This is a genomic window from Stenotrophomonas sp. MYb238, from assembly GCF_009496535.1.
GTDB lineage: Bacteria > Pseudomonadota > Gammaproteobacteria > Xanthomonadales > Xanthomonadaceae > Stenotrophomonas.
Genome location: NZ_WIDL01000002.1, coordinates 1 through 55,273 on the forward strand (window position 1 = coordinate 1; position 55,273 = coordinate 55,273).

General features: G+C 69.2%; 51 protein-coding genes and 1 pseudogene. 35 read left to right on the top strand and 17 right to left on the bottom strand.

Annotated elements, in window-relative coordinates; translation table 11 throughout:
* Positions 1–96: 96 nt before the first annotated feature.
* The 3 genes from CQ393_RS01375 to zwf are packed head-to-tail and all read right to left on the bottom strand — an operon-like array spanning position 97 to position 3,253.
* Positions 97–813, bottom strand: coding sequence for a 6-phosphogluconolactonase (locus CQ393_RS01375; protein ID WP_153189843.1), 717 nt, complete (start codon positions 811–813; stop codon positions 97–99).
* Complete coding sequence (gene glk / locus CQ393_RS01380; RefSeq protein ID WP_343199448.1) at positions 810–1,817, bottom strand: glucokinase; 1,008 nt, start codon at positions 1,815–1,817, stop codon at positions 810–812. The genes CQ393_RS01375 and glk overlap by 4 nt, the downstream gene beginning before the upstream one ends.
* Positions 1,814–3,253, bottom strand: coding sequence for a glucose-6-phosphate dehydrogenase (gene zwf / locus CQ393_RS01385; RefSeq protein ID WP_153189845.1), 1,440 nt, complete (start codon positions 3,251–3,253; stop codon positions 1,814–1,816). Before zwf ends, glk begins: the two co-directional genes overlap by 4 nt.
* Before the next feature lie 340 nt (positions 3,254–3,593).
* Between zwf and ugpC the strand changes: the two genes are divergently transcribed.
* The gene (gene ugpC / locus CQ393_RS01390; RefSeq protein WP_153189846.1) at positions 3,594–4,688 is read left to right on the top strand and encodes a sn-glycerol-3-phosphate ABC transporter ATP-binding protein UgpC; all 1,095 of its coding nucleotides are present in this window, start codon (positions 3,594–3,596) and stop codon (positions 4,686–4,688) included.
* 63 nt (positions 4,689–4,751) lie between these two features.
* Here the strand turns inward: ugpC and CQ393_RS01395 are convergent, their stop codons facing one another.
* Positions 4,752–5,612, bottom strand: a complete 861-nt coding sequence (locus CQ393_RS01395) for a folate-binding protein (protein WP_343199449.1) — start codon at positions 5,610–5,612, stop codon at positions 4,752–4,754.
* A 39-nt stretch (positions 5,613–5,651) separates the two neighbouring features.
* On the opposite strand from CQ393_RS01395, the gene CQ393_RS01400 reads away from it, so the two are divergent.
* From CQ393_RS01400 to CQ393_RS01445, 10 genes are all read left to right on the top strand, one after another.
* On the top strand, positions 5,652–5,825 hold the full coding sequence (locus tag CQ393_RS01400; protein WP_153189848.1) for a DUF1674 domain-containing protein: 174 nt from the start codon (positions 5,652–5,654) through the stop codon (positions 5,823–5,825).
* Between the two features lie 53 nt (positions 5,826–5,878).
* On the top strand, positions 5,879–6,274 hold the full coding sequence (gene sdhC / locus CQ393_RS01405; RefSeq protein ID WP_153189849.1) for a succinate dehydrogenase, cytochrome b556 subunit: 396 nt from the start codon (positions 5,879–5,881) through the stop codon (positions 6,272–6,274).
* Positions 6,271–6,654, top strand: coding sequence for a succinate dehydrogenase, hydrophobic membrane anchor protein (gene sdhD / locus CQ393_RS01410; protein ID WP_153189850.1), 384 nt, complete (start codon positions 6,271–6,273; stop codon positions 6,652–6,654). The genes sdhC and sdhD overlap by 4 nt, the downstream gene beginning before the upstream one ends.
* Positions 6,655–6,657: 3 nt before the next feature.
* Positions 6,658–8,448, top strand: coding sequence for a succinate dehydrogenase flavoprotein subunit (gene sdhA, locus CQ393_RS01415; protein ID WP_153189851.1), 1,791 nt, complete (start codon positions 6,658–6,660; stop codon positions 8,446–8,448).
* Positions 8,449–8,466: 18 nt separating this feature from the next.
* A complete protein-coding gene (locus CQ393_RS01420) occupies positions 8,467–9,252 on the top strand; it encodes a succinate dehydrogenase iron-sulfur subunit (RefSeq protein ID WP_153189852.1) in 786 nt (261 codons plus the stop codon).
* A 303-nt stretch (positions 9,253–9,555) separates the two neighbouring features.
* On the top strand, positions 9,556–9,810 hold the full coding sequence (locus CQ393_RS01425; RefSeq protein ID WP_153189853.1) for a succinate dehydrogenase assembly factor 2: 255 nt from the start codon (positions 9,556–9,558) through the stop codon (positions 9,808–9,810).
* Entirely contained in the window at positions 9,761–10,189 is a 429-nt protein-coding gene (locus tag CQ393_RS01430; RefSeq protein ID WP_153189854.1) for a hypothetical protein, read from the top strand. Before CQ393_RS01425 ends, CQ393_RS01430 begins: the two co-directional genes overlap by 50 nt.
* Positions 10,190–10,233: 44 nt before the next feature.
* A complete protein-coding gene (locus CQ393_RS01435) occupies positions 10,234–11,475 on the top strand; it encodes a lipoprotein-releasing ABC transporter permease subunit (protein WP_153189855.1) in 1,242 nt (413 codons plus the stop codon).
* The gene (lolD, locus tag CQ393_RS01440) at positions 11,468–12,178 is read left to right on the top strand and encodes a lipoprotein-releasing ABC transporter ATP-binding protein LolD (RefSeq protein ID WP_153189856.1); all 711 of its coding nucleotides are present in this window, start codon (positions 11,468–11,470) and stop codon (positions 12,176–12,178) included. Before CQ393_RS01435 ends, lolD begins: the two co-directional genes overlap by 8 nt.
* Before the next feature lie 134 nt (positions 12,179–12,312).
* Positions 12,313–12,771 carry a DUF6491 family protein gene (locus CQ393_RS01445; RefSeq protein WP_343199450.1) on the top strand — a complete coding sequence of 153 codons (459 nt, stop codon included), beginning with the start codon at positions 12,313–12,315 and terminating at the stop codon, positions 12,769–12,771.
* A 51-nt stretch (positions 12,772–12,822) separates the two neighbouring features.
* Here CQ393_RS01445 and CQ393_RS01450 read toward each other — a convergent pair whose 3' ends face one another.
* The 3 genes from CQ393_RS01450 to ftsY form a co-directional block, all read right to left on the bottom strand.
* The gene (locus tag CQ393_RS01450; protein ID WP_153189857.1) at positions 12,823–13,098 is read right to left on the bottom strand and encodes an oxidative damage protection protein; all 276 of its coding nucleotides are present in this window, start codon (positions 13,096–13,098) and stop codon (positions 12,823–12,825) included.
* 30 nt (positions 13,099–13,128) lie between these two features.
* Positions 13,129–14,187, bottom strand: a complete 1,059-nt coding sequence (mutY, locus tag CQ393_RS01455) for an A/G-specific adenine glycosylase (RefSeq protein ID WP_153189858.1) — start codon at positions 14,185–14,187, stop codon at positions 13,129–13,131.
* Between the two features lie 106 nt (positions 14,188–14,293).
* Positions 14,294–15,499 (bottom strand): signal recognition particle-docking protein FtsY, encoded by a 1,206-nt coding sequence (gene ftsY / locus CQ393_RS01460; protein WP_153189859.1) that lies wholly within the window; start codon positions 15,497–15,499, stop codon positions 14,294–14,296.
* Positions 15,500–15,610: 111 nt separating this feature from the next.
* Between ftsY and CQ393_RS01465 the strand changes: the two genes are divergently transcribed.
* Positions 15,611–15,910: a hypothetical protein gene (locus CQ393_RS01465; protein WP_153189860.1), complete on the top strand. Its 300-nt coding sequence runs from the start codon at positions 15,611–15,613 to the stop codon at positions 15,908–15,910.
* A gap of 170 nt (positions 15,911–16,080) precedes the next feature.
* Here CQ393_RS01465 and htpG read toward each other — a convergent pair whose 3' ends face one another.
* Positions 16,081–17,979 carry a molecular chaperone HtpG gene (gene htpG / locus CQ393_RS01470; RefSeq protein ID WP_153189861.1) on the bottom strand — a complete coding sequence of 633 codons (1,899 nt, stop codon included), beginning with the start codon at positions 17,977–17,979 and terminating at the stop codon, positions 16,081–16,083.
* A gap of 212 nt (positions 17,980–18,191) precedes the next feature.
* On the opposite strand from htpG, the gene rsmD reads away from it, so the two are divergent.
* The 7 genes from rsmD to CQ393_RS01505 all read left to right on the top strand — a co-directional run bounded on the left by rsmD (position 18,192) and on the right by CQ393_RS01505 (position 24,065).
* Positions 18,192–18,836: a 16S rRNA (guanine(966)-N(2))-methyltransferase RsmD gene (gene rsmD / locus CQ393_RS01475; protein WP_153189862.1), complete on the top strand. Its 645-nt coding sequence runs from the start codon at positions 18,192–18,194 to the stop codon at positions 18,834–18,836.
* Positions 18,833–19,339, top strand: a complete 507-nt coding sequence (gene coaD / locus CQ393_RS01480) for a pantetheine-phosphate adenylyltransferase (RefSeq protein WP_153189863.1) — start codon at positions 18,833–18,835, stop codon at positions 19,337–19,339. The genes rsmD and coaD overlap by 4 nt, the downstream gene beginning before the upstream one ends.
* Before the next feature lie 45 nt (positions 19,340–19,384).
* Positions 19,385–19,876 carry a hypothetical protein gene (locus CQ393_RS01485; protein WP_153189864.1) on the top strand — a complete coding sequence of 164 codons (492 nt, stop codon included), beginning with the start codon at positions 19,385–19,387 and terminating at the stop codon, positions 19,874–19,876.
* A gap of 125 nt (positions 19,877–20,001) precedes the next feature.
* A complete protein-coding gene (locus tag CQ393_RS01490; RefSeq protein ID WP_153189865.1) occupies positions 20,002–20,286 on the top strand; it encodes a YfhL family 4Fe-4S dicluster ferredoxin in 285 nt (94 codons plus the stop codon).
* Positions 20,283–22,025 carry a gamma-glutamyltransferase gene (gene ggt / locus CQ393_RS01495; RefSeq protein ID WP_153189866.1) on the top strand — a complete coding sequence of 581 codons (1,743 nt, stop codon included), beginning with the start codon at positions 20,283–20,285 and terminating at the stop codon, positions 22,023–22,025. The genes CQ393_RS01490 and ggt overlap by 4 nt, the downstream gene beginning before the upstream one ends.
* A 142-nt stretch (positions 22,026–22,167) precedes the next feature.
* Positions 22,168–23,058 (top strand): MBL fold metallo-hydrolase, encoded by an 891-nt coding sequence (locus CQ393_RS01500; RefSeq protein ID WP_153189867.1) that lies wholly within the window; start codon positions 22,168–22,170, stop codon positions 23,056–23,058.
* Between the two features lie 170 nt (positions 23,059–23,228).
* Positions 23,229–24,065, top strand: a complete 837-nt coding sequence (locus CQ393_RS01505) for an alpha/beta hydrolase (RefSeq protein ID WP_194269546.1) — start codon at positions 23,229–23,231, stop codon at positions 24,063–24,065.
* Between the two features lie 59 nt (positions 24,066–24,124).
* Here the strand turns inward: CQ393_RS01505 and CQ393_RS01510 are convergent, their stop codons facing one another.
* The 3 genes from CQ393_RS01510 to CQ393_RS01520 all read right to left on the bottom strand — a co-directional run bounded on the left by CQ393_RS01510 (position 24,125) and on the right by CQ393_RS01520 (position 28,073).
* Positions 24,125–24,427, bottom strand: a complete 303-nt coding sequence (locus CQ393_RS01510) for a PsiF family protein (RefSeq protein ID WP_153189869.1) — start codon at positions 24,425–24,427, stop codon at positions 24,125–24,127.
* Between the two features lie 81 nt (positions 24,428–24,508).
* A complete protein-coding gene (upp, locus tag CQ393_RS01515) occupies positions 24,509–25,141 on the bottom strand; it encodes a uracil phosphoribosyltransferase (RefSeq protein WP_153189870.1) in 633 nt (210 codons plus the stop codon).
* Positions 25,142–25,256: 115 nt separating this feature from the next.
* Positions 25,257–28,073: a TonB-dependent receptor gene (locus CQ393_RS01520; RefSeq protein ID WP_153189871.1), complete on the bottom strand. Its 2,817-nt coding sequence runs from the start codon at positions 28,071–28,073 to the stop codon at positions 25,257–25,259.
* Between the two features lie 196 nt (positions 28,074–28,269).
* Here CQ393_RS01520 and CQ393_RS01525 point away from each other — a divergent pair, with 196 nt between their 5' ends.
* The 3 genes from CQ393_RS01525 to CQ393_RS01535 all read left to right on the top strand — a co-directional run bounded on the left by CQ393_RS01525 (position 28,270) and on the right by CQ393_RS01535 (position 31,441).
* Positions 28,270–29,346, top strand: a complete 1,077-nt coding sequence (locus CQ393_RS01525) for a phytase (RefSeq protein ID WP_153189872.1) — start codon at positions 28,270–28,272, stop codon at positions 29,344–29,346.
* Positions 29,343–30,719, top strand: coding sequence for a metallophosphoesterase family protein (locus CQ393_RS01530; RefSeq protein WP_153189873.1), 1,377 nt, complete (start codon positions 29,343–29,345; stop codon positions 30,717–30,719). The genes CQ393_RS01525 and CQ393_RS01530 overlap by 4 nt, the downstream gene beginning before the upstream one ends.
* A 233-nt stretch (positions 30,720–30,952) precedes the next feature.
* Entirely contained in the window at positions 30,953–31,441 is a 489-nt protein-coding gene (locus CQ393_RS01535; RefSeq protein WP_153189874.1) for a hypothetical protein, read from the top strand.
* Between the two features lie 160 nt (positions 31,442–31,601).
* Here CQ393_RS01535 and CQ393_RS01540 read toward each other — a convergent pair.
* Positions 31,602–32,531, bottom strand: a pseudogene (locus tag CQ393_RS01540) (LysR family transcriptional regulator); the annotation flags it as partial.
* Positions 32,532–32,656: 125 nt separating this feature from the next.
* Here CQ393_RS01540 and CQ393_RS01545 point away from each other — a divergent pair.
* The 5 genes from CQ393_RS01545 to CQ393_RS01565 all read left to right on the top strand — a co-directional run bounded on the left by CQ393_RS01545 (position 32,657) and on the right by CQ393_RS01565 (position 39,819).
* Positions 32,657–32,884 (top strand): hypothetical protein, encoded by a 228-nt coding sequence (locus CQ393_RS01545; RefSeq protein WP_153189876.1) that lies wholly within the window; start codon positions 32,657–32,659, stop codon positions 32,882–32,884.
* Between the two features lie 212 nt (positions 32,885–33,096).
* On the top strand, positions 33,097–34,317 hold the full coding sequence (locus tag CQ393_RS01550) for an efflux RND transporter periplasmic adaptor subunit (protein ID WP_153189877.1): 1,221 nt from the start codon (positions 33,097–33,099) through the stop codon (positions 34,315–34,317).
* 109 nt (positions 34,318–34,426) lie between these two features.
* Entirely contained in the window at positions 34,427–37,597 is a 3,171-nt protein-coding gene (locus CQ393_RS01555; protein ID WP_153189878.1) for a multidrug efflux RND transporter permease subunit, read from the top strand.
* Positions 37,598–37,660: 63 nt separating this feature from the next.
* Positions 37,661–38,395, top strand: coding sequence for an SDR family oxidoreductase (locus CQ393_RS01560; RefSeq protein ID WP_153189879.1), 735 nt, complete (start codon positions 37,661–37,663; stop codon positions 38,393–38,395).
* Entirely contained in the window at positions 38,389–39,819 is a 1,431-nt protein-coding gene (locus tag CQ393_RS01565; protein WP_153189880.1) for an efflux transporter outer membrane subunit, read from the top strand. The genes CQ393_RS01560 and CQ393_RS01565 overlap by 7 nt, the downstream gene beginning before the upstream one ends.
* 544 nt (positions 39,820–40,363) lie before the next feature.
* Here CQ393_RS01565 and CQ393_RS01570 read toward each other — a convergent pair.
* Positions 40,364–41,860, bottom strand: coding sequence for an aminotransferase class III-fold pyridoxal phosphate-dependent enzyme (locus CQ393_RS01570; RefSeq protein WP_153189881.1), 1,497 nt, complete (start codon positions 41,858–41,860; stop codon positions 40,364–40,366).
* A gap of 115 nt (positions 41,861–41,975) precedes the next feature.
* Between CQ393_RS01570 and CQ393_RS01575 the strand changes: the two genes are divergently transcribed.
* The 7 genes from CQ393_RS01575 (at position 41,976) to fabV (ending at position 49,992) form a co-directional block, all read left to right on the top strand.
* A complete protein-coding gene (locus CQ393_RS01575; protein WP_153189882.1) occupies positions 41,976–42,407 on the top strand; it encodes an Lrp/AsnC family transcriptional regulator in 432 nt (143 codons plus the stop codon).
* Between the two features lie 143 nt (positions 42,408–42,550).
* The gene (queA, locus tag CQ393_RS01580) at positions 42,551–43,585 is read left to right on the top strand and encodes a tRNA preQ1(34) S-adenosylmethionine ribosyltransferase-isomerase QueA (RefSeq protein ID WP_153189883.1); all 1,035 of its coding nucleotides are present in this window, start codon (positions 42,551–42,553) and stop codon (positions 43,583–43,585) included.
* Positions 43,586–43,653: 68 nt separating this feature from the next.
* Positions 43,654–44,784, top strand: coding sequence for a tRNA guanosine(34) transglycosylase Tgt (tgt, locus tag CQ393_RS01585; RefSeq protein ID WP_153189884.1), 1,131 nt, complete (start codon positions 43,654–43,656; stop codon positions 44,782–44,784).
* Positions 44,785–45,109: 325 nt separating this feature from the next.
* Entirely contained in the window at positions 45,110–45,439 is a 330-nt protein-coding gene (yajC, locus tag CQ393_RS01590) for a preprotein translocase subunit YajC (RefSeq protein WP_153189885.1), read from the top strand.
* 60 nt (positions 45,440–45,499) lie between these two features.
* Positions 45,500–47,341 carry a protein translocase subunit SecD gene (gene secD / locus CQ393_RS01595; protein WP_153189886.1) on the top strand — a complete coding sequence of 614 codons (1,842 nt, stop codon included), beginning with the start codon at positions 45,500–45,502 and terminating at the stop codon, positions 47,339–47,341.
* 61 nt (positions 47,342–47,402) lie between these two features.
* A complete protein-coding gene (secF, locus tag CQ393_RS01600) occupies positions 47,403–48,371 on the top strand; it encodes a protein translocase subunit SecF (RefSeq protein ID WP_153189887.1) in 969 nt (322 codons plus the stop codon).
* Between the two features lie 358 nt (positions 48,372–48,729).
* The gene (gene fabV / locus CQ393_RS01605; protein WP_153189888.1) at positions 48,730–49,992 is read left to right on the top strand and encodes an enoyl-ACP reductase FabV; all 1,263 of its coding nucleotides are present in this window, start codon (positions 48,730–48,732) and stop codon (positions 49,990–49,992) included.
* Positions 49,993–50,122: 130 nt separating this feature from the next.
* Here fabV and CQ393_RS01610 read toward each other — a convergent pair whose 3' ends face one another.
* The 4 genes from CQ393_RS01610 to CQ393_RS01625 form a co-directional block, all read right to left on the bottom strand.
* Entirely contained in the window at positions 50,123–52,195 is a 2,073-nt protein-coding gene (locus CQ393_RS01610) for an EAL domain-containing protein (protein ID WP_153189889.1), read from the bottom strand.
* 100 nt (positions 52,196–52,295) lie between these two features.
* Positions 52,296–53,480: an NAD(P)/FAD-dependent oxidoreductase gene (locus CQ393_RS01615; protein ID WP_153189890.1), complete on the bottom strand. Its 1,185-nt coding sequence runs from the start codon at positions 53,478–53,480 to the stop codon at positions 52,296–52,298.
* Positions 53,481–53,505: 25 nt separating this feature from the next.
* The gene (locus CQ393_RS01620; protein ID WP_153189891.1) at positions 53,506–54,054 is read right to left on the bottom strand and encodes a YaeQ family protein; all 549 of its coding nucleotides are present in this window, start codon (positions 54,052–54,054) and stop codon (positions 53,506–53,508) included.
* Positions 54,055–54,115: 61 nt separating this feature from the next.
* The gene (locus CQ393_RS01625) at positions 54,116–54,589 is read right to left on the bottom strand and encodes a YaiI/YqxD family protein (RefSeq protein WP_153189892.1); all 474 of its coding nucleotides are present in this window, start codon (positions 54,587–54,589) and stop codon (positions 54,116–54,118) included.
* A gap of 316 nt (positions 54,590–54,905) precedes the next feature.
* Here CQ393_RS01625 and CQ393_RS01630 point away from each other — a divergent pair, with 316 nt between their 5' ends.
* The gene (locus CQ393_RS01630; protein ID WP_055769319.1) at positions 54,906–55,115 is read left to right on the top strand and encodes a cold-shock protein; all 210 of its coding nucleotides are present in this window, start codon (positions 54,906–54,908) and stop codon (positions 55,113–55,115) included.
* Positions 55,116–55,273 lie beyond the last annotated feature (158 nt).

Consider the following 55,273-nt stretch of genomic DNA (forward strand, 5'->3'; position numbering starts at 1 on the left):
AAAGCGGAGGGTGCGGCCTGGTCTGGATCACCGCCCCGGCATCGGGCAGGCCAGGCGATCTCCCATTCCCGCCTCCCGGTTCCCCGTTCCCGGCTTTCACGCGCACCAGTGCACGCGCAGTTTCGCGCCGGGCGCGTCGATGGCGGCCAGTACCGGATAACGATGCACGTCGCCGGAGGCGAGCGCGGCTTCGAGCACTTCGAGCTTCTGCTTGCCGCGCAGCAGCAGCAGGCGGGTGCCGATGGAGGCCAGCCCGCGCGGGGTCAGGGTGATGCGCAGGTGCCAGTCCTTGGCCACCGGGCAGCCGCTGGCGTCCAGCGCCGCATAGGGCTTGCCGCCCTGCAGGACGCGCTCCAGGTCGCGCGAACCTGGGAACAGCGAGGCGGTATGGCCGTCATTGCCCATACCCAGCACCACCAGGCAGGCCGGTTGCGAATGCTCGGCCTGCAGGTTGGCGTCGTGCACGCATTCGGCCAGCGACTTGCCCACGCGCACCAGCGGATCGAAATGCGCGCCCTCGGCCTGGTTGAGGAAGCTGTGGCGCACCAGCCAGGCATTGCTGTCGCGGTCCTGCGGCGACAGCCAGCGTTCGTCGGCCAGGCCCACTTCCACACGCGCCCATTCCAGCGGCTGCTCGGCCAGCATCTCGTACACCGGCGCCGGCGTGGTGCCGCCGGACAGCAGCATGCGCGCGCGGCCGCGCTGGCCAATCTCGTGGCCGAGGACCTTGGCCATTTCGCGGGCCACGCTCTCGGTCCACGCCTCCTCGTCGGAATGGCGGATCAGGGCAATGCGTTCGGGCAGGGCGCTCATGCGGATGCTCCGTTGGGAGCCTGCTCCAGGTCCAGCGCGTAGGCGGCCGCGCCGAGCAGGCCGGGACAGGGGTGGACGATGGCCAGCGACGGCACCTGCGACAGCGTCGCGGCGAAGCGGCCCTTGTTCTCGAAGTGGCTGCGGAAACCGGAATGCTGCAGCGGCCCGAGTAGCCGCGGCACCAGCCCGCCGGTCAGGAACACACCGTCCCAGGCGCCCTGCACCAGCACGGCGTCGCCGGCGACGGCGCCGAAGATGTCCATGAACACCTCGATCGCGCGCATCGCCACCGGGTCGCCGGCGCCGGCGCGTTCGCTGACCTGCGCCGGCTGCAGCTGGCCCGGGTCCTGGCCGGCGATCTCGCTCAGCGTGCGGTGCAGGTTGACCAGGCCGGGGCCGCAGATCAGCCGTTCGTTGGAAACGCGGCCGAACTGCTGGGTGAGGATCTCCAGGATGCGGATCTGCTCGGGCGTGGTCGGCGCGAAACTGGCGTGGCCGCCCTCGGTCGCCAGCGGATAGTGGCGGCCGTCGCGGACCAGCAGGCCGCCCACGCCCAGCCCGGTGCCGGGACCGATCACGCAGTAGTTGCGCGGCACCGACGGCGCGGCCGGCTGCCAGGCGGCGCCGCCGATCTGCACCACGTCGGTCGTGCGCAGCAGCGCCACCGACATGGCCTGGGCGACGAAGTCGTTGATCAGGTGCAGCCGCGACAGGCCCAGCTGCGCGGCGGTGCGCGAGCGCGAGATCACCCACGGATGGTTGGTGATGCGCGCCTCGTCGCCGTCCACGCGCCCGGCCACGGCGAACACGCCGCTGCGCACCGTGGCGCCGTGTTCCTGCAGGTAGCAGGCGGCGGCATCGGCCAGCGAAGGAAAGCGCGCCACCGGGTACTCGCCGATGCTGCCCTGGTCCAGGGGAACGGCGGCGGTGATGTCGGCCAGGGCGAAGCGCGCATTGGTGCCGCCGATGTCGGCGACCAGCACGTGTTCCGCGGGACCACTCACAGTGCGTTGTCCGTGCGGGTGTCGGCGACGATGGCCGCGGGCAGGAACAGGTGGGCCTGGTCCGGGCCCCAGCTACCGGCCGGGTAGGGCTCCATCGGCAGGTTGGCGGCCTTCCACGCGTCGCTGACGCTGTCGATCCAGGCCCAGGCCGCGCGCACTTCGTCGTCGCGCACGAACAGCGCGTGGTTGCCGTTGAAGGCGTCCAGGAACAGGCGTTCGTAGGCGATGCGGCGGTGCAGGCCGGTCGGTACCGACAGTTCCAGTTCCAGCGGCTGCAGCTCCAGCGCGCCCCATTCCGGGCCGGCCAGCGAGCTCATCAGCCCCAGCTGGATGTTCTCCTGCGGCTGCAGCTGGAAGGTCAGCCGGTTGGGCTGGGCATGGCGGCGGTCGGGGCGCTCGAACAGCCAGTGCGTGACCGGCTTGAGGTTGACCTCGATGCGGGTGGTGCGCTCGGGCAGGCGCTTGCCGGTGACCAGGTGGAACGGCACGCCGGCCCAGCGCCAGTTGTCGATGTGCGCGGTGACGCCGACGAAGGTCTCCGCCTCGCTGCCTTCCGGCGGCTGGTAGGCCTGCGCCGGCTGGCCGTTGATGGTGCCGGCGGTATAGCGGCCGCGCACGCTGTCCTTGGCCGCGTGGCGGGCGTCGAGCGGACGCAGCGCGCGCAGCACCTTTACCTTCTCGTCGCGGATGCGGTCGGCCTCCAGCGAGGCCGGCGGCTCCATCGCCACCAGGCACAACAGCTGCAGGATATGGCTCTGCACCATGTCGCGCATCGCGCCGGAACGCGAGTAATAGGAATCGCGGCCGTCCACGCCATCGCTCTCGGCCACCATGATGTGCACCGATTCGATGTAGTTGCGGTTCCACACCGCCTCCAGCAGGGTGTTGCCGAAGCGCAGCGCCATCAGGTTCTGCACCGCCGCCTTGCCCAGGTAGTGGTCGATGCGGAACACGCGGTCCTCGTCGATCAGCGCGCCGATCGACCGCAGGATTTCCTCGGCGCTGGCGCTGTCCGAGCCGATCGGCTTTTCCAGCATCAGCCGGTGCGGGGCGCTCAGCGCGCCGCCCAGGGCCAGGCCCTGGCAGGTGGAGATGTACAGGCCCGGCGGGATCGACAGGTAGCTCACGCAGCGGCGGTCGTTGAACTCGCGCACCGCGTCGGCGATCGAGCCGGGGTCGCGCAGGTCCACCGAGCGGTAGTCGATGCGCCGCAGCAGGTTGTTGATGTCGTCAAGGCTGGCCTGCGGCAGCGCCTGTTCGAGCCGCGGCCGCAGGATGTCGTGGAATTTCGCGGTGTCGTGCGGCGACAGCGCCATCGCGCGTACCCGGAAATCCTCCGGGAGTAGGCCGTCGCCCAGCAGGCGCAACAGGGAAGGGAACAGATAGCGCTGGGCCAGGTCGCCTGTGGCACCGAACAGGAGGAGGGTGTCGTGCATGGCTCGAGTTTCGTGTTCAGGTGACATCGTTGTCAATCGCCCTTCGCTATGTTCTGGTGGTCGTTCCATTGAGGGTCCCGCGGCCTGCGCCGGCGCCTGTGCGCGACGGGGAAGAAGCGGTGCGGGGCCGATGCCGGCGGGGCCGTGCCGCACCCGCGGAAGCGGACTGGCGCGGGCTTCCGTGGCGGAAACCGCGAACAGCTGATGGTGCCATGGGAAAACGTTTGCGTGGCAGAATGTTTCCACTGTATTCGTATTCGGGAGCGACCGTCCCGGCGCGATGGCTGCCGCCTTCCGCGTCGCCGGTCGCCATTCGTGCGGTCGTTGAGTGAGGCAGGCGATGGCGGACGTGCGGTTCGACGGGGTGCGCAAGGTCTACGACAACGGCCAGGTCGCCGTGCACGGGGCCAGTTTCGGGATCGCCGATGGCGAACTGATGGTGCTGGTGGGGCCATCGGGCTGCGGCAAGTCCACCCTGCTGCGCATGGTGGCCGGGCTGGAGGAGATCAGCGCCGGCACGCTGTCCATCGGCGGGCGTGTGGTCAACGACGTCGCGCCGAAGGACCGCGACATCGCCATGGTGTTCCAGAACTACGCGCTGTACCCGCACATGACCGTGGCCGAGAACCTGGCCTTCGGGCTGAAGCTGCGCGGGCACGACAGGGCCGAGATCGGCCGCCGCGTGCAGGCCGCGGCCGACATGCTGGGACTGGCCGGCATGCTCGACAAGCTGCCGCGGGCGATGTCCGGCGGCCAGCGCCAGCGCGTGGCGCTGGGCCGGGCGCTGGTGCGCGAGCCGGCGGTGTTCCTGCTGGACGAACCGCTGTCCAACCTCGACGCCAAGCTGCGCCATTCGGTGCGCACCGAGATCGCGCAGCTGCACCGCAAGCTCGGCACCACGATGATCTACGTCACCCACGACCAGGTGGAGGCGATGACGCTGGGCCAGCGCATCGTGGTGCTCAACGACGGCGTGATCCAGCAGATCGACACGCCGATGGCGCTGTACGAGCGGCCGGCCAACCTGTTCGTCGCCGGTTTCCTCGGCAGCCCGGCCATGAACACGCTCAAGGGGCGGTTGCAGGCGCTGGCCGACGGCGGTTTCGAACTGGCCATCGACGGGGGAGGGCGGGTGCCGCTGGGCCAGGCGCCCGTCGCGCCGGAATGGACGGGACGCGAGGTGGTGGTGGGCGTGCGCCCGGAACATCTGCAGCCGGCCGCCGGCGGCGCCGCGTTCGACGCGGTCATCGACGGCATCGAGCCGGTGGGCAACGAGATGTTCGTGAACCTGCGCCACGGCGCGCGGCCGCTGGTGATGCGGGTGCCGCCGCAGGCGCTGCCGGCGGTGGGCGAGAGGATCGCGGTGGCCGTCACATCCGAGGCGCTGCATTTCTTCGATGCGGCCAGCGGCCTGCGCCTGGAGCCAGAGGCCTAGCGGAAGCGTCAGGCGTCACCGGAACGTCCGGCGGGCGACCGCCGCCAGCGGACAGCCTCGGCCTCAGCGCGCCAGGCCGTCGAGCAGATCCAGGCGCCCGGCCGATCTGCCACCCACTTCCAGTCCGCCAGCGGGCAGGTCCAGCGGCAGCACGGCCAGGGCCAGCGCGCCGGCGCTGCTGGCGACGGTGCCGATACCGGTACCCGCCTGCGTCACCGCGTCGCCGGCCGTGCTGGCGGCGTCGGTGTGCAGCAGCACCAGCGAACGCTTGGCCTTGCCCAGGAAATGGGTGCGCGCCACGATTTCCTGGCCCGGGTAGCAGCCTTTCTTCACGCTGTAGGCCGACAGGCGATCCAGCCCCAGTTGCTGCGGCGTCCATTGCTCGCGCTGCGACGCCTCCAGCCGCGGCAGGCCGAAGCGCAGGTCGGACTGGCGCCAGGCCAGTTCCGCCGCTTCCTGGTGAGGCGCGTTGCCGGCCTCGACCAGGCGCAGCGTGCGCGGATGCGCGGCGCTGCCGACGTCCAGTTCGATCGCCCCGTCCTCCAGGCGGGCCAGCGCCGCGCCGCGGGCGAGGGCGGGGGCATGGAAACCGGCCTCGACGCTGCCGGTCCCGGCCGGCGCGATGGCGACCTTGCGGCGGAACACGAAGCGCCGCAGCTGTTCGGCCATCGCCTCGACGCCGCCGTCATGGCACACCAGCAGCAGGTGCTCCGCGTCCAGGCGCAGCAGCTGGAAGACCGCCAGCACGCGTCCCTTGGCGCTCAGCCAGGCGTTCCACTGCCAGTGGCCGTCGGCCAGCGACGCCACGTCGTTGGCGAACTGGGCCTGGGCGAAGGCGACCGCGTCCGGGCCGGAAAGACCCAGCACCTGCGGCCGGCGCAGTGTGCGCAAACCGCTGAAAAGAGGGGCGAGGTTGTCAGACACGTGAACGGGGACTAAAATTTGTGCGTTGCGAGACCGAACATGATAGGCCAAACAACCCCCACTCCCGAGGACGGAACCGAAGCCCTGCCGGAACCGGAGAAGCAGCCGCTTCCCGAGGCCGGATCGGTACCGCAGGAAATCGGCGGACGCGGCGGACTCGATCCGGTGCGTTACGGCGATTGGGAGAAAAACGGTCGCTGCATCGATTTCTGAGCAGCGTCAGCCAACGCGGCAACCGCCGCCCAGCCGAGATAACGAGTCAGCGAATGGCGAACAGACCCCGCCCCCTTTCTCCGCACCTGCAGGTGTATCGCTGGCAGATCCAGATGGCCACCTCGATCCTGCATCGAGCCACCGGCATCGTTCTGTCCGTCGGAGCCCTGATCATTGCCGGCGGCCTGCTCGCCCTGATGATGGGCCCCGAGTCCTGGAACTGCTTCACCACCCACGCCGGCGCGTGGTACGGCAAGGTGATCCTGTTCGGCTGGACCTGGTGCTTCGCCTACCACCTGTGCAACGGCATCCGCCACATCATCCAGGACTTCGCCATCGGCTACAGCAAGCCGGCCTTCATCCGCAGCAGCTGGCTGTCGGTAATCGGCTCGCTGGTCATCACCGCGCTGGTCTGGGCCTATGTCTGCTGCTTCGGAGGCGCCGCATGAGCAACTTCCGCACCCCGTTGAAGAACGCGCGCGGCCTGGGCAGCGCCAAGTCCGGCACCGTGCACTTCATCCACCAGCGCCTGACCGCCACCGCGCTGGTCGCGCTGACGCTGTGGTTCCTGTGCTTCGTGTTGAGCCTGATCGGCGCCGACTACGTCACCGCCGTCACCGCCGTGGCCAAGCCGTGGAATGCGATCGCGCTGGTCGGCTTCCTGGTCGCCATGTTCTGGCACGCGCAGCTCGGCCTGCAGGTCGTGCTCGAGGACTACATCCACAACTCGCTGATGGCGTTGGCCCTGCAGACCACGGTCAAGTTCGTCGCCGTGCTCGGTGCGATCGTCAGCATCTTCGCGGTCGCCCGCGTCGCGCTTGGGAACTGATACATGTCCGCTTACAACATCACTGAACACAAGGTCGACATGGTGGTCGTCGGCGCCGGCGGCGCTGGGCTGCGCGCGACCTTCGGCCTGGCCCAGAAGGGCCTGCAGACCGTCTGCATCACCAAGGTTTTCCCGACCCGCTCGCACACCGTCGCAGCGCAGGGCGGCATCGCCGCCGCGCTGGCCAACATGGGCGAGGACGACTGGCGCTACCACTTCTACGACACCGTCAAGGGCGGCGACTGGCTGGGCGACCAGGACGCCATCGAGTACATGTGCCGCGAGGCCATCCCGTCGGTGATCGAACTGGAGCATTACGGCGTCCCGTTCTCGCGCACCGAGGACGGCAAGATCTATCAGCGCCCGTTCGGCGGCATGACCACCAAGTACGGCGAAGGCCCGTCCGCGCAGCGCACCTGCGCCGCCGCCGACCGCACCGGCCACGCCATGCTGCACACGCTGTACCAGCAGTCGCTGGCGCACAACGCGCAGTTCATGATCGAGTATTTCGCGCTCGACCTGATCTTCGACGAGGAAGGCGTCTGCCGCGGCGTGCTCGCGCTGGACATGGCCGAGGGCACCCTGCACCTGTTCCGCGCCCACGGCGTGGTGCTTGCCACCGGCGGTTACGGTCGCGCCTACTTCAGCGCCACCTCGGCGCACACCTGTACCGGCGACGGCGGCGGCCTGGTGGCCCGTGCCGGCCTGCCGCTGCAGGACATGGAGTTCGTGCAGTTCCACCCGACCGGCATCTACGGCGCCGGCTGCCTGATCACCGAGGGCGTGCGCGGCGAAGGCGGCATCCTGCGCAATGCCAGCGGCGAGCGCTTCATGGAGCGCTACGCGCCGCACTACAAGGACCTGGCCTCGCGCGACGTGGTCAGTCGTTCGATGACCATCGAGATCCGCGAGGGCCGCGGCGTCGGCGAGCACAAGGACCACATCCTGCTCGACCTGACCCACCTGGGCCCGGGCGTGATCGAGGACAAGCTGCCGGGCATCGCCGAAAGTGCCCGGATCTTCGCCGGCGTCGACGTGACCAAGCAGCCGATCCCGGTGATCCCGACCGTGCACTACAACATGGGTGGCATCCCGACCAACTACCACGGCGAAGTGGTGCGCAAGGTCGGCGACAACCCCGATGCGGTGGTGCCGGGCCTGTACGCCATCGGCGAAGCGGCCTGCGTGTCGGTGCACGGCGGCAACCGCCTGGGCTCCAACTCGCTGCTCGACCTGGTGGTGTTCGGCCGCGCGGTGGCCAACCGCTGCGCCGAGACCATCAAGCCCGGCGCGTCGCACAAGACCCTGCCCTCGGATGCCTGCGACAAGGCGCTGGGCCTGCTGGACAGGCTGCGCCACGCCAACGGCGACACCCCGACGGCGGTCATCCGCGACCGCATGCAGCGCACGATGCAGGCCGACGCCGCCGTGTTCCGCACCAGCAAGACGCTGGCCGAGGGCTGCCAGAAGATGGCCGAGGTGTTCGACTCGTTCCAGGACGTCAAGGTCACCGACCGTTCGCTGGTCTGGAACTCGGACCTGATCGAGACCTACGAGCTGAACAACCTGCTGCTCAACGCGGTGGCGACGATCAACTCGGCCGAGCAGCGCCACGAGAGCCGCGGCGCCCACGCCCACGAGGACTACCCCGAGCGCGACGACGTCAACTGGCAGAAGCACACGCTGGTCACCGTCGACGAGAAGGGCAAGTGCAGCTTCGACTACCGTCCGGTGCACATGTACACGCTCACCGACGACGTCGCCGTCGTGCCGCCGAAGCCGCGCGTCTACTGATCCGGGGAACCTACGAACATGGCTGAATTTGCACTTCCGAAGAACTCCCGGATCACCCAGGGCAAGCACTTCCCCGCCAAGACCGGCGGCAAGAACGTGCGTACCTTCAAGATCTACCGCTGGAGCCCGGACGACGACCAGAACCCGCGCACCGACACCTACGAGGTCGACCTCGATGCGTGCGGCCCGATGGTCCTGGACGCGCTGATCAAGATCAAGAACGAGATCGACCCGACGCTGACCTTCCGCCGGTCGTGCCGCGAGGGCATCTGCGGTTCGTGCGCGATGAACATCGACGGCACCAACACGCTGGCCTGCACCCGCGCCATCGCCGACTGCGGCAAGGCCGAGGTGCCGATCTACCCGCTGCCGCACATGGACGTGGTCAAGGACCTGGTGCCGGACCTGACCCACTTCTACGCGCAGTACGCCTCGATCAAGCCGTGGATCCGCACCCAGACCCCGGCGCCGCCGGACCGCGAGCGCCTGCAGTCGCCGGATGACCGCAAGAAGCTCGACGGCCTGTACGAGTGCATCCTGTGCGCTTGCTGCTCGACCAGCTGCCCGAGCTACTGGTGGAACGGCGAGCGTTACCTGGGGCCGGCGATCCTGCTGCAGGCCTACCGCTGGATCATCGACTCGCGCGACGAGGACACCGGTGCGCGCCTGGACGATCTGGAAGATCCGTTCAAGCTGTACCGCTGCCACACCATCATGAACTGCGCCCGGACCTGCCCGAAGGGGCTGAACCCGGCGCTGGCGATCGCCGAGATCAAGAAGCTGATGATGGCGCGCCGCGCCTGATCGCCCTTCTCCCTCCGGGAGGCAAAACGGCAGGAATGCCGTTTTGCACGGCCAAGCCGCCCGAAGGGTGGGGTACAGGAATGTACCGGATGAAGGTGCCCCGAAGGGGGCCGGTGAGGGCAGGGCAGAGCCTCCTGAAGCCAGACACCGCGAAGGCATCTCCCCCGACCCTCTCTCCCCAACCCCCGCTTCGCGCCCCGGCTCATGCCGGAGGTGCGGGCGCTCCAAGACACGCGTGCGCCAGTGGCGCGCAAGCAATGCCTTCTCGCCCCATCGGGAGAGGGGCCTTAGCAGGCCACCGCCATGCACACCGAAGACGACATCGAACTGAAGAAGCTGCGCTGGCGCTGCCGGCGCGGCATGCGCGAACTGGACCAGCTGTTCGGGCGCTATCTCGACCAGCGCTGGGGGCAGGCGCCGACGGCCGAACGCGCGGTTTTCCTGCAGCTGCTGGAAACCGAGGACGACAAACTGTGGCGCTGGTCCATGGGCTACGAGGCCTGTCCCGATGCGCAGCAGGCAACCCTGCTGGAGTACATCCGCGCCCTTCCGCTGTGAGTGGCGGCCCTCGCGCTGGCAGGCCGGCGCCTTGCTGCTGCTCGGGCTGCTGGCCGCTGCTGCGCTGCTGAACTGCGAACTGGAAGCGCGCCTCGCCCGGCCGGCCGCGCTGCTGGCGCCCTGCTGGGGAATCGCGGCGGCATGGCGGGAACTGCACCGGCCGCGGCGGCAACTGCTGATCCCGCCCGCGCCGGCTCCCCCCGCCGTGGACGGCATCGCGGTCGATGCGCTGGAACTGCTGGAACGCGGCCCGCTGCTGGTGCTGCGCTGGCGCGAGGGGCGACGGCGCGGGCAGCTGCTGTTCTGGCCGGACACGCTGCCGCGCGCGCAGCGACGTGAACTGCGTCTGGCCGTGCGCGCCGGCGCCGTTTCCCGTTAGCGGGCGGGGATGGCAACATGGCGCCACTCCACCGGCATACGCGCATGTTCAGACCCTTACCCGTCGCAATCGGATTGCGTTACCTGCGGGCCAAGCGCCGCAACGGCTTCATCTCCTTCATCTCCATGGCCTCCATCCTCGGCATCGCGCTCGGGGTGACGGTGCTGATCACCACGCTTGCGGTGATGAGCGGTTTCCAGAAGGAAATCCGCGACCGCCTGCTGCAGATGTCGGCCCACGCGACCGTCAGCGCCGATGGGGCACCGATGACGAACTGGCAGCACGCGGTGGACGTGGCGATGCGCGACCCACGCGTGGCCGGCGCTGCGCCCTACATCGAGATCCAGGGCATGCTCGCCGGCCCGCGCGTGCAGGGCGCGATCGTGCAGGGCGTCGATCCGACGCTGGAGCCGAAGGTGTCGGTGCTGGGCGAGAAGATGCAGAAGGGCTCGCTGGACAGCCTGCAGCCGGGCGGGTTCAACATCCTGCTCGGCAAGGAACTGGCGCTGTGGCTGGGCGTGGACGTCGGCGACAGCGTGGTGGCGACGCTGGCCGAGATCCAGGGCACCCCGGTCGGCGCGATGGCGCGCACCAAGCGCTTCAAGGTCAGCGGCATCTTCGAGGCCGGTTCCAACGAGATCGACCGCGGCGTGGCCTTCGTCAACATGGACGACCTGGAACGCGTGCTGCGCGTGGACGGGGTGACCGGCGTGCGCCTGAGGCTGCACGACATGGACCAGGCCTATACCGTGGCGCGCGACCTGGCCCTGAACCTGGAAGGCTACTACCGGGTCAGCGACTGGACCCAGCAGAACGCCAACCTCTACCACTCCCTGCGCATGGAAAAGACGGTGATGGGCATCCTGCTGTCGCTGATCGTGGCCATGGGCGCATTCAACCTGGTGTCCTCGCAGGTGATGCTGGTGACCGACAAGCAGGCCGACATCGCCATCCTGCGCACGCTGGGGCTGACCCCGGGCGGGGTGATGCAGGTGTTCATGGTGCAGGGCAGCCTGATCGGGCTGATGGGCACGGTGGCCGGCGTGATCGGCGGCATCAGCCTGACGCTCAACCTCGAGCGCATCCTCGGCCTGATCGAATCGGCCTTCGACATCAAGCTGCTGCCGGAGGACGTGTACTACATCACCGGCCTGCCGACCGACATGCAGACCGGCGACATCGTGACGATCACCGCGGTGGCGCTGCTGATGAGTTTCCTGGCAACGCTGTACCCGGCCTGGCGCGCGGCGCGCACCCAGCCGGCGGAGGCGCTGCGCTATGAATGAGAACACGAACATGGAATCGGTGATCCGCGCCGAAGGACTGGCCAAGACCTACGCCGAAGGGCGCATGCGCACGCCGGTGTTCGACGGGCTGGAGCTGGACGTGGCGCCGGGCGAGACGGTCGCCATCGTCGGCGCTTCCGGCGCCGGCAAGAGCACGCTGCTGCACCTGCTCGGCGGGTTGGACGTCCCCACCGCCGGCGAGGTCTACGTGGCCGGCCAGCGCATGTCGGCGCTGTCCGATGCGCAGCGCGGGCGCCTGCGCAACACCTCGCTGGGTTTCGTCTACCAGTTCCACCACCTGCTGCCGGAGTTCACCGCGCTGGAGAACGTGATGATGCCGGTGATGCTCGGCGGCGCCAGCGTGGCCGGCGCCGAGCAGCGCGCGCGGGCGCTGCTGGAGTCGGTGGGGCTGGGCCACCGCCTGGAGCACAAGCCGGGCGAACTGTCCGGCGGCGAGCGCCAGCGCGCGGCGGTGGCGCGGGCCCTGGTCAACCAGCCGGGCTGCGTGCTCGGCGACGAGCCCACCGGCAACCTGGACGACAAGACCGCCGCGACGGTGTTCGAGCTGATGCTGGAATTGAACCGCGCACATCGCACCAGCCTGGTACTGGTCACCCACGACCGCAGCCTGGCCCGCAGGCTGGACCGGGTGCTGGAACTGCGCCAGGCGCGGCTGCATCCCCTGGCCCGCGCCGAGGTCTGAGCGCGCGCCCGCGCCCGGTCCGGCGCGCGGGCGCATCCGATCCGGCACGCCGGCTGAACGGGGATGGGGGCAGCGCTTGCGCCGCCCCGGCCGCGGTGCAAGATGACGCCGTATTCCCGAACAGGAGGTGCGTCGTGAAACGTCTGGCAATCGCTCTGTTGGCCGCGGCAGCCCTGGCCGGCTGCGCCACCACCGGCAAACTTTCCAGCAGCGAGCGGCTGGAGCTGTACCGCGCCCATGCCGGCGCGCCGGTCAAGGACTTCCAGTACTTCGGTTCCCTCAACGGCTGGACCGAACTCGGCGACAGCGCGCTGGCGGTCTGGACCCGGCCCAGCGAAGCCTGGCTGCTGAGCCTGAGCGGCCCGTGCATGGATCTTTCCTATGCGCCGGCAATCGGCGTGACCAACATGATGGGCCGGGTATCGGCCAAGTTCGACCGGGTGATCGTGCGCGGCGGCAGCCCGGGCATGGCGCCGATCCCGTGCCGGATCGATACCATCCAGCCGCTGGACGTGAAGGCGCTGCGCGCGTCGGAAAAGGAACTGCGCGAGGCCAAGATCGAGGCGCGCGCCGAGGACCAGGGCGGCAACTGACCGCGTCACGGCCAAGGGGAGGGAGCTGGATCAGGCTCCCTCCTTCGTTTTTCAGTGAGTTTCGGGCGCGACGTAGCCGGTCGGCTTTTCCGCGCCGCCGCCGAACAGGAACTTGACCAGTTCTTCCTCCAGGAACGCGCGATGCTTCGGATCGCGCGGCGAGAGCCTGTTCTCGTTGATCAGCATGGTCTGGTGCGCCAGCCATGCCGCCCAGGCCTGCTTGCCGACGTTGGCGAAGATGCGCTGGCCCAGTTCGCCGGGATAGGGCACGAAGTCCAGGCCTTCGGTTTGGCGTTGTTCGTACTGGCAGAAGACGGAGCGGGACATGCGGTGTTCCTGTCGATGGAGCGGGCCGCCTCAGTGGCGGTCGAGCAGCTTGCGGATCGGCGCCGGCAGGCCCAGCGAGGCCAGCTCGGCGCGGGCGACCCAGCGCAGGTCGTCATTGTCGCCCACCCGCGGGCGCAGGGCGACCTTGCGCAGGTGCAGCGGCTGCAGGTGCAGGCGGTAGTGGCTGAAGGTGTGCACCACCAGCGGCAGCTCCGCGGCGGCGTCGTAGTCGCCTTCGATGTTGCCGTCGAACCACTGGCGCAGTTCGGCATCGGTATCGGCCTGCGGAAGCGTCCACAGCGAGGCCCAGATGCCGGTGGGCGGCCGCTTGCGCAGCAGGATGCGCCCCTGGCCGTCCTCGAGCAGCAGGGCGCTGGCTTCGCGCTCGGGCAGTACCTTGCTCGGCTTGGGCGTGGGCAGTGAATCGACCAGTCCCTGCGCCTGCGCCGCGCAGGTGTCCTGCAGCGGGCACAGGATGCAGGCCGGGTTGGCGCGGGTGCACAGGGTGGCGCCGAAATCCATCTGCGCCTGCGTCCAGTCGGCCATGCGCCCCTGCGGCACATCGGCCACATGCCGCGCGGCCAGCGCCCACAGCTGCTTCTCGACAGCGGGCAGACCCGGATAGCCGGCGATGCCGTGGTAGCGGGTCAGCACGCGCTTGACGTTGCCGTCGAGGATCGGGAACGGATCGTTCCAGGCCTGGCTGAGGATGGCGCCCGCGGTGCTGCGGCCGATGCCCGGCAGCGCCAGCAGCGCGTCGGGATCGCGCGGCAGGTCGCCGCCATGCAGTTCGACGCAGCGCACGGCCGCGGCATGCAGGTTGCGCGCGCGGGCGTAGTAGCCCAGTCCGGCCCAGTGCGCCATCAGCGTGTCGTTGTCGGCCGCCGCCAGGGCGGGCAGGGTCGGGAACGACTGTACGAAGCGCTGGAAGTACGGGATGACCGTGGCGACCTGGGTCTGCTGCAGCATGATCTCCGACAGCCACACCCGGTACGGCGTGCGCGGATGCTGCCACGGCAGGTCGTGGCGGCCGTGGTGGGCGAACCAGTCGAGCAGGCCGGTGGCGAAGGTGTCGGGAGGCTGGCGCATGGCGGGCATCGGGCGGTAGCGACGTAGGAGCGGCTTCAGCCGCGATGGGGCTTTGCCGGGAAAGCTCCATCGCGGCTGAAGCCGCTCCTACCGGAGCGAGCTGTGTTCAGGCGCCCAGCGCTTCGGGCAGCAGCGCGTCGACGAAGGCTTCCGGGTCGAACACGCGCAGGTCCTCCGGGCGCTCGCCGATGCCGGCGAAGCGGATCGGGATGCCGAACTCGCGCGCCAGCGCGAACACCACGCCACCCTTGGCGGTGCCGTCGAGCTTGGTCACCACCAGGCCGGTGACGCCGGCGGCGGCATGGAACTGGCGCAGCTGGTTCAGCGCGTTCTGGCCGGTGGTGCCGTCGATCACCATCAGCACCTCGTGCGGCGCGGTGTCGTCGATCTTGCCGAGCACGCGGCGGATCTTGCTCAGCTCGTTCATCAGCCCGGCCTGGGTGTGCAGGCGGCCGGCGGTGTCGGCGATCAGCACACCGGTGCCGCGCGCCTTGCCGGCCTGCAGCGCGTCGAACGCCACCGAGGCGGCATCGGCGTTCTGGCCCTGGGCGATCACCGCCACGCCATTGCGCTCGCCCCAGACCTGCAGCTGCGCCACGGCGGCGGCGCGGAAGGTGTCGCCGGCGGCCAGCATCAGGCTGTGGCCCTGGTCCTTGAAGCGCTTGGCCAGCTTGCCGATGGTGGTGGTCTTGCCGACGCCGTTGACGCCGACGGTGAGGATCACGAACGGCCTGGCATTGCCATCGATGACCAGCGGCTTGGCCACCGGCTGCAGCAGGGCGACCAGGTCGGCGCGCAACGCGGCGAGCAGGGCGTTGGCGTCGGCGAATTCACGCGACTTCATGCGCTTGCGCAGGTCCTCGACCAGCGCGGTGGTGGCCGGCACGCCGACATCGGCGGTCAGCAGCGCGGTCTCGATCTCGTCGAGCAGGTCGTCGTCCAGCCGCGGGTTGCGCGAGAACAGGCCGCCGAAGCTGCGGGCGAAGGTGCTGTTGCGCAGGCGGTCGCGCCAGCCGGACTTGCCGGCCGGCGCCGCCGGCGCGGCATTGGCGGGGATCAGGCCGGTATCGTTTTCCGCCACGGCCGGCGTTTCCACCTGCTCCGCAGCGGCGATGGGAAGCCCGGCGGCCACCTGGGCCTGCGCGGGGATCGCGGCTTCGTCGGCAGGGGCGGTTTCCACGACCGGGTGCGTCGGCGCCTCCGGCTCAGGGGGCAGGGGAACGGCGGAGGTCAGCTCCTCGGCGCTGAACTGCGGGGGCTTGCCGACCGCTGGGGTGTCCTGGGGCTTCTTGCGACGGAAAAAACTGAGCATGGATGAGAAAAACCGGGGCAGGGGCCCATGCTACCACCGGCGCTGGCGCCGGCCGGTCCGCAGGGGCCGTGAAACAGCTAAAGTCGGCGCATTCCGGGCCGATGCCATGGCATGAACGCGATTCCCTCCATTGCCGCCTCCGGCATGCGCGTGGCCGTGATGGGCGTGCGCGTGGCCGCGCAGAACATCGCCGTGCAGCCGGTACAGCCGGTGGTGCCACGGCAGGTGCTGGCGGTGCACACCATTTCCGGTGGCGGCGCCGGCGCGCAGGTGACGGCCGGCGAGGGGGCTCCGGACATGGTCGCCGACCTGCTGTCGGCCAGGACCTATGAAGTGGCCTTCGCCGCCAATGCCGTGGTGATCCGGCGCAACAACGAGATGCTGGGGACGCTGTTCGACGCGTTCGCGTGACCGGTCGCCACCGGCGCGGCGGAACCCAGCCCGGGCAAGCCTTCGGCCGCCCGTAGCAGACGTGCAATCACGTAGGAGCGGCTTCAGCCGCGAGGGGCATTCGCATGAACCCCCATCGCGGCTGAAGCCGCTCCTACGAGAAGCCTCCTCCCGTGGAAGGAGGCGTGCTCTCAGGCCGACAGTTCCAGCAGCAGCTTGTTGAGCCGGCGCACGTAGGCGGCCGGGTCCTTCAGGCCGTCGCCGGCGGCCAGCGCGGCCTGGTCGAACAGCACGCGCGCCAGGTCGTCGAAGCGGTCCATGTCCGGCTCGGCGTCGAGTTTCTCGATCAGCGGATGCGCCGGGTTGAACTCGAACACCGGCCGGCTCTCGGGCACCTTCTGCCCGCTGGCTTCCAGGATCTGCCGCATCTGCAGGCCCAGGTCCTGTTCGCCGATGGCCAGGATCGCCGGCGAATCGGTCAGGCGGTGGGACACGCGCACTTCGGCCACGTCCTCGCCCAGCGCGGTCTTGATGCGCGCGGCCAGCCCTTCCTTGGCCTTGGCGGTCTCTTCCTGCGCCTTCTTCTCTTCCTCCGAATCCAGCGTGCCCAGGTCCAGGTCGCCGCGGGCCACGTCCACGAACGACTTGCCATCGAACTCGTGCAGGTAGTTCATCAGCCACTCGTCGATGCGGTCGGTCATCAGCAGCACTTCGATGCCCTTCTTGCGGAACACTTCCAGGTGCGGGCTGTCCTTGACCTGCAGATGGCTCTCGCCGGTGAGGTAATAGATTTTGTCCTGTCCCTCGACCATGCGGCCGATGTAGTCGGCCAGCGCCACGTTCTGCTCGCCGTCGCCGCCATGGGTGGAGGCGAAACGCAGCAGGCCGGCGATCTTTTCGCGGTTGTTGAAGTCCTCGGCCGGGCCTTCCTTGAGCACCTGGCCGAATTCCTTCCAGAACCGCTGGTAGTCTTCGGGCTTGTCCTTGGCCAGCTTTTCCAGCATGTCCAGCGCGCGTTTGGTCAGCGCCGACTTCATCGAGTCGATCACCGGGCCGGACTGCAGGATCTCGCGCGAGACGTTCAGCGGCAGGTCGGACGAATCGACCACGCCCTTGATGAAACGCAGGTACAGCGGCAGGAACTGCTCGGCCTGGTCCATGATGAAGACGCGTTGCACGTACAGCTTCAGGCCCTTGGCGGCGTCGCGGTGGTACAGGTCGAACGGCGCGCGGCCGGGCGTGTACAGCAGCGAGGTGTATTCCAGCTTGCCCTCGACCTTGTTGTGGCTCCAGGCCAGCGGGTCGGTGAAGTCGTGGGCGATGTGCTTGTAGAACTCGTTGTATTCGGCGTCGGTGACTTCGGACCGGGGGCGCGTCCACAGCGCGTTGGCCTTGTTGACGGCTTCCCACTCCGGCGCGGCCGGCTGCTCTTCGCCCTCGGCTTCCTTGCGCAGTTCGATCGGCAGGCCGATGTGGTCGGAGTACTTCTTCACCAGACTGCGCAGCTTCCAGCCGTCGGCGAAACTGTCCTCGCCTTCCTTCAGGTGCAGCACGATGCGGGTGCCGCGCCCGGGCTTGTCGATGGTTTCGACCTCGAACTCGCCTTCGCCGCGCGAGGACCAGTGCACGCCCTCGCTGGCCGGCAGGCCGGCGCGGCGGCTGTAGACGTCCACCTGGTCGGCGACGATGAAGGCCGAATAGAAGCCCACGCCGAACTGGCCGATCAGGTTGGCGTCCTTTTTCTGGTCGCCGGACAGGTTCTTCAGGAAGTCGGCGGTGCCCGACTTGGCGATGGTGCCCAGGTGCGCGACAGCCTCCTCGCGGCTCAGGCCGATGCCGTTGTCGTCGATGGTCAGGGTGCGCGCGGCCGGGTCGGCCTCGATGCGGATGCGCAACGTGCCGTCGCCTTCGAGCAGTTCCGGCCGGGTCAGTGCCTCGAAGCGCAGCTTGTCGGCGGCATCGGCGGCATTGGAGACCAGCTCGCGCAGGAAGATTTCCTTGTTCGAGTACAGCGAGTGGATCATCAGGTGCAGCAGCTGCTTCACCTCGGTCTGGAAACCGCGGGTTTCCTTGTGGGCTTGGGCGGTCATCGTCGGGTTCGCTCCGTAGGGTTGCCGGGGCCGCAGGGCGGCCGATGGCTACCGGGGTATGGGCGGGGGCGCGGATTTCAAGATTCCGCGCGTAGGAGCGCACCTTGGTGCGCGATGGGGCTTCACCATGAAAGCCACTCGCGCACCAAGGTGCGCTCCTACCGGAGCGTGGGTTGGGCTTATCATGCCGGCCCGTCCTGTCCTGCCTGCGCATGTCCCGTCCTCCCCGGTCTTCAGGTTCCGCCTCACGGCCGCCCGCGCAAAGCGGGACGGGGCAGGTGCGCATCATCGGCGGGCGCTGGCGCAATACGCGCCTGCAGGTGCCGTCGCTGGACGGCCTGCGCCCGACCAGCGACCGGGTGCGCGAGACCCTGTTCAACTGGCTGATGCCGAAACTGCCCGGCGCGCGCGTGCTCGACCTGTTCGCCGGCAGCGGCGCGCTGGGGCTGGAGGCGGTGTCGCGCGGCGCGGCCTCGGCGCTGCTGGTCGAACGCGATCCGGCGCTGGCGGCGGCGCTGCGCGGCGTGGTCGGGCGGCTGGACGCGGGCGCGCAGGTGCAGGTCGTCGCCGGCGACGCGCTGCACTGGCTGGAAACCGCCACGCCGACGCAGGCCGACATCGTGTTCATGGATCCGCCGTTCGCCGCGGACCTGTGGGCGCAGGCGCTCGGACGGTTGCCGCGGCACGTGGCCGCCGATGCGTGGTTGTACGTGGAAGCGCCCGCGGGCGCGACGCCGTCGCCGCCGGACGGCTGGAGCCTGCACCGCGAAGGCGGCACCCGCGACGTCGGCTATGCCCTGTACCGGCGCGCCGCTGCTACACTCCACGGCGACCTGAACGCGACTCCCGCCGCATGACCTCGTCCAACCCCCGCATCGCCGTCTATCCGGGCACGTTCGACCCGATCACCAACGGTCACATCGACCTGGTGCACCGGGCCGCGCCGCTGTTCGAGAAGATCGTGGTGGGCGTGGCGCAGAGCCCGTCCAAGGGGCCGACGCTGCCGCTGGAACTGCGCGTGGACCTGGCGCGCGAGGCGCTGGCGCGCCACGGCAACGTCGAGGTGGTCGGTTTCGACACCCTGCTGGCGCATTTCGTGCGGTCGGTGCATGCCGGCGTGCTGCTGCGCGGCCTGCGCGCGGTGTCCGATTTCGAGTACGAGTTCCAGATGGCGAGCATGAACCGCCACCTGATCCCGGAGGTCGAGACCCTGTTCCTGACCCCGTCCGAACAGCACAGCTTCATTTCCTCATCGCTGGTGCGCGAAATCGCCCGGCTGGGCGGCGACGTGTCCGGCTTCGTGCCGGCCACGGTGCTGGAAGCGCTGCGCAAGGCCCGGCAATCCCGCGCGGGCGCCTGACCCATCCCATACAGCCGTAACGAATCCAAGAGAGGGAGACGATCCATGAAGAACACGATGCGCGTGATGCTTGCCGCTTCGCTGGTGCTGGGCTTCACCGCCTGCAAGAAGGAAGAAGCCGCGCCGGTCGCCGAGGCGCAGCAGGCGCTGGTCGCGCCGGCCAAGGACGACGACGCCGGCTGGCGCAAGTACCTGCAGGCCGTGGCCGTGCAGAACATGGGCAACATCACCAACAACCCGTTCCTGTACTACCTGGTGCCGGAGTCCGATCCGGAGTTCGCCGCCAAGTACGAGCGCCAGGTCGAAAGCGCCACCGCCGCCATCGGCCGCGGCGTGTCGCCGGGCAACATGCTGGCCTTCGGTTCCTCGGCCTCGTCGAAGATGGCCGACCTGATCGAAACCGCGTTCAAGGGCGTGCAGGCCGACTCGATGAAGGGCGTGCGCGTGGTGTTCATCGGCGATGCCGCCGACAACGCCCGCGTGCAGACCATCGTGCAGCCGACCGGCGCCGACTACATCTTCGTTGAAGCCAAGTGACCCGTGTCTGGCCGGGCGTGCGCGCGCATGCCCGGCCGCTGCCGGCCCGGTGACGGGCCGCATGGAGCCGGTGGCGCCACGCGCCCCCGGCCTGCCGTCGGCAAGCGCGGGCATGGAGCCGTTCCATGTCGCTGAAAATCAATGAGCTCTGCGTCAACTGCGACGTCTGCGAGCCCGCCTGCCCGAACAAGGCAATCTCGATGGGCGAGACGATCTACGTGATCGATCCGGCCCGCTGCACCGAATGCATAGGCCATTTCGACGAGCCGCAATGCGTGGTGGTGTGCCCGGTCGAATGCATCGACCCGGACCCGGACATTCCCGAGACCCACGACCAGCTGCTGGCCAAGCTGCACGCGCTGCAGCGCGACCATCCCGAACTGTACGAACCGGAGACCCCCTCGGCATGAAACGTTTCGCGCGTTCCTTCCTGTTGTTTGCGCTGGTGCTGGCACCGGCGGCGTGGGCGGCCGACGCGCCGCAGGCGCTGGCCGCGCACCCCGACGGCGCGGCGATCGCCAGCGGCCACGAACTGGCGACCAAGGCCGGCATGGAAATCCTGGCCAGGGGCGGCAATGCGTTCGACGCCGCCGTGGCGGTGTCCTCGACGCTGGCAGTGGTCGAGCCGATCAGCTCCGGCCTGGGCGGTGGCGGCCTGTTCATGCTGCACGACGCGCGCACCGGCAAGGACGTGATGCTCGACGCGCGCGAGACCTCGCCGGCGTCGGCCACCCCGGAACGCTTCCTCGACAAGAACGGCGAACTGGACCGCGACCGCTCGGTCAACGGGCCGTGGTCGGCCGGCATCCCCGGCCTGCCGGCGATGCTGGTGCAGGTCGCGCGCGAGCACGGCCGCCTGCCGCTGTCCGAATCGCTGGCCCCGGCCATCCGCATCGCCAGCGAGGGTTTCCCGGTCTACGCGCGCATGGCGCGCGGCTACGCGGCGCGGCGCGAGGTGATGGAGCGTTACCCCGGTACGCGCGAGGTCTATCTGCGCAACGGCCGGCCCATCGCCGAGGGCGACATCTTCAGGCAGCCGGAACTGGCGCATACGCTGCGGCTGCTGGCCGACAAGGGTTTCGACGGCTTCTACCGCGGCGAGACCGCCAAGAAGCTGCTGGCCGGGGTGAAGAAGGCCGGCGGCCAGTGGACCGCCGAGGAACTGGCCGGCTACACGGTCAAGGCGCGCGAGCCGATCGTGTTCGACTACCGCGGCTGGAAGATCACCACCGCGCCGCCGCCGTCCTCCGGCGGCATCGCGCTGGCGTCGATGCTGCAGATCCTGGAAGGCTGGGACCTGGCCATGCTGGACGACGCGCACCGCACCCACCTGGTGGTGGAAGCGATGCGCCGCGCCTACCGGGACCGTACCTTCTTCCTCGGCGATCCGGATTTCGTGCAGATCCCGCAGAAGGTGCTGACCAGCCGCGACTACGCCCAGGGCCTGCGCGCGACGATCCACCCGGACAAGGCCACGCCCAGCGACCTGCTGTCGGGCAACCCGACGCCGCTGGAAGACGACGAGACCACGCATTTCTCGATCATCGACGGCGAGGGCAACCGCGTCGGCGGCACCCAGACGGTGAACCTGCTGTACGGCTCGGGCTTCATCCCGGCCGGCACCGGCGTGCTGCTCAACAACGAGATGGACGATTTCGCGCTCAAGCCGGGCACGCCCAACGCCTTCGGCGTGATGGGCTACGAGGCCAACGCGCCGAAACCGGGCAAGCGCATGCTCAGCTCGATGACGCCGACCTTCATGGAGAACGGCGACAAGGTCATCGTGATCGGCACCCCGGGCGGCAGCCGCATCATCACCATGGTGCTGCTGGGCATCCTCGGCTACGACGCCGGCCTGGACGCGCAACAGGTCGCGGCGCTGCCGCGCTACCACCACCAGTGGTTGCCGGACGAGATCTCGGCCGAGAGCGGCGCGTTCACCCCGGAAGTGGCCAGGCAGCTGCAGGCGATGGGCCACAAGGTCGACCTGCCCGGCGAAAGCGCCGCCGGCGGGCGCGGTTCCAGCCATGTCTGGGGCAACCTGCAGACGGTGGAATGGGACCGGCGCAGCAACACCCTCAGCGGCGGCAGCGATCCGCGCAACCCGGTCGGCAGCGCCGAGGTGCGCAAGACGGGGAAGGGCGACTGAGCCCTGCCTCCACCGGTGCGATCCACCCGCGAACCCCGCCGTCATGGCGGGGTTCGGCGTTTCCGGCGGGTGCGGACCGGACGTCCGGAGGGGCGCGCCGCGCCTTGCGAATATTTAACGCGGCGTGGGTAGAATTTTTCACATGAAACTATGGTCGATCCGTGGCAACAGCCAGAAGCTGGACGGTGGGGCGATGTTCGGCAACGCGCCCAAGGCCCTGTGGGAAAAATGGACGCCTGCCGATGACCTGAACCGCATCGAGCTGGCCTGCCGGGCGCTGCTGGCCAGCCCGCTCGGCGGCAAGACGGTGCTGTTCGAGACCGGCATCGGCGCGTTCTTCGAGCCGAAGCTGCGCGAGCGCTACGGCGTGCAGGAGCCGCGCCACATCCTGATCGATTCGCTGCGCGAAGCCGGCTTCGAGCACGAGGACATCGACGTGGTGGTGCTCAGCCACCTGCATTTCGACCACGCTGGCGGCCTGCTGGCGCCCTGGTCGGAAGGCCGCGCGCCGGAGCTCCTGTTTCCCAACGCGACCTTCGTGGTCGGCGCCGCGCACTGGCAGCGCGCGCGCCATCCGCATCCGCGCGACCGCGCCAGCTTCATCCCGGAACTGCCGGGCCTGCTGGAAGCCAGCGGCCGCCTGGAAATCGTCTCCGGCGCGCATTCGCAGGCGCTGGGCGAGTCGGTGCGTTTCAGCTTCAGCGACGGCCATACGCCGGGGCTGATGCTGGCCGAGATCGTCGGCCCCGAGCGCATCGATGGCCGGCCGCACGGCGGCCTGGTGTTCTGCGCCGACCTGATCCCGGGCCGTTCCTGGGTGCACGTACCGATCACCATGGGCTACGACCGCAACGCGGAGCTGCTGATCGACGAGAAGCGCGCCTTCCTCGAGGACAAGCTCGCCCGCAACGTGCATCTGTTCTTCACCCACGACCCGCAGTGCGCGATGGCGCAGGTGACGCGCGACGAGAAGGGCCGGTTCGGCGTCGCCCACGAGGTCGCCGAACTGCGCGCGCGTTCGCTGGCGGCCTGAAGAAGTGACTTCCGGCACCCCGCAGGGGTGACCGCAGGCTCCTGCCGGCTGCGGCCGCGTTCGGCAGACTGGTCCCGTCTTCCAACGCGGAACCGGTCATGAAAAAAACAGCAGGACAGCAGTTTTCCACGGCGAAGCCGCCCCAAGGGTGGCGCGCAGGGATATGCGCCATGAAAAAACGTTCTTTCCTTCGCGGGCTGTTCGCTCTGGCGCTGGCCTCGCTGGCCCTGGCCCAGCATGCCTTCGCCGCCCCCGGCGCCACGGTGCCGCTGCAGGTATCGCCCGAACGCGCCACCACGCTGGCCATCTGGGAACCGGCGCAGGCGCGCGGCGTGGTGCTGTTCTCCAGCGGTCATGGCGCCTGGCCGGAGCGCTACGACCGCCTGCTGCAGACCTGGGCCGATGCCGGCTTCGTCGTGCTGGCGCCGCTGCACGTGGATTCGGTCAGGTATCCGGAGCGGGAGAAGTTCTCGCTGCAGCAGGGTTTCGGCGAACGCCTGGCCGACATGCGCGCCACCAGCGCCTACGCCCGCACGCGCTGGCCGGGCCTGCCGGTGGCGGCGGCAGGGCACAGCCTGGGCACGCTGATCTCGGCGGTGCAGGGCGGAGCCCTGGCCGACCTCGGGCCGCTGCGCGATTCCGGCGTGGTGGCGGTGCTGGGCTTTTCCTCGCCGGGCCGGATTCCGGGGCTGATCGGGCCGGCGTCGTATGCGTCGCTGGCGGTGCCGATGCTGCTGGTGACCGGCGACGAGGACCGGGTGCCGGGCTTCGTCACCGATCCGGCCGACCACCTGTATCCGGTGCAGACTGCGCCGGCGGGCGACAAGCGCGCGGTGGTGCTGGCCGGCGGCGGGCACAACCTGATCGGCGGGGAACCCGAATCGCTGTTCGAACGCGCCCGGCAACTGGGCACCGCGTTCCTGCAGGCCGAACTGCTGGGCGACGAGCGGGCGCGGCAACTGCTGGACGCGCCGGCAGCGGCGGGCGAACACTGGCTGCGTCGTTGACGCAATGACCATCGATGCGGAGCGGATCGCTGGCGATCCGCTCCGCGGCGCATCCGCCGTCAATGGGTGCGCAGGCAGTCGCTCATGAAGGTCTTGCGGGCATCGCCGCTCAGGTGCCTGGCCGAGGCATCGGCATTGCACCGGGTCATGCGCTGCTGCGGCGTGGCCACGGCCGTGGCGGACGCGGGATGGGCGCCGAGGCAGGTGCGCTGGGCGTCCTTGTAGGCCTCGCCCTTGAGGCCCTTGTTCTTGGCCGAGCACTCGGCCATGCGTTGTTGTTGCGGGGTGGGAGTGCCGGCGCCGGCCACGGACGGCAGGGCGGCAGCCAACAGCAGGCAGGCAAGCAGGGCGGGACGGTACATGGCGCGGCTCCTGGGTGGATGACGGACGCAAGCATCACCCTGCCCGGGAGCAAGCCGCCGTGAAGCCGCGATGCGGCTTCTTCAATGCATGCGGGTGCCGAAGATGCGGTCGCCGGCATCGCCCAGGCCGGGCAGGATGTAGCCCTTGTCGTTGAGGCGCTCGTCGATGGCGGCGGTGTAGATCTCCACGTCCGGGTGCGCGGCTTCGACCGCGCGCAGGCCCTCGGGCGCGGCGACCAGGAAGATGCCCTTGATGCGACGCGCGCCGGCGCGCTTGAGCATGTCGAGGGTGGCGATCAAGGTGCCGCCGGTGGCCAGCATGGGGTCGAGGATCAGCGCGTCGCGCTCTTCCAGGCGGCCGGTCAGGCGCTCGAAGTAGGGCACCGGCTGCAGGGTTTCCTCGTCGCGCTGCAGGCCGACCACGCTCACGCGCGCGGCCGGGATCAGCGACAGCACGCCGTTGAGCATGCCCAGCCCGGCGCGCAGGATCGGCACCAGAGTGATCTTGGCGCCGGCGATGCGCTGCACCGTGACCGGCCCGGCCCAGCCTTCCATCGTGCAGGGCTCGGTCTCCAGGTCGGCGGTGGCCTCGTAGGCGAGCAGGCTGCCCAGTTCGTCGGTCAGCTCGCGGAACTCCTTGGTGCTGAGCGAGGCCTGCCGCATCAGGCCGATCTTGTGCTGGACGAGGGGATGGCGGACTTCGACGACGGGCATGGGAGCGGCTCGGAGAGGGAAACGGCGGACAGTTTAAGGTACGCCGTCCAGCGCCCGACCCCGCGACGGCCCCGCCTGCCGGCGAGCTGCGCCGGCAGGCGGGGCCTCCACCGCATCAGAACTCGTAGCGGACGCCGCCCAGCCACGAGCGGCCGAAGCCTTCCATTTCCAGTACCCGGCTGCGCTTGCCCTGGAAGCGGACCTGCTTGCTGTCGTTGATGTTGTTGACCTCGGCGAACAGGCGCCAGTTGCGGTTGAGGGCGTAGCTGGCCGAGAAATCGAGGCTGGCGCGCTCGTCCCAGTAGATGTTCAGTTCCGGCGAGTCCACGTCGAAGGACTGGATGAACCTGGAACGGTAGTTGTAGGCCAGGCGCGCGTTCAGGCCATGCTTGTCGTAGGTCAGCGCCAGGTTGTAGTTGGTGCGCGAGGTGCCCGGCAGCTCGGTGCTGCCTTTGCCGAACGGCAGGTCCGCGCGCGACTTGGCCCAGGTGTAGTTGCCGTATACGCCGAAGCCGTCCAGCGGCGCCGGCAGGAAATCGAAGGTCTGCTGCCAGGCCAGTTCCAGGCCGTGCACCTGGCCGCTGCTGCCGTTCTCCGGGCGGGTGACCTGGCGGCTGAGGCCGTTGCCGATGCTCTCACTGTGGGTGGCGACGAACAGCGGGTCGTTGATGCGCTTGTAGAACGCGGCCACCGACACCAGGCCCAGCGGGCGCAGGTAGCGCTCCCAGGACAGGTCCAGGTTGTGCGCGTAGGCGGCCTTGACGTCCGGGTTGCCCTCGGCCACCGCCGAGGTTTCCAGTTCGCCCAGGGTGCGGTACGGCGCGGTGTGCATGAAGTCCGGGCGGTTCAGCGCGGTCGAGTAGGAGGCGCGCAGGATGCTGTCGGCATCGAGTTCGTAGCGGAAGTGCAGGCTCGGCAGCAGCTTGCCGTAATCGCGGCTGGCGTGGGTGGGCTGGATCTGCCTGGTGTCGGTGTTGAACTGGCTGGCGTCGCCTTCGGCACGGGTGCGCTCGTAGCGCAGGCCGGTAACCATGGTCAGCTTGTCCCAGTTCGCGTCCATGCGCGCGTAGCCGGCGTAAACGTCTTCGCTGGCGCGGTAGTCGCCGGTGATCGAGTCGGGGATCAGCCGCTTGTTGTTGGCGCTGTCGAGCAGCGAGCCGGCGTACCTGCTGAAAATGTCGCGGCAGAAGCGGCGGCCGGCGTTGAAGTAGCCGAAGTTGTTGGACTGCGAATCGCACAGCATGTCCGACATGCCGATGCCGAGCCTGGCGAAGTCGGCGGCCGTGTCGTTGCGGTAACGTTCGTCGTCGAAGGACTTGTCGCGCAGCCGTGCGCGCAGGCCGAACTTGAGGCTGCCGCTGTCGCCGAGCAGGTGCTGGTCGCCGGTGAGGTCCACGCGGAAGCCGTTTTCCTTCTCTTCGCCGTACTCGTAACGGTCGTTGAGCCGGCGGAACCCGAACCAGCTTTCCGGCAGGTTCACGCCGGTGGCCGGGGCATCGGCGCGGCCCTTGACCGTCCACACCGGGAAATCCGAATCGGTGTAGTCGTAGTCCATCTTCGGCCGCACGGTGGAGCGGAAGATGTACTGCGCACGCGGGCTGGTCTCCTTGGTGGCCCTGCTCTGCGAGGCCTGCCATTCCAGCTTCCAGTCCTCGCCGACGAAGTGCTCGCCGCCCAGGTTCCAGGTGCGGATGTTCTTGTCGTAGGTGCGCTCGCGCAGTTCCTTGTCGAAGGTGGCGCGGACGTTGCCGTGGATCTCGTCGGACGCCGCGGTGTGCTGGTCCATGCCGATGATCAGGTTGTCGCGGAACTCGTGGTCCTTGAAGCGCGCGTCGGAGGCGACGAAGTACAGCAGGTTGCCCGGGTCGATGCGGTAGTCGAAGCGGCCGGTGACGCCGGTGCGGGTGCGGGTGCCCTCGTAGTCCTTGATCTGCACTTCGCTGGGCAGGATGCGGCCGTCGTCGAAGCGCTGGTAGGTGGTCTCGACGTTGTCGGTGAAACGGCCCTGTCTGCTGTACGAGGCCGAGACCAGTACGCCGATGTTGCTCTGCGCGCCGAAGCGCTGGCCGAAGGTGGCGTTGTAGCGCTCGTTGTCGCCGTCGCCCAGCTGGTAGCGGCCCTGCGCGGCCGAGGCGCGCAGGGTCATGCCGTCGCGGTCCAGCGCGCTCTGGGTGCGGATGTTGATGTTGCCGGCGATGGCGTCGCCGTCCATGTCCGGGGTGATCGCCTTGGTGACTTCCAGCGCGGCGATCACGTCGGAGGGAATGGTGTCCAGTTCGACGCCGCGGCTGGCCGCGTCGGGATTGGCGATCTGCACGCCGTCGATGGTGACGGTGGTGAACTCCTTGGGCGCGCCGCGCACGGTCACGTAGCGGCCTTCGCCCTGGTCGCGCTCGATCGACACGCCGGGGATGCGCTGGGTCGACTCGGCGATGTTGTTGTCGGGGAACTGGCCGAGCAGGTCGGCCGAGACCACGTTGGTGTAGTTGATCGACGTGCGCTGCTGGTTCAGCGCCATCGCCTGCGCGTCGCGCGAGGCGCGCACGTCGATGCGCGCCAGGTCCAGCGCAGCGGCGTCGGCGGTGGTGCTGAGCAGGGTCACGTCCACGCGCAGGCCCAGGCCTTCCCCGACTTCGATCTCGATGTCCTGCGGCTGGTAGCCGATGTAGTCCACGTGCAGCTGGTAGCGGCCCGGCGCGATGCCGCCGAGGCGGAAGCTGCCGTCGCGCTGGCTGGCGACCTGGCGCCCGTCCAGGGTGATGCGCGCGCCATCCAGGTACACGCCGCGTGCGGCTTCCTTGACCACGCCGATGACGGTGCCGGCCATTCCTTCGGCGGTGACGGCCGCGGCGGAGCCGGCATGGGCGGTGGCGGCGGGAAACGCGAGCGCGGCGGCGATCGCCGTGGCGACAGCGGAAAGTCTCAGATTCATGGGGATGGTTTCGTTGACGGAAGCGGAGTCCCACGTGGCGTGGGCGTGCCGGCACTGTCGTCGGCGAGTGTTGCTGGAAGATGAAAAAACTTAACGAAGGCCATGCCGCCACATGCGGCATGGCGTCGGTCATTGCGATGCAATCTTCCGCTGCTAGGTTCGGCGCCCTTCGACAATGGCTCTGGCAGGAAAGCGGATGAAGCTTGGAAGCATGGCCCTGGTGGGCGTGTTGTTGTGCGGCGGCTGTGCGGGCGCCCCGCATGCGGGCAAGGGCAGGGCATCGCCCATCGCGCATGTGGTGGTGCCGGAAGCCTTCGTCAGCGCGTCCACGCCGCAGCACGACGTCGATTCGCCGGCCAGCTGGCGCGATCCGCAGGGTCGGTTGCAGGTGATCGCCACCGCGAAGAAGTCCGGCATGCTGATGGTCTACGACGGCGACGATGGCCGCCTGCTGCGCAGCGTCGGCGGCGAAGGCGAAGCCGCAGGCCGGCTGCGCCGCCCCAACGGTATCGCGGTGACCGGCGCGCTGGCCTGGGTGGTGGAGCGCGACAACCATCGCGTGCAGCTGTTCTCGCTGCCGGACTTCGAGCCGCTGCTGCTGTTCGGCGCCGAGGACCTGCGCAAGCCCTATGGCCTGTGGGTACGCGCCCTGCCGCAGGGATACGAAGTCATCGTCAGCGACAACTACGAAGGCGAGGGCGGCAAGGGCGCGGTGCCGCCGCTGGCGCAGCTGGACCGCCGTTTCCACCGCTACCGTGTGGAGCAGAAGGGGGGGCGCTGGCATGCCGAAGCACTGGGCACCTTCGGCGATACCACCGGGGCCGGCGCCATCCGCGTGACCGAATCGCTGTGGGGCGACGAGCGTAACCAGCGCCTGCTGATCGCCGAGGAAGACGCCGACGTCGGCACCCGCCTGCGCGAATATGGGCTGGACGGCCGGTACCGCGGCCGCGACGTGGGCCAGGACGTGTACGGTGCGCAGGCCGAGGGCATCGCGCTGATGCGCTGTGCCGACGGTTCCGGCTACTGGATCGGCAGCGACCAGTACAAGCAGCGCACCCTGTTCCATGTGTTCGACCGCACCAGCCTGCGCCATCTGGGCTCGTTCGCCGGCAAGGTCGCCGCCAACACCGACGGCATCTGGCTGGACGAGCAGGGCGATGCGCGCTTCCCGGGCGGTGTGCTCTACGCGGTGCACGACGACCAGGCGCTGGCCGCCTTCGACTGGCGCGACATCCGCGACGCGCTGTCGCTGCCGGAGTGCGTGCGATGAGCCGGGCGCAGGGAGCGGTGCGCTGGGGAGCGGTGCTGCTGCTCGCGTTGGCGGCGGGGGCGCAGGCCGCCGACGGCGTGGAACCCAACACGCGCGTGCCGGCCGGGGTGGTGCGCTATGCGCCCACCGGTTTCCCCGACCGCATCGTCGCCTCGCCGCTGCAGGAGGGCGCCGGCGGCTTCGCGGTGTCGTGGCGGACCGATGCGACGGTCCCGGCGCCGCTGCTGGAAATCGTGGTGGCCGGCGATTCGCCCGACATGGGCCTGCCGCGGCGGCTGGTGGCCAGCAGCCACGCGCAGTCCACCGAAAACGGCCAGGCGCTGCAGCACCACGTCGTCGTCGATGGCCTGCAGGCGGACACCCTGTATGCCTGGCGCGTGCAGGGCGACCGCACCTGGAGCGCCTGGCACCACACCCAGACCGCGCCTGCCAGCGGCGAACCGCTGACCCTGCTGTACTTCGGCGACACCCAGAACAAGAACGTCAGCCTGACCACGCGGGTGGTGCGCGAGGCGATGCGGCATGCGCCCGACGCGCGCCTGGCCCTGTACGCGGGCGACCTGGTCAGCGGCGGCAACGACGAGGACGACAACGAATGGGGCGAGTGGTTCGAGGCGGCGGGCGCGCTGCCGACCTCGCTGGTGGTGGCGCCGGCGCCGGGCAACCACGAATACTTCGAGGAGTTCGAGGACACCCCGCAGGAGCGCCGCGTGCTCGGCGCGCACTGGCCGCTGGCCTTCGCCCTGCCGGGCAACGGCGCGCCCGGCGCGCAGGGCACCAGCTACTGGTTCGACTACCAGGACGTGCGGGTGGTGGTGCTGGACGGCACCTCTGCGCTCGACCTGGGCACCGCGCAGGCGCAGGCGCGCTGGCTGGAGCAGGTGCTGGGCGACAGCCGCGCCGCCTGGAACCTGGCCCTGATCCACCAGCCGATGTTCTCCCCGCGCCAGGACCGCGAGAACGCGCTGCTGCGCGAACACGTGCTGCCGGTACTGGAACGGCACCGGGTCGATCTGGTGCTGCAGGGCCACGACCATGTCTACGGCCGGCGCGGCGGGCTGCAGGCCGGGCGCGCCACGCCGCAGTACCTGGTGTCGGTGGCCGGCGCCAAGCAATACCGCCTGTCGACGCAGGCGCGGGAAAGCATGGCGCCGGTGGCCGAGGACACGCAGCTGTTCCAGGTGCTGCGCATCGACGGCCAGCGCCTGCGTTACGAGGCGCGCACCGCGACCGGCCGTCTGTACGATGCCTTCGAATTGATCCGGGACGGCCAGGGCAGGCAACTGCGCGAGCTGGGCGATGGCCGCATCCCGCAGCGCGATTGCCTGCGCCCGGCCTCTCCCAAGGGCCGCAACGACCGCTGCTGGGAATGACCGGCCGGATTGCGCGCGGGACGAGGATGGTTGCAGCGACGACCATCAACCTTCCGCGCCTGCGGGGGTGCGACCGTCGGCGCGGCCCCCTATACTCGCCGCGACCGCGCGCCGGCTGGGCGCGCGCCGACACGGCCTGTCGCCCATGGACTTCGATGGCTGTCGCCATCGATGGGCGCAGGCGCCCGACCGGCGTCGCAGGCGATGCCGGGCAACCACCAGGGAGGAAGCTCATGCGCGCAGGCAGGATCCGGATCGTGATGGGCGCGGCGCTGCTGGCCGCGACGGCAGGAAGCGCGGCGGCGCAACCGCCGCTGGAAGAGGAACAGGTCAATCCGTCCGAGGTCGTGTTCGAAAACGGCCGGCCCTACGTCCATGCCGACGGCGCGATGCAGGCGCTGCGCACCCGGCAGCAGGACGGCGAGACCATTTATTACCGCATGGTCCGCTACGACCCGCAGGAAGGCTACGTGACCGGTGCCGATGGCACCGACGGCGCCACCGTGGCGTCGGCCGTTGCGCAGCCGTTCGCGGCGCCGCGGACGCCGCTGCGCTACCACGGCGCGGGCCATCTCTATCGCCCCGACTTCTACAACAGCCCGTACAACCGCGACGCGCGCCAGCGTTACTCCGGGCCCGGCTACTTCGGCAGCTGCAGCCGCTACGACGGCTGCAAGGAAGTGCAGGTGGTGCCGCTGTGGCCGTATGGCCGCGGCTACTGACGCCATCGCCTGACGGAGAAACGGCGGCCATCGGCCGCCGTTTCCGTCTGCGCGGCGTGGGCGCGCTTCAGGCGCCGAGCGCCTCGAGCACGCGCAGTTGCGGAACCTCCAGCCCGCGCTGGCAGTACGAGGGCTCGTGGTCGACCAGGTGCTTGGCGTTGGGGCACTGCAGCAGCATGTAGTTGGCGTCCAGGTTGAGCTTCTCCACCAGGAAATCGACGAAGGCGCGCACCTTGGGCGAGACCATGCCGCCGCCGGCGAACACCGCGCTGAAGTCGTAGTCCGGGCCGGTCCAGCCGGCCAGCACGCGCCGCAGCATGCCCGATTCGATGAAGGGCTTGGCCATCACGTCGCTGCTGAGCATCAGCCCTTCGCCGGCCACCAGCATCGAGTTCAGGGCGGCGGTGTCGTTGGCGACCAGCAGCGGGTTGACCGGGAATTCCTGCATCTGCCCGCCGTCCTCGGCCAGCGACCAGACGAAGCGGTTGTTCTGGCTCTGGTGCTGTTTGCGCACCGCCAGCGTGCGGTGGTACTGCAGCTCGTCCGGATGGCGCGGCTCGCCATGGCGCTGGATGTAGGCGGGGCTGGCGAAGACCTGGGTGCGCAGGCTGCCGAGCTTGCGCGCGATCAGGTTCGAGTCGGGCAGGGTGCCGATGCGCAGCGCCAGGTCGGTCTCGCCGGAGATCAGGTCCAGCATCTCGTTGCCCAGGTGCATGTCCACGCGGATTTCCGGGTACTGCGCCTGGAACTGGCCCAGCAGCGGCGCGATCCAGTTGATGCCCACCGAGTACGGCACAGTGAAGCGCAGCCAGCCGCGCGGCCCGGACTGCAGCTGGCTGACCGCGCTCTCGGCCTGCTCGAGCTCGCGGGCGATGCGCTGGCAGTGTTCGTAATAGACGGTGCCGGCCTCGGTCAGGCCCAGGCGGCGGGTGGTCCGGTGCAGCAGGCGCGCGCCCAGCCGCTCTTCCAGTTCCTGCACCTTGCGGCTGACGGTGGTCTTGGGGTGTCCGAGCAGGCGCGCGGCGGCGGTGAAGCTGCCCTGTTCGACCACCTTGACGAAGATCAGGGTGTCGTTGAGATCGTTGGCCATGGGGAGGGTTCCTGCGGCAACGGGATTGTGCCGGCGACGGGACGATTATTCCCTTCAATCCGTACTAATCAAGTATGGATTAGGGGCGTAACTTGGCCGCCTCCGACCAGAACGGACCTGCGGCCATGCGCCTGCGCCACCTTCCCGCTTTCCTGCCGACGCGCCGCGTACCGGCATTTTCCAAAGCCGACCGCCGTGCCCGGCGCGACAACGGCTTGAATCCACTGCACTTCGCCGCCTTGCGGGAAGCGCACATGCCAGCAGCCGCGGCTGGGTACGCTGGGGTGTTTGCCCGTCTGGCGGCCTGCCTTGGCATGGCGTTTGTCCCGCCTGCGGGAGAAAAATTTCCGTGAGCGGGACAGTGGACCTGCCGGAACCGCCCGCCGGCGGAGGCGTTTTCCCGGCATCTGCGCCGATGCGCGCGCCACCGCGCGGTTCCGGCCTCCGTTTCCTCCGGCTGCTGACAGCGGCTGTCAGCAGCCCCACCGCACACTGCGGACCGCACCCGGCCATGGCCCGGACGGCGACCGCCCTGCCACACCTCTTCCCCTCCTGGACGCATGACATGAAAGGTATCTCCAGCCCCTCCCGAACCGCGCGACGCCTTGCCCTGGCCGGCATGTCGGCGCTGGCCATCGCCATCCTCGCCGCGTGCAGCGGCGGCCACGCCCAGGAAGCCGGGGCGCCGCCGGCACCGGAAGTCAGCGCCGCGCCGGTGCTTGTGAAGCAGGTCAGCCAGTGGGACGAGTTCAGCGGCCGCGTCGAGGCGGTGCAGAGCGTGGAGCTGCGCCCGCGCGTGTCCGGCTACATCGACCGGGTCAACTACACCGAAGGCCAGGAGGTGAAGAAGGGCGATGTCCTGTTCACCATCGACGCGCGCAGTTACCAGGCCGAATACGACCGCGCCCGCGCCGAACTGGCCCGCGCCCGCACCCAGGCCACGCTGGCGCGCAGCGAATCCGAGCGCGCCCGGCGCCTGGCCGAGCAGCAGGCCATCGCCGCCGAGACCGCCGAGCAGCGCCGCGCCGCGGCCGACCAGGCCGGCGCCGCGGTGCAGGCCGCGCAGGCGGCGCTGGACGCGGCCCGGCTCAATCTGGAGTTCACACGGGTGCGCGCGCCGATCGACGGCCGCGCCGGGCGCGCGATGGTCACCGCCGGCAATCTGGTCACCGCCGGCGACAGCGCCAGCGTGCTGACCACGCTGGTGTCGCTGGACACCGTGCATGTGTACTTCGACGCCGACGAAGGCACCTTCCTGCGCTATGCGCGGATGGCGCGCACCGGCGAGCGCCCGAGCGAGCGCGACCAGGCGCTGCCGGTGAAGGTGGCGCTGAGCGGCGAGGACGATTTCCCGCACGAGGGAAAGGTCGATTTCCTCGACAACCAGGTCGCGCGCAGCACCGGCACCATCCGCGTGCGGGCGCTGCTGGACAACCGCGACCGCCAGTTCACGCCGGGCCTGTTCGCGCGCGTGCGCCTGCTCGGCAGCGGCGAGTTCGACGCCCTGCTGATCGACGACAAGGCGGTGCTGACCGACCAGGACCGCAAGTACGTGTACGTGGTCGACAAGGACGGCAAGGCGCAGCGCCGCGACGTCGCGCTGGGCCGCAGCGCCGAGGGCCTGCGCATCGTCGAGGCCGGGCTGGCGCCGGGCGACAAGGTGATCGTCGACGGCGTGCAGAAGGTGTTCATGCCGGGCATGCCGGTGCAGGCCAGGGCGGTGGCGATGCAGCGCGCGTCCGCCGCGGCCGCCACCGTCGGCCGCGATGCCACCGCGTTGAACTGAGCCACGTTTCCGCCTGACGCCGGTGGCCTGCCGGCCGCATTGCCTTCGCCCGCATGGGCGAGGGCAGGGCGGCTGCATGCCGGCGGCGGCCATTCCAAGGACTTCCCCAATGGATTTTTCCCGTTTCTTCATCGACAGGCCGATCTTCGCGGCGGTGCTGTCGATCGTGATCTTCGCCGCCGGCCTGATCTCGATCCCGATCCTGCCGATCGGCGAGTACCCCGAAGTGGTGCCGCCCTCGGTGGTGGTGCGCACGGTGTATCCGGGCGCCAACCCCAAGGTCATCGCCGAGACCGTCGCCACCCCGCTGGAGGAAGCGATCAACGGCGTGGAGGGCATGATGTACCTCAAGTCGGTGGCCGGCTCCGATGGCGTGCTGCAGATGACCGTCACCTTCCGCCCGGGCACCGACCCGGACGCGGCGGCGGTGAAGGTGCAGAACCGCGTGGCGCAGGCGCAGGCGCGCCTGCCCGAGGACGTGCGCCGGCAGGGCGTGACCACCCAGAAGCAGTCGCCGACCTTCCTGATGGTGGTGCACCTGACCTCGCCGGGAGGAAAGTACGACACCCTGTACCTGCGCAACTACGCGCGCCTGCACGTCAAGGACGCGCTGGCGCGCATTCCCGGCGTGGGCGACGCGCAGGTCTTCGGCGGCGGCGACTACGCCATGCGCGCCTGGCTGGACCCGGACAAGGTCGCCTCGCGCGGCCTGACCGCCAGCGACGTGGTGCGCGCCATGCGCGAGCAGAATGTGCAGGTCTCGGCCGGCCAGCTGGGCGCCGAACCGCTGCCCGACAGCCGGTTCCTGACCCTGATCAACGCCCAGGGCCGGCTGAAGAGCGAACAGGAGTTCGGCGACATCGTGCTCAAGAGCGGCAGCGATGGCGAGATCGTGCGTTTGTCCGACGTCGCCCGCCTGGAGCTGGGCGCCGGCGACTACACCCTGCGCTCGCAGCTGGACGGCAAGAACGCGGTGGGCATCGGCATCTTCCAGGCCCCGGGCGCCAACGCGCTGGAAATCCGCGACGCGGTCATCGGCAGCATGGAGCAGATGCAGAGGACCTTCCCGGCCGACGTGAAGTACGAGGCGGTGTACGACACCACCATCTTCGTGCGCGACTCGATCAAGGCCGTGGTCTCCACGCTGCTGGAAGCCATCGCCCTGGTGGTGCTGGTGGTGATCCTGTTCCTGCAGACCTGGCGCGCCTCGATCATCCCGTTGATCGCGGTGCCGGTGTCGGTGGTCGGTACCTTCGCCGCGCTGTACCTGCTGGGCTTCTCGATCAACACGCTGAGCCTGTTCGGCCTGGTGCTGGCGATCGGCATCGTGGTCGACGACGCGATCGTGGTGGTGGAGAACGTGGAGCGCAACATCGAGGAAGGGTTGTCGCCGACCGCCGCGGCCCACCAGGCCATGCGCGAGGTGTCCGGGCCGATCATCGCCATCGCCCTGGTGCTGTGCGCGGTGTTCGTGCCGATGGCCTTCCTGTCCGGCGTCACCGGCCAGTTCTACAAGCAGTTCGCGGTGACCATCGCCATTTCCACGGTGATCTCGGCGATCAATTCGCTGACCCTGTCGCCGGCGCTGGCCGCGCGCCTGCTCAAGCCGCATGACGCCGCCAAGGACGCACCGACGCGCATCATCGACCGTCTGTTCGGCTGGGTCTTCCGTCCGTTCAACCGCTTCTTCAAGTCCAGCTCGGAGAAGTACGAGCGTGGCGTGTCGAAGATCCTCGGCCGTCGCGGCGCGGTGTTCGTGGTGTACGCGGTGCTGCTGGTCGGTACCGGCCTGATCTTCAAGCTGGTGCCGCCGGGCTTCATCCCGACCCAGGACAAGCTGTACCTGATCGCCGGCGTCAAGCTGCCGGAAGGTTCGTCGATCGCGCGTACCGATGAAATGCTGCGCAAGGTGGCGAAGATCGCCCAGGAAACCGATGGCGTCGCCCACACCATTTCGTTCCCCGGCCTGAACGCGCTGCAGTTCACCAATACGCCCAACACCGGCGTGGCGTTCATTCCGCTCAAGCCGTTCAACGAGCGCCATGGCCGCACCGCCGCGCAGATCAATGCCGAGATCAACCAGAAGATCGCCGGCCTGCAGGAGGGCTTCGCGTTCTCGATGATGCCGCCGCCGATCCTGGGCCTGGGCAACGGCAACGGCTACCAGATGTTCATCGAGGACCGCGGCAACCTCGGCTACGGCGCGCTGCAGAACGCGGTGCAGACGATGCAGGGCACGGTCGCGCAGACCCCGGGCATGGCCTTCCCGATCACCAGCTACCAGGCCAACGTGCCGCAGCTGGATGCGGAAGTGGACCGCGTGAAGGCCAAGGCGCAGGGCGTGCAGCTGACCGAGCTGTTCGACACGCTGCAGACCTACCTGGGTTCGGCCTACGTCAACGACTTCAACCAGTTCGGCCGCACCTGGCAGGTGATCGCCCAGGCCGACGGTCCGTTCCGCGAGAGCGTCGAAGACATCGGCAGGCTGCGTACCCGCAACGACCGCGGCGAGATGGTGCCGATCGGTTCGATGGTCACGATCAAGGAAACCTATGGCCCGGACCCGGTGCTGCGCTTCAATGGCTACCCGGCCGCCGACCTGGCCGGCGAAGCCGACCCGCGCGTGCTGTCCTCGGCCGAAGCGATGAACACGCTGACCGAGATCGCCGGCAAGGTGCTGCCGGTGGGCATGACCACCGAATGGACCGACCTGAGCTACCAGCAGGCCACCCAGGGCAAGGCCGCCTTCATCGTATTCCCGGTGGCGATCCTGCTGGCCTTCCTGGTGCTGGCGGCGCTGTACGAGAGCTGGTCGCTGCCGCTGGCGGTGATCCTGATCGTGCCGATGACCCTGTTGTCGGCGCTGTTCGGCGTGTGGCTGACCGGCGGCGACAACAACGTGTTCGTGCAGGTCGGGCTGGTGGTGCTGATGGGCCTGGCGTGCAAGAACGCGATCCTGATCGTCGAGTTCGCCCGCGAACTGGAGATGGGCGGCAAGGGCATCGTCGAATCCGCGCTGGAAGCCTGCCGCCTGCGCCTGCGCCCGATCGTGATGACCTCCATCGCCTTCATCGCCGGCACCGTGCCGCTGGTGCTCTCGCACGGCGCCGGCGCCGAGGTGCGCAGCGTCACCGGCATCACCGTGTTCGCCGGCATGCTCGGCGTGACCCTGTTCGGCCTGTTCCTCACCCCGGTGTTCTACGTGGCCCTGCGCAAGTTCGTCACCCGCAACGGTGGTGGCCAGCTGGTGCAGCACGGCGAGCCGACCCTCCATCACTGACATGGAACTCCGTCGCCGCCGGTTACTGCCGGCGGCGGCCTCCCCCTTACAAGGCATGAATCCATGAACTCCCATCAGAACAAGATCGCGCTGGTCACCGGCGCCACCCGCGGCATCGGCGCGGAGACCGTGCGCCAGCTGGCCCAGGCCGGCGTGCACACGCTGCTGGCCGGGCGCAGCCGCGAAACGGCAGTGGAACAGGCGCTGAAACTGCAGGCCGAGGGCCTGCCGGTGGAGGCGCTGCAGCTGGACGTGACCGATGCGGCCGGCATCGCCGCCGCCGTGCGCGAGGTCGAACAGCGCCACGGCCGGCTGGACATCCTGGTCAACAACGCCGGCATCTTCCGCGACGACCTGTCCCGGGCGCCATCGGCGCAGACGCTGGATACCTGGCGCGAGACCTTCGACACCAACCTGTTCGGCGTGGTGGCGACCACCCAGGCCTTCCTGCCGCTGCTGCGCCGCTCCGCGGCGGGGCGCATCGTCAACCTGTCCAGTTCGCTGGCATCGCTGGCGCTGCACAGCGACCCCGGTTTCGAGTTCCGCGACTTCAAAGTGCCGGCCTACGACGCGTCCAAGACCGCGCTCAACGCCTGGACGGTGCACCTGGCCTACGAACTGCGCGATACGCCGATCAAGGTCAACGCGGTCGATCCGGGCTCGGTGAGGACGGACATGAACGAATACGGCGACCTCGACATCGCCACAGGCGCGCGCGGGAGCGTGCGCATGGCGCTGCTCGACGGCGATGGCCCGACCGGCAGCTTCACCCACCTCGGCGAGGTGCTGCCATGGTAATGCGCGCATTGGTCGCGGCGCTGTCCAGCCTGCTGCTGGCCGGCTGCGTCACCGTGGGGCCGGACTACAAGGCGCCGGCGCAGGCGCCGGTGGTCCTGCAGGGCGCAGGGCAGGCGGTGTTCAGCAGCGCCTCGCCCGTCGCCGGCTGGTGGGCGCAGTTCGACGACCCGGTGCTCGGGCAGCTGATGCACGCGGCGCTGTCGGACAACCTGGACCTGCAGGTGGCGCAGTCGCGCGTGCGGCAGGCGAGGGCGGTGTTCGTCGAGCGCCGGCTGGACCAGGCGCCGCACGTCACCGCCGCCGGCAGCCAGGACCGGCGCCGGCAGCCGGAGTTGGCGCAGGGCGGCGAGCGCGTGTCGTCGGAGACCTGGCAGCTCGGTTTCGACGCCGGCTGGGAACTGGACCTGTTCGGCCGCCAGCGCCGCGCCGCCGAGGCGGCACGCGCCGACCTGGATGCCGAATGGGCCAACCTGGTCGATGCGCAGGTGCGCGTGGCCGCCGAGGTGGCGCGCAATTATTTCGAACTGCGCGGCACGCAGAAACGCATCGCCGTGGCCCAGCGCACCCTGGCCAACCTGCGCGATACACAGCGGCTGACCGAGACGCGCTGGGAACTGGGCGCGGGCAGCGAGCTGGACGTGCAGAGCAGCCGCGCCCGCCTGAAGGCGATCGAGGCCGAGATCCCGCTGCTGGACCTGGCCCAGGCGCAGTACCGGCACCGGCTGGCGGTACTGCTGGGGCAGCGTCCGGAGACGCTGGGCGACCTGCTGCAGCCGCGCGAGGTGCCGGCCTTCGCCCGGGCCCTGCCGCTGGGCGACACCACCGAACTGCTGCGGCGCCGCGCCGACGTGCGCGTGGCCGAGCGCCGCCTGGCGGCGGCCACCGCGCGGGTCGGCGTGGCCACGGCCGACCTGTTCCCGCGGCTGTCGCTGACCGGGTTCGTCGGGTTCCTCGGCGGCGATGCCGGCGGGCTGGTCAACGGCGCCAACAAGGCCTGGTCGCTGACGCCATCGCTGAGCTGGGCGGCGTTCGACTTCGGCAGCGTGCGCGCGCGGCTGCGCGCCAGCCGCGCGCAGGCCGATGGCGTGGCCGCCGAGTACGAACAGACCGTGCTGCTGGCGCTGGAAGACGCGGAGAACGCGCTGGCGCGCTATGCCCGGCAGCAGGCGCGGCTGGCGATCGTGGTCGAACAGGCGCAGGCGGCGCGGCGCGCCGAGTCGCTGGCGCAGGTCCGCTACCGCGAGGGCTCCGCCGATTTCCTGGCGCTGCTCGATGCCCAGCGCAACCAGCTCGCCGCCGACGACGCGCTCGCCGCGGCCGAGGCCGAGGTCAACGTCAGCGTGGTGGCGGTGTACAAGGCGCTCGGCGGCTGGGGACAGGCGTCAGCCTCGGCGCCGTCGGTCGTGGTGGTCGATACGCATTGAGTGGCCGGGGAGATGTGGGGCTTGTCCCGCATGAAGCCTTCCCGGTGAAGCCATGCTGGGCAAGCCCGGCATCTACGTGCGTGTTCCCGCAGCCTCCTTGCTCTGTAGATGCGGGGTTCGCCCCGCATGGGTCTTTCCCGCATGAAAAGAGACGGCCAGGTGGCCGCCTCTATGCGCTTTCCATCTTTGCCAGCTGCCCGGATCAGGCCGCGTAAGCCCCGTGCCCGGAAAGCCCGGCACCTACAGGCGCGTTCCCGCAGCCTCCGCATTCCCGTAGATGCGGGGTTCGCCCCGCATGGGGCTTTCCCGCATGAAAAGAGACGGCCAGGTGGCCGCCTCTTTGCGCTTTCCATCCCTGTCATCTGCCCAGATCAGGCCGCGTAAGCCTCGTGCCGGGCAAGCCCGGCACCTACAGGCACGTTCCCGCAGCCTTCGCGTTCCCGTAGTTGCGGGGCTCGCCCCGCATGGGGTTTTCCCATATGGAAAGAGGCGGCCAGGTGGCCGCCTCTTTCCGTTCTCCATCCTTGCTGCCGCGGCGCAGGGATCAGGCCGCGTCGGCCTGCTCGCGGCGCGGGCCTTCGGCCAGCGCGCGGCCGACCATGTCCACCAGCAGGTCCAGCTCGGCTTCGTCCATGCCGAAGTGCGGAGTGAAGCGCAGCGAGTTCTCGCCGCCGTGGATCACGTTGACGCCGTGCGTGCGCAGCCATTCCTCGGTGGAATTGGCGCCGTAGCACTTGAACTGCGGGGCCAGCTCGCAGGAGAACAGCAGGCCGGTGCCCTGCACCTTGGTGATCAGGCCGCCTAGCTTCGCCTTGAGCGCTTCCAGCTTCTGCACCGCCTGCTCGCCGCGTGCGCGGATGTTCTGGCGCACTTCAGGGGTGAGGCGGGCGAGGGTGGCGCAGGCCACGTCCAGCGCGCGCGGGTTGGTGGTCATGGTGTTGCCGTACACGCCCTTGCGGTACAGGTTGGCCGCGTGCCCGGTGACGGCCAGCACCGACAGCGGGAACTGCGCGCCGTTCAGTGCCTTGGAGTAGGTCTCCATGTCCGGCGGGTCCAGGGTCTCGTAGCCCGGGTAGTCGACGAAGGACAGGGTGCCGTGCGCGCGCAGCGCGGCCTGGATGGAGTCGATCAGCAGCAGGCTGCCGTGGGCGCGGGTCAGTTCGCGCGCCAGCTTGTAGAAGCTGGCCGGGACCGCGCGGCCGGGGTCGCCTTCGCCCATCACCGGCTCCAGGAACACCGCCTCGATGAACCAGTTGTGGGCCTTGGCGTCGTCGAACACCTTGCGCAGCGCGGTTTCGTCGTACGGCGCGATGGCGATGACGCTGTCCTCGCCTCGGTAGCTGGCCAGGTAACGGTCGTAGGTCTTGCGGGTCGAGTCCGAATACAGCGCCGGGCGGTCGGTGCGGCCGTGGAAGCTGCCCTTGATGACCACGCGCTTGACCGTGGCGCCGGCATGCGGGGCGCCCGGGTCGGTCTGCAGCTTGGCGTTGATGTCGGCGATGCGCGCGGCCAGGCCGACCGCCTCGGAGCCGGAATTCAGGCACATGAAGTGCGAGAACGGACAGCCGCCGCGGGTGTGGCCGATTTCCTTGCGCAGCGCCTGCACGAAGCGGCGCTGGGACAGGCTCGGGGTCATGATGTTGGCCATCACCTGCGGCTTGGCCGCGGCGGCCAGCACGTCGGCCGGGGTATGGCCGAAGCCGAGCATGCCGTAGCCGCCGGCGTCGTACAGCACCGCGCCCTTGAGCGAGACCACCCACGGGCCGCACGCGGCCAGCGCGATGTATGGCACCACCGCGTCGTCGGCGTAGAAGTTGACGAAGCCGGACTGCATGGCGGCGATCTGGTCCTGCTCGTCCAGGTCCAGCAGGTCGGCGACCTCGTCCTTGATGCGGTTGTATTCGCTGGCCGCCGCGGCGATGGCGCCGACCAGGTCGGGATGGGCGCCGGCCAGGCGTTCGACGGCGGCGTCGTCCAGTCCCGCGGTCAGGCGGGTACCGGCGTGCGCGCGGAGCGCGGCGAGGGGGCCGAGTACGGTCATGCTCATCTCCAGAAGGTCTTGTACAGCCATTATCTGGAGATTCTGGTCATATGGCAGCTGTCATTCCGTCGAAAATCGGGTTAATTTCGTCGAATCGACGAAACTGGTCCGCGTTATGAAGATTTCCCCGGCCGACGAACGCCTGCTGTCCGTGCTGCGCGAGGACGCGCGCGCCTCCACCGCGCAGATCGCGCGGCGGCTCGGGCTCTCGCGCACCACCGTGCAGAGCCGCATCGACCGGCTCGAACAGCAGGGGGTGATCGCCGGCTACACCGTGCGCACCCATGCCGACTACGAACAGGGCCAGGTGCGCGCGCACGTGCTGATCACCGTGTCGCCGCGCAAGATGCCGGCCGTGGTCAAGGCGCTGCGCGACATCCCGGAGGTGCGCAGCCTGCATTCGGTCAGCGGCGCACACGACCTGGTGGCGATGGTGGTGGTCGGCGGGGTCGGGCAGATGGACGTGGTCACCGACGCCATCGGCGTGATCGACGGGGTCGAGCGCACCACCAGCGCCATCATCCTGTCGACCAAGTTCGAGCGCTGAGCAACCCCCTCCACCTCCCGTAGGAGCGGCTTCAGCCGCGAAAGGGCTTTCCCGGCAAAGCCCCTTCGCGGCTGAAGCCGCTCCTACGGGCGCGTGCGCGGGTGCCGGTACAATGGCCTGCTCCCACGTTCGATGCCGCGGCCTTGAAGAAGTCCGATTTCCACTACGACCTGCCCGAGGAGCTGATCGCCCAGGCGCCGCTGGCCGAGCGCTCGGCCAGCCGCCTGCTGGTGGTGCCGCCGGCGCCCGCCGCCTACGACGACCGCCACGTGCGCGACCTGCCGGAGCTGCTGCAGCCCGGCGACCTGCTGGTGTTCAACGACACCCGGGTGATCCCGGCGCGGCTGTTCGGGCAGAAGGCCACCGGCGGCCGGGTCGAGATCCTGATCGAACGCCTGCTCGGCGGCCAGCAGGCCCGCGCCCAGATCGGCGCCAGCAAGTCGCCCAAGCCGGGCAGCCGCATCGCGCTGGACGCCGGCGGGCAGGCCGAGGTGCTCGGCCGCGACGGCGAGTTCTACGTGCTGCGCTTCGACATCCCCGAGCCGCTGGAATCCTGGCTGGTGCACGAAGGCCGGCTGCCGTTGCCGCCGTACATCCAGCGCGAGCCCGGCGCCGACGACCGCGAGCGCTACCAGACCGTGTTCGCGCGCCAGGTCGGCGCGGTGGCGGCGCCGACCGCGGGCCTGCATTTCGACGACGCGCTGCTGGAGCGGCTGCGCGGGCGCGGCGTGCAGTTCGGCCACATCACCCTGCACGTGGGCGCCGGCACCTTCCAGCCGGTGCGGGTGGACGACCTGTCCCGCCACGTGATGCACCGCGAATGGCTCAACGTCGGCGCCGAACTGGTGCAGCAGGTGCGCCGGACCCGCGCCGCCGGCGGCCGCGTGATCGGCGTCGGCACCACCGTGGTGCGCGCCCTGGAAAGCGCGATGCGCGACGGCGAGCTGCATCCGTTCGCCGGCGAGACGCAGATCTTCATCACCCCCGGCTACCGCATCCGCAGCGTCGATGCGATGGTCACCAACTTCCACCTGCCGGAAAGCACCCTGCTGATGATGATCTCCGCCTTCGCCGGCAGGGAGCGGGTGTTCGACGCCTACGCGCACGCCATCGCCGGGCGCTACCGCTTCTTCAGCTACGGCGACGCGATGCTGCTGTTCCCGCAGCCCGGTGCCTGATCCCGCACTTTCCTGCGCCGTCGCCGCCGATCCGCGACAATGCGCGGCAGACCGATCGAAACACACCCATGTCCAGACTGCAGTTCACGCTCCAGAGCACCGACGGCAACGCGCGCCGCGGCCAGCTGTCCTTCCCGCGCGGCACCGTGCAGACCCCGGCGTTCATGCCGGTGGGCACCTACGGTTCGGTGAAGGGCGTGCTGCCCGAGCAGATCCGCGCGCTCGGCGCCGAGATCATCCTCGGCAACACCTTCCACCTGTACCTGCGCCCGGGCCTGGACGTGATCGCCGACCATGGCGGCCTGCACGGCTTCTGCCGCTGGAACGGGCCGATCCTGACCGACTCCGGCGGTTTCCAGGTGTTCTCGCTGGCGCACCGCCGCAAGATCACCGAGCAGGGCGTCACCTTCGCCTCGCCGACCGACGGCGCCCGGGTGTTCCTGGGGCCGGAGGAGAGCATGAAGATCCAGAAGGTGCTCGATTCGGACATCGTGATGATCTTCGACGAGTGCACCCCGTACCCGGCCACCGAGGACGTGGCGCGCAGGTCCATGGAACTGAGCCTGCGCTGGGCGCGGCGCTCGCGCGACGCGCACGACGGCCTGGGCAACGACGCGGCGCTGTTCGGCATCGTCCAGGGCGGGGTGCATGCCGGCCTGCGCAGCCGTTCGGCCGAGGGCCTGCAGCAGATCGGCTTCGACGGCTACGCCATCGGCGGGCTGGCGGTGGGCGAGCCCGAGCACGAGCGCAACGCCATGCTCGAGCACATGCACCCGATCCTGCCGGCCGACCGCCCGCGCTACCTGATGGGCGTGGGCCGCCCGGAGGACCTGGTCGAGGGCGTGGCCCGCGGCGTGGACATGTTCGACTGCGTCATGCCGACCCGCAACGCGCGCAACGGCCACTATTTCACCTCGTTCGGCACGGTGCGCATCCGTAACGCCCGCTACGAGCGCGACATGGACCCGATCGAGCCGGGCTGCGGCTGCCACGCCTGCAGCAGCGGCTACACCCGTTCCTACCTGCGCCACCTGGACCGCTGCAACGAGATGCTGGCGCCGATGCTGGGCACCCTGCACAACCTGTACTACTACGAGAAGCTGATGGCCGACATGCGCGCGGCCATCGAGGCGGGAACCTTCGGCGCCTTCCGCGAGTCCTTCTACGCGGCGCGTGGGGCGGTGGCGCCGGCGCTGTAACGCTTCAAGCCCCTCTGCTTTTTGGGGCAAGGCCGCACGGCCTGCGCGCCACTGGCGCACGTGCGGTCGCGCGCCCACGCCGCTGGCGTGTGCCGGGGGCGCGGAGCGGGGGTTGGGGTGAGGGCAAGGGCGAAGCCTCGTGCGACCGCACACCAAGAGGCTCCGCCCTTACCCTCATCCGCCCCTTCGGGGCGCCTTCTCCCACGGGGAGATAGGGAGGGCGCCTTGCAATCGGCCGCGCCCGCCCCTATGGCATACTTCCCCGCTTGAATCCGTTTCGCGCCGCCGGCCATGGCCGGCGGCGCCCAACAGCAAAGGACACACGATGAACCCGATGGCTATCCTGCTTCCCGTCGCCCAGGCCGCTCCGGCCTCCCCGGGAATGGGCACCTTCCTGCTGCCGATCGCCCTGATCGCGGTCATGTACTTCCTGATGATCCGCCCGCAGATGAAGCGCCAGAAGGAGCACAAGGCGATGCTGGAGAAGATCTCCAAGGGCGACGAGGTGCTGACCAACGGCGGCATCGCCGGCGTGGTCACCGACATCGGCGACAACTTCATCACCGTCGAGGTGGCCGACAACGTCCGCATCCGCGTGCAGAAGGGCGCCATCGGCAACGTGCTGCCCAAGGGCACGCTGAAGTCCGCCGCCTGACCCCGAGTTTCCCTTCCGTCACGACGCGGCGCCGGGACCGGTGTCGCGCAGGAACCTGCAATGCTTGAATTCCCACGCTGGAAGTACTTCCTGATCCTGGTCGTCCTGGCGGTCAGCGCGCTGTACGCGCTGCCCAACGTGTACCAGAAGGACCCGTCCGTGCAGATCACCGCCAACCGCGGCGGCCAGATCGATGATGCCCTCAAGCAGCGCGTCAGCGCCGCGCTGGGCGAGGCCGGCGTCACGCCCAAGTCGGTGGAGAAGGAAGGCGAGAGCCTGATCGTCCGCCTGGGCTCGCTCGATGCCCAGACCCGCGCCAACGACGCGCTGCGCGAGAAGGCCGGCGAGAACTACACCGTCGCGCTGAACCTGGCCTCGACCGTGCCGGACTGGCTGGCACGGCTCGGCGGCAAGCCGATGGTGCTGGGCCTGGACCTGGTGGGCGGCGTGCACTTCGCCCTGCAGGTGGACAAGAAGGCCGCCGTGGACAAGCGTTTCGAGGCGTTCGCCGAGGACATCCGCACCACGCTGCGCGACAGCCGCGTCGGCTACCGCTCGGTCGAGCGCCGCGGCGAGAGCGACATCCAGGTGTCGCTGTCCAACGCCGCCGACGCCGACAAGGCCCGCGCCGCGCTGGTCAAGGCGCAGCCGACCCTGACCTACTCGGGCGAAGGCGAGCGCATCACCGTGAGCGTGCCGCAGGCCGAGATGCTGCAGATCGCCTCCGGCGCCATCGAGCAGAACCTGACCACGCTGCGCAACCGCGTCAACGAGCTGGGCGTGGCCGAGCCGATCATCCAGCGCCAGGGCGACGACCGCATCGTGGTCGAGTTGCCCGGCGTGCAGGACACCGCCGAAGCCAAGCGCATGATCGGCGCCACCGCCACCCTGGAATACCGCCTGGTGGTGGACGGCAACGCCGCCGACGCCGCCGCCAGCGGCCGCATCCCGCCCGAAGCGCGCCTGTACCGCGACCGCCGCGGCATGCCGGTACTGCTGAACAAGCGCACCATCGTGACCGGCGACCAGATGGTCAAGGCCGAGGTGTCCACCGACCAGAACGGCCTGCCCGCGGTCGCGGTCACGCTCAACAGCGTCGGCGGCCAGCGCATGTTCGACGTCACCAGCGTCAACGTGAACAAGCCGATGGCCGTGGTCTACACCGAGCGCATCCCGCAGGTGACCGTGGTCGACGGCAAGGAGCAGCGCAGCTTCCGGGTCAAGGAGGAAGTCATCTCCGTGGCCAACATCAACAGCCCGCTGGGCAAGAACTTCATCACCACCGGCCTGGAGAAGACCGAGGCCGACAGCCTGGCCAAGCTGCTGCGCGCCGGTTCGCTGGCCGCGCCGATGGACTTCGTCGAGGAATACGTGATCGGCCCGAGCCTGGGCGCGGAGAACGTGGCCCGCGGCGTCAAGGCGGTGGTGTTCTCGTTCGTGTTCACCCTGGTGTTCTTCACCGTGTACTACCGCATGTTCGGCGCGATCACCTCGGTGGCGCTGCTGTTCAACCTGCTGATCGTGGTGTCGGTGATGTCGCTGTTCGGCGCGACCATGACCCTGCCGGGCTTTGCCGGCCTGGCGTTGTCGGTGGGCCTGTCGGTGGACGCCAACGTGCTGATCAACGAGCGCATCCGCGAGGAGCTGCGCGCCGGCATGCCGCCCAAGGCGGCCATCGCCGCCGGTTACGAGAAGGCCTCGCACACGATCCTCGACGCGAACCTGACCGGCCTGATCGTGGGCGTGGCGCTGTACGCCTTCGGCACCGGTCCGCTGAAGGGCTTCGCGCTGACCATGATCATCGGCATCTTCGCCTCGATGTTCACCGCGATCACCGTGTCGCGCTCGCTGGCGGTGCTGATCTACGGCCACCGCAAGAAGCTCACTTCCGTGGCGATCTGACGCGAATCCATCGCAGGAGCCCGCATGCGCGCGTGCGGGCTTTCAAAGGGAAAAACCTTGCATGAAACTGTTCCCGCTTCACCTCATCCCGAACGACACCACGATCGACTTCATGCGCCACCGCAGGCCGGTGCTGGCGCTGATGGTGGTGCTGCTGGTGGCGTCCATCGCCATCATCGGCTTCAAGGGCTTCAGCTACGCGCTGGAGTTCACCGGCGGCACCGTGGTGCGCACCCATTTCGAAAAGCCGGTGGACGTGGACCACGTCCGTGAGCGTCTGGAAACCGCCGGGCTGGAGAACGCCCAGGTGCAGACCGTCGGCAGCGGCAACGACGTGATGGTCCGCCTGCAGGCCGACGCCGAGCACAACAACGACGCCGATGCCGCCAGGCAGGTCGCCGAGCAGGTGCGCGCGGCGGTCTCCACCGACGCCAACCCGGCCAGCGTGCAGCCGGCCGAGTTCGTCGGCCCGCAGGTCGGCAAGGACCTGGCGATGAACGGCGTCTACGCCACGCTGTTCATGCTGATCGGCTTCCTGATCTACATCGCCGCGCGCTTCGAATGGAAGTTCGCGATGGTGGCCAGCATCACCGCCTTCTTCGACCTGATCCTGACCATCGCCTACATGTCGCTGCTCGGCCGCGAGTTCGACCTGACCGTGCTGGCCGGCCTGCTGTCGGTGATGGGCTTTGCGATCAACGACATCATCGTGGTGTTCGACCGCGTGCGCGAAAACTTCCGCAGCCTGCGCGTGGATTCGCTGGAAGTGCTCAACCGCTCGATCAACCAGACCCTGTCGCGCACCATCATCACCGCGGTGATGTTCTTCCTCTCCGCCTTCGCCCTGTACCTGTACGGCGGCGCGTCGATGGAAGGCCTGGCCGAGACCCACATGATCGGCGCGGTGATCGTGGTCATCTCCTCGGTGATCGTGGCGGTGCCGCTGCTGAGCATCGGGCCGTTCAAGGTCAGCAAGCAGGACCTGCTGCCCAAGGCCAAGGACGTGGAGGAACTGGCGCGCCGCCCATAAGGCCGCCGGGTTTCCACCTTCGGAAGAGCCGCGCGATGCGCGGCTCTTTTTTTGTTGCCGCCCGCGATGGCGGCAACCTCCGGATCATCGGCGGGGCCGCCGGAAACCGCGTCCGGCGGTTTTATGTTGTCCGTGGCGACCGTAGTGGCGCCCGGACGCGCATCGTTCGCGGGTGGCCGCGCGTCCAGCGGCCATCGTCGGCTGGCGCCGCAGGCGGCCGTCCGACTGCGGTTTCCGCCGTGTTCCCATGCGGTGGCGTCGGTTGTTTTCGTTGCGGGCGCACACTACGATCCTCGCGGTTCGGCGCCTGTCCGCCCTGTGCCGCGGCGCTGTTTTCCCGCACCCAACCGAGGTTTCCATGGTCATCAAACCGCGTGTGCGCGGCTTCATCTGCGTCACCACCCATCCGGCCGGCTGCGACGCGGCGGTCAAGGAACAGATCGACTACATCAAGGCGCAGCCCAGGCTTGCCCATGGCCCGAAGAAGGTGCTGGTGATCGGCGCCTCCACCGGCTACGGCCTGGCCGCGCGCATCAAGGCCGCCTTCGGCAGCGACGCCGCCACGCTGGGCGTGTTCTTCGAACGCCCGGGCAGCGAGAGCAAGCCGGGCACCGCGGGCTGGTACAACTCGGCCGCGTTCGAGAAGTACGCCCACGCCGCCGGCCTGTACGCGCGCAGCGTCAACGGCGATGCGTTCTCCGACGAAGTGAAGGCCAAGGTCATCGAGATCATCAAGGCCGACCTGGGCCAGGTCGACCAGGTGGTCTACAGCCTGGCATCGCCGCGCCGCAAGCACCCCAGGACCGGCGAGGTCATCAGTTCCACGCTCAAGCCGATCGGCGCGCCGATCACGCTGCGCGGGCTGGATACCGACAAGGAAGTGCTGACCGAGACCACCCTGCAGCCGGCCACCGCCGAGGAAATCGCCGGCACCGTGCAGGTGATGGGCGGCGAGGACTGGCAGATGTGGATCGACGCGCTGCTGGAAGCCGGCGTGCTGGCGCCCGGCGCGACCACCACCGCCTTCACCTATGTCGGCGAGGAGATCACCCAGGCGATCTACTGGAACGGTTCGATCGGCGCCGCCAAGAAGGACCTGGACACCAAGGTCAAGGACATCCGCGCCAGCCTGCAGGGTATCGGCGGCGATGCGCGCGTGTCGGTGCTCAAGGCGGTGGTCACCCAGGCCAGTTCGGCGATCCCGACCATGCCGCTGTACCTGTCGCTGCTGTTCAAGGTGATGAAGGAGGAGGGCACCCACGAAGGCTGCATCGAGCAGCTCGATACCCTGTACGACATCCTCTACAACGGCCCACAGGGTGGTACCAATGCCGCCGACCACATCCGCCGCGAGCTGGTGGACGGAAAGGGCCGCGGCGTCGCGCTGGTCGACGAGGAAGGCCGCCTGCGCGCCGACTACAAGGAAATGGCGCCGGAAGTGCAGGGCAGGGTGCTTGAACTGTGGCCGCAGGTGACCAACGAGAACCTGTACGGGATCAGCGACCTGGCCGGCTACAAGGCCGACTTCCTGCGCCTGTTCGGCTTCGGCATCGACGGCGTGGACTACGACGCCGACGTCGACCCGGATGTGAAGATCGACAATCTGGTCGATCTGACCTGATGCGGAAGGGCGGAGCGGCGCTGCCGTTCCGCTTCCCCTGTAGGAGCGACTTCAGTCGCGATGGGACTTTCCCGGTAATGCCCCATCGCGACTGAAGTCGCTCCTACGGGAGGCGTGGCGGGTTTCCCGCTCAGCCGAACTCGAAATTCATCTCCGGGCCGGCCGGGCCGACGAAGTCGCCCTGCACGTAGTCCACGCCGGAACTGAACAGCAGGCTCATCGTCGCCGCGTCGGAAACGAACTCGGCGATCGTGCGGATGTCCTCCGACTGCGCGCGCCGGGTGATTTCCTGGGTCTTGGCCAATTGTTCGCGGGCCTGCGCCGGATCGGCGGTGAAGCTGCTGTCCAGCTTGAGGAAGCCCGGCCGGAAATGCGCCAGCAGCTGGAACGAATCCAGCCCCGAGCCGAACTGCTCCAGCCCGACCTTGCAGCCCAGCGCCGCGACATCGGCCAGGAACTGCTGGGCGTTGCGCAGGTGGGTGAACATCTTGGCCTCGGGAACCTGCAGCCACAGCTGGTCGCCGTCCACGCCTTCGGCCAGCAGGCCGTCACGGATCACCGCCAGCAGCTGCGGATCGGAGAACGACTCGGGGGTGATGCGCACCATCAGGTGGGTGCGATGACCGGCACGGCGGCGCTCGCCCAGCGCCCGGATCGCATGGCCGACCAGCCAGCGGTTGATCGGCGCGAGCAGGCCCTGGTCCTCGGCGATCGGCAGGAACGTGCCCGGGCCGACCATCTCCTCGTTGTTGCGCAGCTGCAGGGTCGCGTCGTACAACTGGATCGGTTCGCCCATCAGGTTGATCACCGGGCGGAAGCGCAGCTGGAAGCCTTCGTTTTCCAGCGCGCCGCGCATCAGTTCCACCCAGCGCTGGATGCGTTCCTCCTCGACGCGGTCGGCGGCGCCCGGGTCGAACACCTTGACCGTGTTGCCGCCCAGCTCGGCCGCGGCGCGCGCGCAGTCGCTGGCGCGCGCCAGCACCTGGCCGACGCTGGCGATCTTCTCCCCGACCTGCACGCCGCCGATGCTCACGGTCACCGTCGCCGAACGCGCGCCGATGCTGAACACATGCGAGGCGAAGGCATCGCGCACGCGCTCGGCCAGCTGCGCGGTATGCGCGTAGTCGCCCTGGGCGAGGATGGCGAAGCTGTGCTCGCCGAAGCGCGCCAGCGACAGTCCGTCGCCGAGCGTGGCGGCCAGGTGCTGGCCCAGCGCGGCGACCAGCGCGTCGGCCGAATCCAGGCCGATGTCGGGCAGCAGTCGCGCGTAATGGTCCGGTTCCACCAGCAGGAAGCCGTACTGGCCCTCGCTGCGGCTGACCTGCGCCACCGCGTTCTCCAGGTGCACCATGAAGGTGGGACGGTTGAGCAGGCCGGTGACCTGGTCGCGCTGGCGCAGTTCCTCGACCTCGCGCGCCAGTTCGGGGTCGAATTCCTCGCGGCGGCGGAACACCACCTGGAAGCAGGACTCGCCCTCGTAGGTGGCGGCGGTGAACTCCATCGTCGCCGGGAAGCTGTCGCCGTCCTGGTTGCGCGCGTGCACCTCGTACTGCGGCGGCGGCGCCTCGCCCCTGCTCAGCGATTTCAGCAGCTGCTTGAAGTCCTCCAGGTGCTGCGGCGCGACCATATCCAATAGCGAGATGCCTTCCACGTCCTCGAACGAGGGGTAGCCGAACATCTCCAGGTACGCCTCGTTGGCGCGGATGTGCATGCCTTCGTGGATGTAGGCGATGGGGTCGCGCGAGGAGGCGATCAGCGCGTCGCAGCGGCGCTCGGTCTCGCGCATCTGCGCCTCGATCCGGCGCAGGCCACGGCGCGCCTGCAGGTCGGTCCATTCGTTGCGCACCACCGACAGCAGGTGCTCGGGACGCTGGCGCAGGGCGATGGCGCGGATGCCGTTGGCGCCGGACTCCACCAGCATCTGCTCGTCGACGTGCTCGGCCAGCCCGATCACCGGGATGTCCTTGCCGCTGGCGGCGATCTGCTGGCTGAGCAGGCTCTGGGGAATCACCTGCGACGGCGCGGCGAGCACCAGGTCGATGGACTGGCCGGACAGGATGTCGACCAGTTCGGCCGGCGCCTGCGGCCGGAACGGGCGGGTGGCGATGCCGCTGTTGCGCAGGGCGCTGACGATCGCCTCGGCGTTCTCGGCGCTGTCGTCGACGATCAGCAGGCGCAGGGTTGTTTCTTTGCCGTTCTGCATGCGGTACTCCCCTCTGACCGGGTTTAATACAACATGGGTGCGGTGCCGTCCATGCGCCGATCGCTTGCCTGTGACGCGGTTCCTGTGCGCGGCGGCCCGCTCAGGCCGCCAGCCCGGCCGCGTGTCCCGACGCCCAGGCCCACTGGAAGTTGTAGCCGCCCAGCCAGCCGGTCACGTCTAGCACCTCGCCGACGAAGTGCAGGCCAGGCACCTGCCGCGACTCCATGGTCGCGGACGAGACCTGGCGGGTGTCCACGCCGCCCAGGGTCACCTCCGCGGTGCGGTAGCCCTCGGTGCCGCTGGCCACCAGCGGGAACTCCGCCAGCAGCGCCGCGGCCTGCTTGAGCTGCGGCTCGTCGAGCTGGCGTACCGGCTTGTCCGGCAGCCAGTGCTCGCACAGCCGCTGCGCCATGCGCTTGGGCATGACCTCGGCCAGTACCGTGCGCAATTCCGAGGCGCCGCGCTCGCGCTTCATCGCGCGCAGCCATTCCAGCGCGTCGTGGCCGGGCAGCAGGTCCAGGCGCAGGTCGTCGCCGGGCTGCCAGTAGGAGGAGATCTGCAGGATCGCCGGGCCGCTGACGCCGCGGTGGGTGAGCAGCATGAAGTTGCGGAAGCTTTGCCCGTTGCAGCGCGCCTCCACCGGCAGCGCCACGCCGCTGAGATCGGCGAAGCGTTCCTGGTGCCTGCCGCTGAGGGTCAGCGGCACCAGCCCGGCGCGGGTGGGCAGCACCGCGTGGCCGAACTGGCGCGCGACCTCGTAGCCGAATCCGCTGGCGCCCATGCTGGGAATGGACAGGCCGCCGCTGGCGATCACCAGCGAGGCGCAGTGGAACAGCCCGTGGGCGGTGCGCACGCGGAAACCGTCGGCACCGCGCTCGATCCCTTCCACCGCGCAGTCGGTGCGGATCCGCACGCCCGCCTGCTGGCATTCGTCCAGCAGCATGCGCACGATCAGCTTGGAGGAAACGTCGCAGAACAGCTGCCCCAGTTCCTTCTCGTGCCAGGCGATGCGGTGCCGCTCGACCATGTCGAGGAAATCGGCCGGTGTGTAGCGGGCCAGCGCCGACTTGCAGAAATGCGGGTTGGCCGAAAGGAAGTTGGCGGGGCTGGCGCCGGTATTGGTGAAATTGCAGCGGCCGCCGCCGGACATCAGGATCTTCTTGCCGACCTTGTTGGCATGGTCGATCACCTGCACGATGCGGCCGCGCCGGCCGGCGGTGAGCGCGCACATCAGCCCGGCGGCGCCGGCGCCGATCACCAGCACGTCGCAGCGGTGCACCGCCATGCCCGGGTCCGTCGCCACCGCGCGCCTATTGCGCCGCGCGCTTGCGCCACGCCGGGATCACGTCCAGCTGCACCTGGTCGTTGAGGATCTGCACCTCGCCGTCCTGGATCAGCATGCTCCAGCGCATCGCCCGCTGGATCTGCTGGCCCCAGCGCTCGACGAAACCGGCATCCAGGTCCACCACCGAGAGATTGGCGAAGCGGGCCAGGCCCTTGCCCTGCTTCTGCCACCAGATGTCCGAGGCGTTGCCGCCGTAGTTGATCACCTGCACCTGGCGGCTGCGGTTGCAGGCCTTGCGCACCCGCGATTCGTCCGGATGGCCCAGGTCGATCCACTGCAGGATGTCGCCGGTGTAGTCGTGCTGCCACAGGTCCGGCTCGTCGTCGGTGCTCAGACCGCGGCCGAATTCCAGGCGGTCATCGGCGTTCAGCGCGAAGGCGAGCAGACGCACCATCAGGCGCTCGTCGGTCTCGGAGGGATGCTGGGCCAGGGTCAGGTGGTGGGTCGCGTAGTAGCCGCGGTCCATGTCGCTGATCTGCAGCTCGGCCTTGCGGATGGTGGCGGTAAGGGCCATGGGATCACGGGGCAAAGACCGCCATTCTACTGCGCCGATGCCATGCCGGCGGTGCCGCGGTTCAGCGCTGGCGCGCCAGCCACTGGTCCAGCCGCGCGGCGAAGGCCTGGCGGTCGCGCGCGTGCAGGCTGGCCGGGCCGCCGGTCTGCACGCCGGCGCCGCGCAGTTCGGCCATGAAATCGCGTATCGACAGCCGCTGCGCGATGCTGTCCGAACTGTAGGGCTCGCCACGCGGGTCGAGCGCGGCGGCGCCCTTGGCCAGTACGCGCGCGGCCAGCGGAATGTCCTGGGTGATGACCATGTCGCCGGCGGCGACGCGCTCGGCGATCGCATCGTCGGCCACGTCCGGCCCGCCGGCCACCTGCATGGCGCGGATGAAACGCGAGGCCGGCGTCTGCAGCCAGCGGTTGGCGACCAGGATCACCTCGATCCGGGTGCGTTCGGCGGCGCGGTACAGGATGTCGCGGATGACCGCGGGGCAGGCGTCGGCGTCGACCCAGATGCGGGGCGGAGCGGGAAGGGCGTTGGCGTCCATGCCGCGCAGTCTAACGGTCGGGCCAGGCTTCGGCGGCGTTTCCGGCGGTGGCCGGCGCGTCCAAGTCGATGAATTTGCCGGGATTGTTGCGCCTGCGGTGCGGGTCGTGCCGGATGAATACGGTATTTGTCGCTTTTTGGCGGAAAGCCGCGTATCTTTCGCCCCACTGTGCTTGCAAGGGTCACCGTGAATCGTGGCCTGATGCAGCTGATCTCACCGATCCGCTCATCGTTCCGTTTTACCAACGCCTGCAACTCAGTCTCGGCCCCGATCCCCGGCGGCTGCGATTTCCAATCAATAGTTCCAGGAGTTTGTAATGTCTGAGCGTCAGACCGGCACGGTGAAGTGGTTCAACGATGCCAAGGGTTTTGGTTTCATCACCCCGGAAAGCGGCCCCGACCTGTTCGTGCACTTCCGTGCCATCCAGGGCACCGGCTTCAAGTCGCTGCAGGAAGGCCAGAAGGTGACCTTCGTCGCCGTGCAGGGCCAGAAGGGCATGCAGGCCGACCAGGTGCAGGCGGTCTAATCGACCCCCGCAACCGCTAGGTAGCCAGAACGCCGGAAGCGAAAGCTTCCGGCGTTTTTTGTTGTCCGACGCTTTTCTTCTCTTTTCGGGAGAAGGCGGCGCGTGGCGCGGCGTGCCGGAAAAGTAGCGGGCGGATGCAGCCCCATGTAACCCGGCAT

Bases quoted from the DNA above. Each gene is read 5' to 3' on its own strand.
- CQ393_RS01375 (WP_153189843.1), bottom strand. From the start codon at position 813: ATGAGCGCCCTGCCCGAACGCATTGCCCTGATCCGCCATTCCGACGAG.
- zwf (WP_153189845.1), bottom strand. From the start codon at position 3,253: ATGCACGACACCCTCCTCCTGTTCGGTGCCACAGGCGACCTGGCCCAG.
- ugpC (WP_153189846.1), top strand. From the start codon at position 3,594: ATGGCGGACGTGCGGTTCGACGGGGTGCGCAAGGTCTACGACAACGGC.
- CQ393_RS01400 (WP_153189848.1), top strand. From the start codon at position 5,652: ATGATAGGCCAAACAACCCCCACTCCCGAGGACGGAACCGAAGCCCTG.
- sdhC (WP_153189849.1), top strand. From the start codon at position 5,879: ATGGCGAACAGACCCCGCCCCCTTTCTCCGCACCTGCAGGTGTATCGC.
- sdhD (WP_153189850.1), top strand. From the start codon at position 6,271: ATGAGCAACTTCCGCACCCCGTTGAAGAACGCGCGCGGCCTGGGCAGC.
- sdhA (WP_153189851.1), top strand. From the start codon at position 6,658: ATGTCCGCTTACAACATCACTGAACACAAGGTCGACATGGTGGTCGTC.
- CQ393_RS01420 (WP_153189852.1), top strand. From the start codon at position 8,467: ATGGCTGAATTTGCACTTCCGAAGAACTCCCGGATCACCCAGGGCAAG.
- CQ393_RS01425 (WP_153189853.1), top strand. From the start codon at position 9,556: ATGCACACCGAAGACGACATCGAACTGAAGAAGCTGCGCTGGCGCTGC.
- CQ393_RS01430 (WP_153189854.1), top strand. From the start codon at position 9,761: ATGCGCAGCAGGCAACCCTGCTGGAGTACATCCGCGCCCTTCCGCTGT.
- CQ393_RS01435 (WP_153189855.1), top strand. From the start codon at position 10,234: ATGTTCAGACCCTTACCCGTCGCAATCGGATTGCGTTACCTGCGGGCC.
- lolD (WP_153189856.1), top strand. From the start codon at position 11,468: ATGAATGAGAACACGAACATGGAATCGGTGATCCGCGCCGAAGGACTG.
- CQ393_RS01450 (WP_153189857.1), bottom strand. From the start codon at position 13,098: ATGTCCCGCTCCGTCTTCTGCCAGTACGAACAACGCCAAACCGAAGGC.
- mutY (WP_153189858.1), bottom strand. From the start codon at position 14,187: ATGCGCCAGCCTCCCGACACCTTCGCCACCGGCCTGCTCGACTGGTTC.
- ftsY (WP_153189859.1), bottom strand. From the start codon at position 15,499: ATGCTCAGTTTTTTCCGTCGCAAGAAGCCCCAGGACACCCCAGCGGTC.
- CQ393_RS01465 (WP_153189860.1), top strand. From the start codon at position 15,611: ATGAACGCGATTCCCTCCATTGCCGCCTCCGGCATGCGCGTGGCCGTG.
- htpG (WP_153189861.1), bottom strand. From the start codon at position 17,979: ATGACCGCCCAAGCCCACAAGGAAACCCGCGGTTTCCAGACCGAGGTG.
- rsmD (WP_153189862.1), top strand. From the start codon at position 18,192: ATGTCCCGTCCTCCCCGGTCTTCAGGTTCCGCCTCACGGCCGCCCGCG.
- coaD (WP_153189863.1), top strand. From the start codon at position 18,833: ATGACCTCGTCCAACCCCCGCATCGCCGTCTATCCGGGCACGTTCGAC.
- CQ393_RS01485 (WP_153189864.1), top strand. From the start codon at position 19,385: ATGAAGAACACGATGCGCGTGATGCTTGCCGCTTCGCTGGTGCTGGGC.
- CQ393_RS01490 (WP_153189865.1), top strand. From the start codon at position 20,002: ATGTCGCTGAAAATCAATGAGCTCTGCGTCAACTGCGACGTCTGCGAG.
- ggt (WP_153189866.1), top strand. From the start codon at position 20,283: ATGAAACGTTTCGCGCGTTCCTTCCTGTTGTTTGCGCTGGTGCTGGCA.
- CQ393_RS01500 (WP_153189867.1), top strand. From the start codon at position 22,168: ATGAAACTATGGTCGATCCGTGGCAACAGCCAGAAGCTGGACGGTGGG.
- CQ393_RS01505 (WP_194269546.1), top strand. From the start codon at position 23,229: ATGAAAAAACGTTCTTTCCTTCGCGGGCTGTTCGCTCTGGCGCTGGCC.
- CQ393_RS01510 (WP_153189869.1), bottom strand. From the start codon at position 24,427: ATGTACCGTCCCGCCCTGCTTGCCTGCCTGCTGTTGGCTGCCGCCCTG.
- upp (WP_153189870.1), bottom strand. From the start codon at position 25,141: ATGCCCGTCGTCGAAGTCCGCCATCCCCTCGTCCAGCACAAGATCGGC.
- CQ393_RS01520 (WP_153189871.1), bottom strand. From the start codon at position 28,073: ATGAATCTGAGACTTTCCGCTGTCGCCACGGCGATCGCCGCCGCGCTC.
- CQ393_RS01525 (WP_153189872.1), top strand. From the start codon at position 28,270: ATGAAGCTTGGAAGCATGGCCCTGGTGGGCGTGTTGTTGTGCGGCGGC.
- CQ393_RS01530 (WP_153189873.1), top strand. From the start codon at position 29,343: ATGAGCCGGGCGCAGGGAGCGGTGCGCTGGGGAGCGGTGCTGCTGCTC.
- CQ393_RS01535 (WP_153189874.1), top strand. From the start codon at position 30,953: ATGCGCGCAGGCAGGATCCGGATCGTGATGGGCGCGGCGCTGCTGGCC.
- CQ393_RS01545 (WP_153189876.1), top strand. From the start codon at position 32,657: ATGCGCCTGCGCCACCTTCCCGCTTTCCTGCCGACGCGCCGCGTACCG.
- CQ393_RS01550 (WP_153189877.1), top strand. From the start codon at position 33,097: ATGAAAGGTATCTCCAGCCCCTCCCGAACCGCGCGACGCCTTGCCCTG.
- CQ393_RS01555 (WP_153189878.1), top strand. From the start codon at position 34,427: ATGGATTTTTCCCGTTTCTTCATCGACAGGCCGATCTTCGCGGCGGTG.
- CQ393_RS01560 (WP_153189879.1), top strand. From the start codon at position 37,661: ATGAACTCCCATCAGAACAAGATCGCGCTGGTCACCGGCGCCACCCGC.
- CQ393_RS01565 (WP_153189880.1), top strand. From the start codon at position 38,389: ATGGTAATGCGCGCATTGGTCGCGGCGCTGTCCAGCCTGCTGCTGGCC.
- CQ393_RS01570 (WP_153189881.1), bottom strand. From the start codon at position 41,860: ATGACCGTACTCGGCCCCCTCGCCGCGCTCCGCGCGCACGCCGGTACC.
- CQ393_RS01575 (WP_153189882.1), top strand. From the start codon at position 41,976: ATGAAGATTTCCCCGGCCGACGAACGCCTGCTGTCCGTGCTGCGCGAG.
- tgt (WP_153189884.1), top strand. From the start codon at position 43,654: ATGTCCAGACTGCAGTTCACGCTCCAGAGCACCGACGGCAACGCGCGC.
- yajC (WP_153189885.1), top strand. From the start codon at position 45,110: ATGAACCCGATGGCTATCCTGCTTCCCGTCGCCCAGGCCGCTCCGGCC.
- secD (WP_153189886.1), top strand. From the start codon at position 45,500: ATGCTTGAATTCCCACGCTGGAAGTACTTCCTGATCCTGGTCGTCCTG.
- secF (WP_153189887.1), top strand. From the start codon at position 47,403: ATGAAACTGTTCCCGCTTCACCTCATCCCGAACGACACCACGATCGAC.
- fabV (WP_153189888.1), top strand. From the start codon at position 48,730: ATGGTCATCAAACCGCGTGTGCGCGGCTTCATCTGCGTCACCACCCAT.
- CQ393_RS01610 (WP_153189889.1), bottom strand. From the start codon at position 52,195: ATGCAGAACGGCAAAGAAACAACCCTGCGCCTGCTGATCGTCGACGAC.
- CQ393_RS01615 (WP_153189890.1), bottom strand. From the start codon at position 53,480: ATGGCGGTGCACCGCTGCGACGTGCTGGTGATCGGCGCCGGCGCCGCC.
- CQ393_RS01620 (WP_153189891.1), bottom strand. From the start codon at position 54,054: ATGGCCCTTACCGCCACCATCCGCAAGGCCGAGCTGCAGATCAGCGAC.
- CQ393_RS01625 (WP_153189892.1), bottom strand. From the start codon at position 54,589: ATGGACGCCAACGCCCTTCCCGCTCCGCCCCGCATCTGGGTCGACGCC.
- CQ393_RS01630 (WP_055769319.1), top strand. From the start codon at position 54,906: ATGTCTGAGCGTCAGACCGGCACGGTGAAGTGGTTCAACGATGCCAAG.